General features: G+C 63.3%; 47 protein-coding genes and 1 pseudogene (1 of these 48 running past the window's edge). 19 read left to right on the top strand and 29 right to left on the bottom strand.

Annotated elements, in window-relative coordinates; genetic code table 11:
• Nucleotides 1-797 carry the 3' portion of an alpha/beta fold hydrolase gene (locus tag NKI47_RS12000; protein ID WP_352590178.1) on the top strand. 34 nt of this gene lie to the left of the window's left edge, so 797 of the gene's 831 nt are visible here — the last part of the coding sequence; its start codon lies off the left edge, out of view; it ends in the stop codon at nucleotides 795-797.
• A 63-nt stretch (nucleotides 798-860) separates the two neighbouring features.
• On the opposite strand, the gene NKI47_RS11995 is transcribed toward NKI47_RS12000, so the two are convergent.
• The 5 genes and pseudogenes from NKI47_RS11995 to NKI47_RS11975 all read right to left on the bottom strand — a co-directional run bounded on the left by NKI47_RS11995 (nucleotide 861) and on the right by NKI47_RS11975 (nucleotide 10,340).
• Nucleotides 861-5,579: an alpha/beta fold hydrolase gene (locus NKI47_RS11995; protein ID WP_352590176.1), complete on the bottom strand. Its 4,719-nt coding sequence runs from the start codon at nucleotides 5,577-5,579 to the stop codon at nucleotides 861-863.
• A gap of 235 nt (nucleotides 5,580-5,814) precedes the next feature.
• Nucleotides 5,815-7,308: a pyridoxal-phosphate dependent enzyme gene (locus NKI47_RS11990; RefSeq protein WP_352590173.1), complete on the bottom strand. Its 1,494-nt coding sequence runs from the start codon at nucleotides 7,306-7,308 to the stop codon at nucleotides 5,815-5,817.
• 122 nt (nucleotides 7,309-7,430) lie between these two features.
• A complete protein-coding gene (locus NKI47_RS11985) occupies nucleotides 7,431-8,609 on the bottom strand; it encodes an MFS transporter (protein WP_352590170.1) in 1,179 nt (392 codons plus the stop codon).
• 247 nt (nucleotides 8,610-8,856) lie between these two features.
• A pseudogene (locus NKI47_RS11980) lies at nucleotides 8,857-8,946 on the bottom strand (proline/glycine betaine ABC transporter permease); the annotation flags it as partial.
• A 56-nt stretch (nucleotides 8,947-9,002) separates the two neighbouring features.
• Nucleotides 9,003-10,340, bottom strand: coding sequence for an aminotransferase-like domain-containing protein (locus tag NKI47_RS11975; RefSeq protein WP_352590167.1), 1,338 nt, complete (start codon nucleotides 10,338-10,340; stop codon nucleotides 9,003-9,005).
• Nucleotides 10,341-10,449: 109 nt separating this feature from the next.
• On the opposite strand from NKI47_RS11975, the gene NKI47_RS11970 reads away from it, so the two are divergent.
• The 5 genes from NKI47_RS11970 to NKI47_RS11950 all read left to right on the top strand — a co-directional run bounded on the left by NKI47_RS11970 (nucleotide 10,450) and on the right by NKI47_RS11950 (nucleotide 15,243).
• Nucleotides 10,450-11,424 (top strand): substrate-binding domain-containing protein, encoded by a 975-nt coding sequence (locus NKI47_RS11970; protein WP_352590164.1) that lies wholly within the window; start codon nucleotides 10,450-10,452, stop codon nucleotides 11,422-11,424.
• Between the two features lie 72 nt (nucleotides 11,425-11,496).
• On the top strand, nucleotides 11,497-12,327 hold the full coding sequence (locus tag NKI47_RS11965) for an ABC transporter substrate-binding protein (protein WP_502897589.1): 831 nt from the start codon (nucleotides 11,497-11,499) through the stop codon (nucleotides 12,325-12,327).
• 8 nt (nucleotides 12,328-12,335) lie between these two features.
• Nucleotides 12,336-13,256: an amino acid ABC transporter permease gene (locus tag NKI47_RS11960; protein ID WP_352452533.1), complete on the top strand. Its 921-nt coding sequence runs from the start codon at nucleotides 12,336-12,338 to the stop codon at nucleotides 13,254-13,256.
• Nucleotides 13,243-14,016 carry an amino acid ABC transporter ATP-binding protein gene (locus NKI47_RS11955; protein WP_352590157.1) on the top strand — a complete coding sequence of 258 codons (774 nt, stop codon included), beginning with the start codon at nucleotides 13,243-13,245 and terminating at the stop codon, nucleotides 14,014-14,016. Before NKI47_RS11960 ends, NKI47_RS11955 begins: the two co-directional genes overlap by 14 nt.
• A gap of 45 nt (nucleotides 14,017-14,061) precedes the next feature.
• Nucleotides 14,062-15,243: a M20 aminoacylase family protein gene (locus tag NKI47_RS11950; protein ID WP_352455185.1), complete on the top strand. Its 1,182-nt coding sequence runs from the start codon at nucleotides 14,062-14,064 to the stop codon at nucleotides 15,241-15,243.
• 124 nt (nucleotides 15,244-15,367) lie between these two features.
• On the opposite strand, the gene NKI47_RS11945 is transcribed toward NKI47_RS11950, so the two are convergent.
• The 4 genes from NKI47_RS11945 to NKI47_RS11930 all read right to left on the bottom strand — a co-directional run bounded on the left by NKI47_RS11945 (nucleotide 15,368) and on the right by NKI47_RS11930 (nucleotide 21,190).
• Nucleotides 15,368-16,930: a hypothetical protein gene (locus NKI47_RS11945; RefSeq protein WP_352590153.1), complete on the bottom strand. Its 1,563-nt coding sequence runs from the start codon at nucleotides 16,928-16,930 to the stop codon at nucleotides 15,368-15,370.
• A 158-nt stretch (nucleotides 16,931-17,088) separates the two neighbouring features.
• On the bottom strand, nucleotides 17,089-19,071 hold the full coding sequence (locus tag NKI47_RS11940; RefSeq protein ID WP_352590150.1) for an ABC transporter permease: 1,983 nt from the start codon (nucleotides 19,069-19,071) through the stop codon (nucleotides 17,089-17,091).
• Nucleotides 19,068-20,144: a quaternary amine ABC transporter ATP-binding protein gene (locus NKI47_RS11935; RefSeq protein WP_352590147.1), complete on the bottom strand. Its 1,077-nt coding sequence runs from the start codon at nucleotides 20,142-20,144 to the stop codon at nucleotides 19,068-19,070. The genes NKI47_RS11940 and NKI47_RS11935 overlap by 4 nt, the downstream gene beginning before the upstream one ends.
• A gap of 74 nt (nucleotides 20,145-20,218) precedes the next feature.
• Nucleotides 20,219-21,190, bottom strand: coding sequence for an ABC transporter substrate-binding protein (locus NKI47_RS11930; RefSeq protein ID WP_352590144.1), 972 nt, complete (start codon nucleotides 21,188-21,190; stop codon nucleotides 20,219-20,221).
• A 561-nt stretch (nucleotides 21,191-21,751) separates the two neighbouring features.
• Between NKI47_RS11930 and NKI47_RS11925 the strand changes: the two genes are divergently transcribed.
• On the top strand, nucleotides 21,752-22,828 hold the full coding sequence (locus tag NKI47_RS11925) for a D-alanine--D-alanine ligase family protein (protein ID WP_352590425.1): 1,077 nt from the start codon (nucleotides 21,752-21,754) through the stop codon (nucleotides 22,826-22,828).
• Between the two features lie 52 nt (nucleotides 22,829-22,880).
• Here NKI47_RS11925 and NKI47_RS11920 read toward each other — a convergent pair whose 3' ends face one another.
• The 5 genes from NKI47_RS11920 to NKI47_RS11900 form a co-directional block, all read right to left on the bottom strand.
• A complete protein-coding gene (locus NKI47_RS11920; protein WP_352590141.1) occupies nucleotides 22,881-23,666 on the bottom strand; it encodes an SDR family oxidoreductase in 786 nt (261 codons plus the stop codon).
• 8 nt (nucleotides 23,667-23,674) lie between these two features.
• Entirely contained in the window at nucleotides 23,675-24,439 is a 765-nt protein-coding gene (locus NKI47_RS11915; protein ID WP_352590138.1) for an SDR family oxidoreductase, read from the bottom strand.
• Between the two features lie 127 nt (nucleotides 24,440-24,566).
• Nucleotides 24,567-26,075, bottom strand: coding sequence for a sugar ABC transporter ATP-binding protein (locus NKI47_RS11910; protein WP_352590135.1), 1,509 nt, complete (start codon nucleotides 26,073-26,075; stop codon nucleotides 24,567-24,569).
• Between the two features lie 33 nt (nucleotides 26,076-26,108).
• Nucleotides 26,109-27,047: a sugar ABC transporter substrate-binding protein gene (locus tag NKI47_RS11905; protein WP_254820381.1), complete on the bottom strand. Its 939-nt coding sequence runs from the start codon at nucleotides 27,045-27,047 to the stop codon at nucleotides 26,109-26,111.
• A gap of 150 nt (nucleotides 27,048-27,197) precedes the next feature.
• A complete protein-coding gene (locus NKI47_RS11900) occupies nucleotides 27,198-28,181 on the bottom strand; it encodes an ABC transporter permease (RefSeq protein ID WP_502897030.1) in 984 nt (327 codons plus the stop codon).
• A gap of 307 nt (nucleotides 28,182-28,488) precedes the next feature.
• Between NKI47_RS11900 and NKI47_RS11895 the strand changes: the two genes are divergently transcribed.
• Nucleotides 28,489-29,451, top strand: a complete 963-nt coding sequence (locus tag NKI47_RS11895; RefSeq protein WP_031211026.1) for a sugar-binding transcriptional regulator — start codon at nucleotides 28,489-28,491, stop codon at nucleotides 29,449-29,451.
• On the opposite strand, the gene NKI47_RS11890 is transcribed toward NKI47_RS11895, so the two are convergent.
• The 4 genes from NKI47_RS11890 to NKI47_RS11875 form a co-directional block, all read right to left on the bottom strand.
• Entirely contained in the window at nucleotides 29,448-30,941 is a 1,494-nt protein-coding gene (locus NKI47_RS11890; RefSeq protein WP_352590129.1) for a xylulokinase, read from the bottom strand. The genes NKI47_RS11895 and NKI47_RS11890 overlap by 4 nt on opposite strands.
• Nucleotides 30,942-30,961: 20 nt before the next feature.
• The gene (locus tag NKI47_RS11885; protein ID WP_352590126.1) at nucleotides 30,962-32,284 is read right to left on the bottom strand and encodes an NAD(P)H-dependent oxidoreductase; all 1,323 of its coding nucleotides are present in this window, start codon (nucleotides 32,282-32,284) and stop codon (nucleotides 30,962-30,964) included.
• Nucleotides 32,285-32,497: 213 nt separating this feature from the next.
• Nucleotides 32,498-33,604, bottom strand: a complete 1,107-nt coding sequence (locus NKI47_RS11880) for a mandelate racemase/muconate lactonizing enzyme family protein (RefSeq protein ID WP_352590123.1) — start codon at nucleotides 33,602-33,604, stop codon at nucleotides 32,498-32,500.
• 50 nt (nucleotides 33,605-33,654) lie between these two features.
• Entirely contained in the window at nucleotides 33,655-34,380 is a 726-nt protein-coding gene (locus NKI47_RS11875; RefSeq protein WP_352590120.1) for a GntR family transcriptional regulator, read from the bottom strand.
• Between the two features lie 251 nt (nucleotides 34,381-34,631).
• Between NKI47_RS11875 and NKI47_RS11870 the strand changes: the two genes are divergently transcribed.
• A complete protein-coding gene (locus tag NKI47_RS11870) occupies nucleotides 34,632-35,252 on the top strand; it encodes a TetR/AcrR family transcriptional regulator (RefSeq protein WP_352455172.1) in 621 nt (206 codons plus the stop codon).
• Nucleotides 35,239-35,712 (top strand): cupin domain-containing protein, encoded by a 474-nt coding sequence (locus tag NKI47_RS11865; protein ID WP_352590118.1) that lies wholly within the window; start codon nucleotides 35,239-35,241, stop codon nucleotides 35,710-35,712. Before NKI47_RS11870 ends, NKI47_RS11865 begins: the two co-directional genes overlap by 14 nt.
• 320 nt (nucleotides 35,713-36,032) lie before the next feature.
• Here the strand turns inward: NKI47_RS11865 and NKI47_RS11860 are convergent, their stop codons facing one another.
• From NKI47_RS11860 to NKI47_RS11850, 3 genes are read right to left on the bottom strand one after another with little or no spacing between them, the layout of a single operon-like run.
• Nucleotides 36,033-37,187, bottom strand: coding sequence for an efflux RND transporter periplasmic adaptor subunit (locus NKI47_RS11860; RefSeq protein WP_352590115.1), 1,155 nt, complete (start codon nucleotides 37,185-37,187; stop codon nucleotides 36,033-36,035).
• A gap of 16 nt (nucleotides 37,188-37,203) precedes the next feature.
• The gene (locus NKI47_RS11855) at nucleotides 37,204-40,383 is read right to left on the bottom strand and encodes an efflux RND transporter permease subunit (protein ID WP_352590112.1); all 3,180 of its coding nucleotides are present in this window, start codon (nucleotides 40,381-40,383) and stop codon (nucleotides 37,204-37,206) included.
• A complete protein-coding gene (locus NKI47_RS11850; RefSeq protein ID WP_031211028.1) occupies nucleotides 40,377-40,649 on the bottom strand; it encodes a hypothetical protein in 273 nt (90 codons plus the stop codon). The genes NKI47_RS11855 and NKI47_RS11850 overlap by 7 nt, the downstream gene beginning before the upstream one ends.
• Before the next feature lie 253 nt (nucleotides 40,650-40,902).
• On the opposite strand from NKI47_RS11850, the gene NKI47_RS11845 reads away from it, so the two are divergent.
• Nucleotides 40,903-41,484 (top strand): TetR/AcrR family transcriptional regulator, encoded by a 582-nt coding sequence (locus tag NKI47_RS11845; protein ID WP_352569411.1) that lies wholly within the window; start codon nucleotides 40,903-40,905, stop codon nucleotides 41,482-41,484.
• Nucleotides 41,485-42,032: 548 nt separating this feature from the next.
• Here NKI47_RS11845 and NKI47_RS11840 read toward each other — a convergent pair.
• The 6 genes from NKI47_RS11840 to NKI47_RS11815 form a co-directional block, all read right to left on the bottom strand.
• Nucleotides 42,033-43,055: a LacI family DNA-binding transcriptional regulator gene (locus NKI47_RS11840; protein WP_352590109.1), complete on the bottom strand. Its 1,023-nt coding sequence runs from the start codon at nucleotides 43,053-43,055 to the stop codon at nucleotides 42,033-42,035.
• A gap of 59 nt (nucleotides 43,056-43,114) precedes the next feature.
• Nucleotides 43,115-43,909, bottom strand: a complete 795-nt coding sequence (locus tag NKI47_RS11835) for an ATP-binding cassette domain-containing protein (protein WP_023674040.1) — start codon at nucleotides 43,907-43,909, stop codon at nucleotides 43,115-43,117.
• Nucleotides 43,910-43,912: 3 nt separating this feature from the next.
• Nucleotides 43,913-44,899, bottom strand: coding sequence for an ABC transporter permease (locus NKI47_RS11830; RefSeq protein ID WP_352590106.1), 987 nt, complete (start codon nucleotides 44,897-44,899; stop codon nucleotides 43,913-43,915).
• A gap of 107 nt (nucleotides 44,900-45,006) precedes the next feature.
• Nucleotides 45,007-45,939 (bottom strand): substrate-binding domain-containing protein, encoded by a 933-nt coding sequence (locus NKI47_RS11825; protein WP_023716807.1) that lies wholly within the window; start codon nucleotides 45,937-45,939, stop codon nucleotides 45,007-45,009.
• 250 nt (nucleotides 45,940-46,189) lie between these two features.
• Nucleotides 46,190-46,984, bottom strand: a complete 795-nt coding sequence (locus tag NKI47_RS11820) for an SDR family oxidoreductase (protein WP_352590103.1) — start codon at nucleotides 46,982-46,984, stop codon at nucleotides 46,190-46,192.
• Between the two features lie 77 nt (nucleotides 46,985-47,061).
• Entirely contained in the window at nucleotides 47,062-48,219 is a 1,158-nt protein-coding gene (locus tag NKI47_RS11815) for a fumarylacetoacetate hydrolase family protein (protein ID WP_352590100.1), read from the bottom strand.
• 225 nt (nucleotides 48,220-48,444) lie between these two features.
• Here NKI47_RS11815 and NKI47_RS11810 point away from each other — a divergent pair, with 225 nt between their 5' ends.
• From NKI47_RS11810 to NKI47_RS11780, 7 genes are all read left to right on the top strand, one after another.
• Nucleotides 48,445-49,728: an NAD(P)/FAD-dependent oxidoreductase gene (locus NKI47_RS11810; RefSeq protein WP_352590097.1), complete on the top strand. Its 1,284-nt coding sequence runs from the start codon at nucleotides 48,445-48,447 to the stop codon at nucleotides 49,726-49,728.
• A gap of 84 nt (nucleotides 49,729-49,812) precedes the next feature.
• Nucleotides 49,813-50,700: an ABC transporter permease gene (locus tag NKI47_RS11805; protein WP_352590094.1), complete on the top strand. Its 888-nt coding sequence runs from the start codon at nucleotides 49,813-49,815 to the stop codon at nucleotides 50,698-50,700.
• On the top strand, nucleotides 50,697-51,575 hold the full coding sequence (locus tag NKI47_RS11800; protein ID WP_352590091.1) for an ABC transporter permease: 879 nt from the start codon (nucleotides 50,697-50,699) through the stop codon (nucleotides 51,573-51,575). The genes NKI47_RS11805 and NKI47_RS11800 overlap by 4 nt, the downstream gene beginning before the upstream one ends.
• Nucleotides 51,560-52,630: an ABC transporter substrate-binding protein gene (locus tag NKI47_RS11795; protein ID WP_352590088.1), complete on the top strand. Its 1,071-nt coding sequence runs from the start codon at nucleotides 51,560-51,562 to the stop codon at nucleotides 52,628-52,630. Before NKI47_RS11800 ends, NKI47_RS11795 begins: the two co-directional genes overlap by 16 nt.
• A 205-nt stretch (nucleotides 52,631-52,835) precedes the next feature.
• A complete protein-coding gene (locus tag NKI47_RS11790) occupies nucleotides 52,836-53,444 on the top strand; it encodes a cupin domain-containing protein (RefSeq protein WP_352590085.1) in 609 nt (202 codons plus the stop codon).
• Complete coding sequence (locus NKI47_RS11785) at nucleotides 53,434-54,519, top strand: ABC transporter ATP-binding protein (protein WP_352590082.1); 1,086 nt, start codon at nucleotides 53,434-53,436, stop codon at nucleotides 54,517-54,519. Before NKI47_RS11790 ends, NKI47_RS11785 begins: the two co-directional genes overlap by 11 nt.
• Nucleotides 54,520-54,553: 34 nt before the next feature.
• A complete protein-coding gene (locus tag NKI47_RS11780) occupies nucleotides 54,554-55,981 on the top strand; it encodes an aldehyde dehydrogenase family protein (RefSeq protein ID WP_352590079.1) in 1,428 nt (475 codons plus the stop codon).
• 124 nt (nucleotides 55,982-56,105) lie between these two features.
• On the opposite strand, the gene NKI47_RS11775 is transcribed toward NKI47_RS11780, so the two are convergent.
• Nucleotides 56,106-56,591 carry an SRPBCC family protein gene (locus NKI47_RS11775; protein ID WP_502897426.1) on the bottom strand — a complete coding sequence of 162 codons (486 nt, stop codon included), beginning with the start codon at nucleotides 56,589-56,591 and terminating at the stop codon, nucleotides 56,106-56,108.
• A complete protein-coding gene (locus tag NKI47_RS11770; RefSeq protein ID WP_352590076.1) occupies nucleotides 56,588-56,938 on the bottom strand; it encodes an ArsR/SmtB family transcription factor in 351 nt (116 codons plus the stop codon). Before NKI47_RS11770 ends, NKI47_RS11775 begins: the two co-directional genes overlap by 4 nt.
• Before the next feature lie 169 nt (nucleotides 56,939-57,107).
• Here NKI47_RS11770 and NKI47_RS11765 point away from each other — a divergent pair, with 169 nt between their 5' ends.
• Nucleotides 57,108-57,458 carry an ArsC family reductase gene (locus NKI47_RS11765; protein ID WP_352590073.1) on the top strand — a complete coding sequence of 117 codons (351 nt, stop codon included), beginning with the start codon at nucleotides 57,108-57,110 and terminating at the stop codon, nucleotides 57,456-57,458.
• Nucleotides 57,459-57,671: the final 213 nt, after the last annotated feature.

Below are 57,671 nucleotides of genomic sequence, written 5' to 3'. Positions count from 1 at the left end.
GGGCGTGCCAGGCACCGCTTGTCATCGCCCTGCACTGCTCAGGCGGCAGCGGACGGCAATGGCGCAGCCTGGCGGAGCGGCTCGATGACAGCTACCGGCTCATCGCACCCGATCTGATCGGGGCGCCGGGCGGCGGCACCTGGACTGGTGCCGGCGCTTTCCGTCTGGCCGACGAAGCCGCCGGGATCCTGGAGATGATCGACCACCATGACGGGCCTGTGCATCTTATTGGCCATTCCTATGGGGGTGGATTGGCCCTGCATATAGCAGCGGTGCGTCCAGACCGGCCGGCCAGCCTCTCGCTTTATGAGCCGTCTGCCTTTCACCTGCTGCGCGAGCTGGACTGTGAGGGCCACGAGGCGCTCGGCGAAGTCTTGGCGATCGCACGCACCGTCCATGACGGCCTGATCAATGGCAGTTACCTGACCGCGACAGCTCATTTCATCGACTACTGGGGTGGGGCCGGCATCTTCGCCGCGATGAAGCCGGAACTTCAGGCTGCACTCGTGCGGTTTCTGCCGAAGGCCAGCCTGGACTTCCACGCATTGATCCATGAATCGACGCCAGCAAGCGAATATGCCCGATTTGGCTTTCCGGTCTTGGTATTGCGCGGCGAATTTGCACCAGTTCCGACGCGGCTCATCGCCCGCGAACTCGTTTCCCGCGTTCCGGCCGCAATCGGGGTGATTGTTCCTGGCGCCGGACATATGGGACCGCTGACCCACGCAGACGTGGTGGCGGATCGTTTGGTCCGGCAGATATCGTTCCATGACACCGCAGCATCGCGAGCTGCGTGACCGCGGCTTGCTTGCCCTACAGGCAGCGCAAACCTTCGAAGCAGATCCCTGGATGCTGAGGGATCACGCGGTGACGGCCATGGGAACGCGATCGGGCAGGACACTTCCGGCCGGCTCTTCCGTGCCGGAGAAATCCTCCCGCATCTTCATTTCTGTGTAGAGCTTGGCCGCTTGCGCGAGAGTGGCATCCACGCCAGCGATTTTGCCGCGCCGCTTCGCGAGCCCGAGAGCTAGCAAGGAGCGGGCAAGCTCTGGCCGTAGCTCAACCCGCCTGGCAAGGCTGCAGGCCTGTTCGAGCCAACTAATGGCCGATCTGGAAGATTTCAGCTCCGCAAGGCCGCGCAGTACGATGATCTCGCTCCACGGGTCGCCGCGTCCCCGCGCAAGCTCGAGCGCATGGCCGAGATTGGCCGCAGCTTCCGGCTCATACAGGCGCGCACGCACGCATGCGAGCACCGCGCGCGCGTGACATTCGAACTGGGCAAGATCGAGCCGCTCAGCCTCGGTCACCGCCATTTCCAAGGTGGCGCCCGCGTCGCGGTTGCGGCCGAGCAGGAATTCCGCATGCCCGAGCACGGTCAACAGCCATGGCCGGAGTAGGATAGATGCGCTGGTAGCGGCTTCGGAGGACCACAATTGCAGCGCCTCGACAAGCGCCGGCTCGGGGCCGCGCAGGACGCCCACCACACCGGTGAAATAGGCGGCCGCGCAGCTATCGATTGGGCGCGCCACTTCGGCGGCGACCTTCTGCAGTTCGGCAAGCGAACGTTCCGCATCATCGAACCGGCCAAGCCGCGCTTCCGCCTGCGCGCGGTGCCCCAGGTACCAAACCGCACGCGCACCGAGCTGTCCGAAACGTTCCAGACGCCAAGCTTTGGTGAATCTCTCCTCATGCGGAACAAGCCGCTCCAGCACCTGCCGCGCCTCGCTGCGGATCAGAAGCGCCTGTGAGGCGGCCAGGTCCGACTCGCTTATGCAGCGCTGCACGCCATTTGCCGTCGCGCCGCGCTTGAGTGTGTCGGCCGGTTCCAGCGCCTCCTCGTAGCGGCCGTGGGAGCTGTTGAGATAGCTCAAGTGGAGCAACACGTCGGAGATGAGTTGCGGGTCGCCCAGTTCCATGGCCAGTTCGCGCGCTTCCAATAGCTGCGGCAGCGCCTTCCGATAGGCACCCAGGGCGCCGTAGGCGGGCCGCATCCGCACCCGCAGGTTGATCGCCTGGGCGAGGGTTTTCGGATTTCGGGGCAGCGCGGCGACTGCTTTGCGGGCGTTTTCAAGGAACTGGACCGCGGCGGAATAGGCCGAGCGTTCCTCAGCCCGACCCGCCGCTTGCAGCAGATAATCCGCGGCCGGTTCCCATGCCTCGGCACGAAGCGCGTGTTCGGCCAGTTCCTCGATGTGGTGGTTCAGCGATCCGGCATAGAGTCTGTCCATCGCAACCAATGCAGCCCGATGCAGCCTTTTTCGGTCCTCCCCCAGCAGGGATTCGTAGGTCACCTTGAGCGTCAACGCGTGCTTGAACGTATACTCCACGTGAGGATAGCTCTGGACCTCGAACAGGAATTCCAAACTCTGCAGTTTGGCCAGGCATACCCCCAGCTCCGCCTCCGAGAGCGGCGAGAGTGCCCTCAGCAGGGGATACGGAACATTCTTGCCGATAACCGAAGCGAGTTGGAGTGCCTGCCTTTCCGAGTCACCCAGCTGCTGGATACGTGCGGCGATGAGCGATTGAACCGTCGACGGGATGGTGATGGAATCCACTGGCCTCTTGAGCTCGTAGCGGCCGGACTGGCCGGCAAGTGCACCGTCCGCAACCAGTCCGCGCACCATTTCTTCCAGGAATAGCGGCGTGCCCTCGGCCCGCTCGGCAAGCGATTGCCGCAGTTCCCCCAAGCTGGGATCGGATCCCAGCAATTCGGTGAGGAACTGCTCCATTTCGTCTCGCGCGAACCGCTCCAACCTTATCTGCTGGAAATAGCCGCGGCGGTTCCATTCGTGCCGGTACTGCGGCCTGTAGGTGGCGAGCAGCATGATACGGTTGGCGCCCATGACCTCGACCAGCCTGTTCATTACGGCCTCGCTCTCGGCATCGATCCAGTGCAGATCCTCGATAAGCACGGCTACGGGCGAGGCCCGGCTCAAGGCAACGAGAAATGCGCTCATCGCCTCGGATACGCGTGAGGTCCGCTCTCGCGCATCGAGATGCCACCAGGAAGAATCGTCGACCGGCAGGTCCGCGAGGAAGGAAAGCGGCGCCGTATGACTTGGATCCAGGTCCAGTTCAGCCCGTTTGAAGGCAAACAGACGCTGGGCTTCCGCCAAGCCGTCTTCGCCACGAATGCCACAAGCCGAGAGCAGCAGCTTCTTTACAGCACCCAGAGTAACTGATGAATCAAACTCCAGACCGCCACATTCAAGCACAGTAAAACCGGCCACCTCGTCGAGGGAAAGAAATTCATGGGCAAGCCTCGACTTGCCCATGCCGGCGTCGGCGACGATCCCGGCGACCTGGCCGTGGCCCTCCCTGACCCGGCGCCAGGTTGCAAGAAGGATTTTCAGCTCGAGCTCGCGCGCCACCAGTCCGGTGAGGCCGCGGTTGGCCCTCAGGTGCCAGCGCGACAAAGCGTGATTTTCGCCCAACAGCTCGTAAATGCGTTCCTCGTGGCCAAGTTGCGGATGCTCCGAATGCGCTAAGCGGTGCATCTGCACATAGCCGCCGGCGGCTGCGCGCGCCCGGCCTGTCGCGGCGATCGTCGCACGGTGCAAGGCACGCATCAGCCGGTTGGCCGCACGCGGCGCGGCTCCGGCCAGTTCAACCTTGCTGGCTTTGATCGTCCATTGCTGCCGCACGATCACCTCGCCGGTGTCTATTCCGGCCCTCAACTGGATCCCGCCCTGGGAAAGCTCCTCCACTGCCAGCTTGGCCGCAAGCGCGGCGCGGCATGCAAGATAAGCGTGATCCTCGGTGGCGCGAGCGAGGCCGAATGCTGCGGTGATTGTCCCGTCAGCAGCCGACGTGACGACGCCGCCATGGCTCTCCACGACGTCTATCACCCGATCCTCGACGGGCTGGAATTCGCGGATCGCCACTTCCGGATCCTCCGTTTCGAGGAGATGCATGGGACTGACCACTTCCGCGGCCAGCACTGTTATGTATTGCCGAGAGCGGTTGATTCCCAAGGACGCCGGAGGGCCTGCCAGTTGCTGCGTCTGTTCGGGGTCGGCAAGGAAACGACGCGTTTCGTCGACGAAGGTCGCGAATGCCGGTTCGTGGCCAAGCAGCACGTGGTTGACGCTGTCTAGCGCAACGAAACGCGCGCCGGGGATTTTCCCAGCCATCGCCTGGCCATGATCGAACGGAATGACCGCGTCCCCCGTAGCATGCATCACCAGGGTCGGGACGCGGACCCGCGGTAACAGCTCGTCAACGTCAATGACGGCGCCTTCCTCGAAGATGCGATGGGCAATCTCCGGCGAGACGGTATTGCGTTGCAACTCGTTATACCAATTCCTCTGTTCCGGCGTTGCTTCCGGAATGAAGAGGGAGGTGAACATTTGCCGGAACACCGGGTCGTCTTGGCCCCAGCCTTCCTGAATCAGCGCTCCCATCGCTTCGCGGCGCGCTATTTCGCGCTGATTGCCCCGTTTGCGCCAACCTTTGGTGAATCCGCCATACAGCACCATCCCCGCCACACGCTCTGGATGCCGGACGGCATAGGCTATCGAAACGGCGCACCCCTGGGAAATGCCAAGCAGGGAAACGCGGCGCAGACCAGCCGCATCGATGATGCTCTCCAGGTCGGCAACCATGGCCTCGAAGGACAGGTCGGCGGGATACCGGTCCGACAGGCCGTTGCCGCGCTGGTCGTAACGTATCAGCTGGTAGTGCGCGGAGAGGCCCTCGATCCAATGCTTCCACACCGGACTGTCCCATTCGAGCTCGAGATGGGACATCCAGTGGGCGGCCCTTACCAAAGGGGGGCCTTGACCACTCAAGGAATAGGCCAAGCGCGCGCCGTCGGGCGTCGTGCACCGGCGAATCTCCTGCGCAAGGATTCGCTCCGGCGGAGAGGCAAGCTGTATCTCCGACGCAGGCAAAACACGCGTCGGAGGGACGTTCTCATCGGCGGGAGCGACCCCGATGTCGCTACTCGAAGCGCGGCTCTGGACCATGGCGGATTGCCGTGCTGCCTCGCTCAGCCGGCGGATGTCCGCTCGAAGAGCCTCGTCCCCAGGCTCCAACCCGTCCAGGACATGCGCGTACGGAAGTGCCCGCGCCGGCTCAAGCCGGTCGACGAGCACCCGAAGGATGCGCAGATGCGTCACGTGCAGTTCGTCGGCGGTCGCAATGCGCCAGGCTTCGAATTCCGGACAGCGCGGCAGTGAAAGATCATCCAGGAAACGGCCGCGGAACGCTCCGGCGAGGGCCTCCAGTTTCTCCGGTCCGAGAGCCTCTATGTCACGACCGCCGAGGCCCCGGAGCGGCGCGATGTCCAGCACGACTTCGCTGGTGTTCAGGCGAACTGCGTTGCGGTCGGCTTGCAGGATCTCGCCGTTCCCGATGTCGACGACCTGTCGGATCTTCGAGAGACTCCAGCGCAGGGCGCCGCGAGGATCGTCCGGTACCTCCCAGAACATCTCGCAAAGGCGCTCGCGCCGCTGCGGGCGCTCTACGAGCGCAAGATAGGCCAGTAGCGCCCGCGTCTTTTTCGAAGGCGGCAAGGAAACGACCTCGCCAAGGCGAAGGACGGTCAGATCTCCGAGAACGCGAATTTCGAGCGACACTTTGCCAATCCCAGTCGCTGCTAAATTAGCCATGGATTGTATCAAGTCCGTGCCGCTGCCGAAAGCGTTCGTTTCCGGAAGCGTGAGGTTTCCGCCTGCGCTCTGATTTGCCTTCGCTTTGTGGGAAGGCCGACACGGACAAGTCCACATGAATGCCGAGCCGGAACGGGATCACGCCCGTTCCGGCTCGCTTTGATGGTGGCGACGGCACTCTGAAAGGCCCGGAGGCGGGGTCTCACGCTGCCGCGCGCACCCATCGGGGCAGCAGGCTCTCGGGATTTGCGCATGCGCCGGGCGTGTAGTTTGCGCCAACGAACTCCAGCCGGGCGGCGAGCGTGCCGTCCCGCCAGGCCGCAAGCGTATCCATGCAGCCACCGATATACTTGCCGCCGACAAAGACCTGCGGAATTGTAGGCGAACCGATCCGGGCCCTCAGAGCCTTGCGGATTTCCCCGTCCCGGCCGTTCTTCTGGAATTCCGGAGCATCGATTTCGATGGACCTGTAGACGATTCCGGCACGGTCGAAGAGCTTTCTCACCGTCCAGCAGAATTCGCACCATGTCAGGGCGAACATGACCACCGAATGCTCCGGATCATAGATCGCCTCATCGACAAACGCATGCGCCGACTGATCGATTTGGATTTCGTTCACGGGCGCCGATGAAAGGGCGAAGGACGGCGGCCGGTCGAAGCGGTAGCCGGGTGTGGAGCGAGAGATCGCCTCTTCGGCCGGCGACATTTCCTCGCTGATGTGATCGAACAGGATCGTGCTGAGATACCGCTCGCCCGTGTCAGGCAACATACAGAGCACGTTCCGCTCCGGTCCGACGCGTCCAGCGATTTCCAGTGCCCCGCTCAAGGTAGCCCCGCCGGAGATCCCCGCCAGTATTCCTTCTTCCGTCGCAAGCCGGCGCGCAGCTTCCAAAGCGCTGGCGCCTGAAACCGGCAAGATTTCGTCCACAAGATCGTCAGCCATCGCGTTGCCGACGATCTGCGGAATGAAATCAGGGCTCCAGCCCTGCATCGGGTGTGGCCGGAAGCGAGTGTGCGCACGAGTGGGCAGTCCGTGTTCGTCGAAAGTTTGGGGAATGCCACTCGACAGCAGCGCCGAATTGTCGGGCTCGCAGACGATGATCCGCGTTTCCGGGCGCTCGCGCTTGAGTACTCGCGCCACACCGGCCAGCGTTCCGCCGGTCCCGGTGCCGGTGACCCAGTAATCGAGTGGACGGTCCTGGAACGCCGCGAGGATTTCGAGTGCTGTCGTGCGGGCATGGACATCGGCGTTGACGGGCGTCTCGAATTGCCGGCAGAGGAACCAGCCGTGCGCTCCGGCCAGCTCGACCGCCTTGGCGAGCATGCCGCTGCCGCGCTCGACGGCAGGGCTCAACACGACCTTGGCACCGAAGAAACGCATCAGCTTGCGGCGTTCGAGGCTGGCGTTCTCCGGCATTACGATGACGAGAGGATAGCCTTTCCGCGCGCAAACCATGGCAAGTCCGATGCCCGTGTTGCCGCTCGTCGCCTCGATCACCGTCTGGCCGGGCCGAAGTGCACCGGAACTCTCCGCTTCTTCGATGATCGCGGCGGCAAGACGGTCCTTGATCGAGCCACCAGGATTGAACGCCTCGATCTTGGCATAGAGCGAAGCGGCACCATTGTTGATGCGGGAAAGGCGGACGACCGGCGTGTCGCCGATCGTGTCGAGAATGCTGTCGTAGATACTGCTCATCTCAGCTGTCCTTGCCTGGTGATGACGGTGCTCCGCCCTCTTCGATCTCTGAGATTGGCAGGAAGGCCGTGGTTTGCAGCGTTCGAACCAACGTGGAATTAAGCCGAATTTCAACGTTTGAATCAGCGGCTCATCGCAGGATCCGCAAGGCGGCCGCATAATGGGACCTGCGCTCTTGCGCCGGATGATGCCGCCAACAGGCCCAGAACCACGAGATTGGCCGCGCCTGCGACAGATGCCACCAGGAAAGCGGGTCCATAGCTGCCGAAGGTGTCATAGACGAAACCGCCGAAATAACCGGCCACCCCCATGCCCAGCCAGGCGATCAGCATGACGATGCCGAGTGACTGGCCAAAGCATTCGGCTGGCGCAAACTGGCGCACGCAAAGGATCAGGCACGTCATGTTTCCGGCGAAGCCGAAGCCGAAAACCGCCGACAGCGCCAGCAGGCTCAGCTGCTGGTCCAGCGCGGGAAAAATCGCAACGCATGCCGTCTGAATAAACGACGCCAGGGCATAGGCGGCAAGATTGCTTGCCCGGTCGGCGAGGAGCCCGAACGCGATCCGCCCGACGGCGCCGAACAGCATGGCGGTCAGCAGGCTGAGCGATCCGACATCCGAAGACCCGCAGACAGCCGTGACGAAGCTCGTGAGGTGCATCAGCGGGACGCCCATGCAGGCGCAGCAGAGGAAGGCTGCGGCGGATAGCAGCGTCACCGGGGAAAGGCGGCCACCTTGGAAACTTGGTTTCGCTGAAAAATGCACCGGTGCGACAACGGTCCGATCGACGGGCGGCGTCTGAACCGCCGGCATGGAGATCGCCAGCGCAGCCATCGTCGCCACAGCCATAATCGCGTATGCGAGGCGCCAGCCGACGCCGTCGATCAAGGCATTTGCGGCGTAGGGCATTATGCCTTGGCCTAGGGCTCCGCCTGCTGTGACGATCCCTATCGCCAGGCCGCGGCGGCGGTCGAACCAGAGTCCGGTCACTGCAAGTACCGGCGCGTAGAGACAGGCAAAGCCTAGCCCGCCCAAAGCGAAGTTGGCCGCATAGATCTGCCAGAGCGAAGTGGCGGAGGAAAGCGCGGCGAGCGCGATCACCATGCCAGCTGAGCCGATGAATAGCAGGCTTTTGACATTCAGGCGGTCCGACAGCCGGCCCCAGAACAGCCCGCCCAACGCCATGCCGACGCTTGATAGCGTGTAGGCAAGGCTGATGTCGGCTCGCGACCAGCCAAACTCCGCCTCAAGCGGTCTGATGAAGACGGATGTCAGCGCCAGGCTGCCAAATCCGAACGCCATGGCGGTTGTGGCACCGGCCGCAGCCAACAGGCCGCGCAGCCGTATTGCGCCGTCCCGAACCTCCCTGCCTCCAGTTGGTGATACCTGACGATTCGACATGTTTCTGACCTTGAAGGACCTCTTCGAAGCTGTCATCGGGCAGCGGTATGGAAGCAGGCGTGTGCGTCAGCGTGGAAACCTCCAACGCGGGCCGTGGAAACGGCTCACCTCGACCTGCAATCTCCTCTCGGTGAACGGTGGATCAGGGAGATATTATGATCATCGCCAGCGCCACCATGATGGACTGGTTGACGCCGAGCATGATCTCGGGACCGGCCAGCGGCAGTTGAACGCGAAAGAAGACAGGGTCTGTATATGGCCAGTCGCCAACTATCCGTCGGAGTAGCTGACCCTTTAGCTAACCTCCCGCGCCGGATCGGCTGCCAGCGCCAGGGAATTTGCGACGTGCTCGAGGTGCTCCTCGTCCAGAATGCTGGTCGCGACGCGGACAGCGTTCGTTTTTCCCGTCGAAAACTTCGCTCCGGCATGGACCGCGATGCCGTGGGCGGCCAGCGTGACCATCGCGTAAGGTTCCGAAGCAACCGGAATGAGGACGCTGAGACCGTGTCCGGCGTCGATATCGACATTGCGTTTGGCCAGTTCGCCGGCGAGCCGTTCGCGACGGCCGCGGTATACCTCCTTCGCCTGCTCCACCAGGGCGGCCGTGGCCGCGTCTTGCAGCAGCCAGGCGGTGGCTGCCTGCAGGATGCGGCTGGTCCATCCCGAGCTGAAGCTGCGGTAGGACTGGATCTGCTCGACGATCGTCGCCGATCCGGACAGCACGGCGAGCCGCAGATCCGGGCCGTGGGTCTTGGAATAGGACAGGATATGGACGACGCGATCGGGAAAACGCCGGCCAAGCGAAATACGCGGCGCCGAGGCAATATCGCCGACGCCGTCATCTTCGACAATCAGCACGTCGGTGCCGGCGAGCAGGTCGCCGATGACTTCCAGCCGCGCCGACGACATGCAGGCGCCGGTAACCGAATGGACGCGCGGCTGGAACAGGAACGCGACGGGCCGCTGCCGCAGAGCGTTGGCAAGTGCATCCGGCAAGGGACCGTCGCTGTCGCAGTCTACCGGGATGATCGGCACATCGAGATCCTCGAGGATGTCGAGCAGGCGAAGCGCCGTCGGGTTCTCGATGGCCACCGGCGCCCCCGGCGGGACCAGCGCATGCAGCAAGGTGTAGATGGCGTTGTAACCGCCATTGGTGGCCAGGAACGCGCCGGGATCGTACGGCCATGACGGGCGCACTGCGGCCTCCAGCTCGGGCAGGATGCGCACCCGCTCGTAGCTGTTGAGCTTTTCGGCGCGCGCACCATGCGCCAGCGCGATGTCGAGCGGCGGCAAGAGCCTCACATCGGGCTCCGCGATCGCCAGGTTCAGAACATCCTGTCCGTAATTGCCGCCGCTCATGTGGCGCTCGGGCCGGGCGGCAAAGCGGTTGCCCATGATCCAGGTGCCGTTGCGTCCGCGGCCGCCGATGATCTTGTAGCGCCGCAACTCGCTCCACGCCTGCGAGACCGTCGCCGGGCTGACGCCAAGCACATAGGCCAGATCGCGCACCGGCGGAAGCTTTGCGCCGACAGGCAGCGCGCCGCTTCTGATCAGCGCACTGGTCTCGCGCGCGATGCCGCGCATCGTGCGGTCGCCAAGGCGATCAGCGAACCATCCTGCATCGAAATCCATCGGCACCCGCGACCATTAAAGCTAATGTTCAATAACATAATAACATTTGATCGGCCAAAAATAAACATTTACCAATCGCCGGTCAAACATAGCGTTGAAGTTCATGCCGATGCCCGTTTCCATCACTGTAGCCACCCGCGATTGGGACTATCTCACCCCTTTGGTGCTGGGTGACGTCACTTCGAGCCGCTTGTCGGTGAAGGTTGATCGCGTCGCCACGCTCATTCCGGACCTCGGTACCGATCCGAACTACGATGCGGCGGAGGTCTCATTCAGCCGTTATGTGTCGGCCATGGCTTCGGGCGTCGATACGGTGGTTGGATTACCGTGCTTCATCATGCGCGGCTTTCGCCATCGCTGCATCATAACGGTCGAGACCAGCCCGCTGGAACGGCTTTCCGACCTTGCCGGCAAACGCATCGGCGTGACCGGCTGGCGCGATTCCGGCAACACATGGACGCGCGCAGCACTTCGCCGGGGAGGCGTCGGCGTCGAGGATGCCTATTGGTTCGCCGGCAGGCTGACATCGGGGCACCCGATCGCCGACCGCCTCGACGGATTCGGCAGGCCGGGGCGCATCGAAGCAGCACCAGGCGAGCGCCCGATGATGGAGCTGCTGGCGCAAGGCGAGCTCGACGCCGTTTTCACGCCCTTCATGCCGGACGGCTTTTTCGGCCCGGCTTCCGGCTTCCGGCAAGTGCTGCGCGATTTTCGCGCGGCCGAACGCGCCTATTTCGCCGACGTCGGTTATGTCCCGGGCATGCATCTGGTCGCTGTCAAGGCCGCCCTAGTCAGGGAGCACCCCTGGCTGCCGCAGGAACTCGCCAGGCTGATCAACGAAAGCCAGCGCGTCTGGACGGCAAAGCGCCGAAAATATGCCGATACCTCGCCCTGGATCCTCGAGGAGCTGCTTCATGCGGGGCGCGACCTGCCTGCCTCCTGGAACGCCAGCGGCCTGCCGGCCAACCGGCGCATGATCGAGGATTTCGTCACCGAGCTCCATGCCCAGGGCATTCTGGCGGAACCGATTTCCGCCGAAGCCTTGTTTCCTTTCGAGGCCAGATCGCGGGCCACCGCAGCCTGAGAACGCACAACGAAGAACACGAAGGAGAATGCCATGAGGACAATCAGCTTCATATTCGCCTCGCTCGTCACCATGCTGGCGCAGGCCAGCTTTGCCCAGGATATCCAGAAGCAATCGGTGAACGAGGATTTGCGGGCCCGGCTGCCGGAAGAGATCCGCGCGGCGGGAAAGATCACAGCCGTCAACAACGGCTCGTTCCCGCCCTATGAGATCGTCACCGGCACCGAACTGTCGGGGGCGACCAAGGACATTTCCGACGCCATCGGCCTGCTGCTCGGTGTCGAGATCGATCATGCCTCGGTCGCCGGCCTGCCGGCTTTGCTGAGCGGCATCAATGCCGGCCGTTATCAGTTCGCGATGGGGCCTGTCGGCGACTATCCCGACCGGCAGAAATCCAACGACTTCATCGATTGGGTGCGCGAATACGTCGTCTTCGCCGTCGAGAAGGGCAACCCGGAAGGCATCACCTCGCTCGACACCGCGTGCGGCAAGCGCATCGCCGTCATGTCGGGTGGCTCGGCCGAAAAGGTCATCAAGCAGCAGGCGCAGAAATGCACCGAGGGGGGCAAGCCGGCCGTCGAGGTGCAATCCTTCACCGACCAGCCGAGCTCGATACTGGCCGTCCGGTCGAAACGCTCCGACGCATTCTTCTCCTCGCAGGCGCCGCTGACCTATTTCGTCGAGCAGGCGAAGGGCCAGCTGGAACTCGCCGGGGTCGGCCAGGCCAACGGCTTCAAGGACATCTATCAAGGCGCCGTCGTCAAGAAGGGCTCGCCGCTGGGCGGCGTGCTGCTCGACGCGTTCAAGATCCTGATGAAGAACGGCACCTACGCCGCGGTCATGAAGAAGTGGGGTCTCGAGAAGAACATGCTCGATGCGCCAGGCATCAACCAGGGCCAGTAGAGGCTGCCATGACCGACGCCACCGCTGCCTACGCGGCCGGGCTGCCGCGACATCCCGACGACGCGCTGCGCGACGTCAAACGAGCCCACCGGCCGTTTCCGCTCGTCCGGCTGGCGCTCTGGGCGTTCACCGTCGCCGTGGCAGCCGGCTTCGCCTATATCGTTGCGGTCAACCCGAATTTCGGCTGGCCGGTCGTCGCCCAGTATTTCTTCGATCCGACGGTCATGCAGGGGCTTTCCGTAACGCTCGGCCTGACGGTCGTGGCGATGATCCTGGGTATCGTGCTCGGCCTGCTGCTCGCCATCGCGCGCATGTCGAACGACAGGCTGGCATCCCTTCTCTCCGGCCTGTTCATCTGGTTCTTCCGGGGAACGCCGCTGCTGGTGCAATTGATCCTGTGGTACAACCTTTCGACGCTGTTTCCGCGCATTTCCATTGGCTTCGCCAGTTGGAACACCAACGACCTGATCACGCCTTTGACGGCCGCCGTTCTTGGTCTGGCGCTGAACGAGGCCGCCTACATGGCCGAGATCATCCGTGGCGGGCTGCTGTCGGTGGACAAGGGACAGGCCGAAACGGCTGAAGCCTTCGGCATGACCCGCGCGCGGGCCTTGCGGCGCATCATCATCCCGCAGGCGATGCGGTCGATCGTGCCGCCGACCGGCAATCAGCTGATCAGCATGATCAAGGCGACGTCGCTTGTCAGCGTCATCGCCATGGCCGACCTGCTCTACTCGGTGCAGTCGATCTACAACCGCACCTTCGAAATCATTCCGCTGCTGATGGTTGCAGTGCTGTGGTACCTGCTGATCACCTCGGTCCTCAATGTCGCGCAAGGCGCGATCGAACGCCACTACAGCCGCGGCGACCGCGGCGCGCGCGAGAAGACGGCGACCGCCACCCTGGAGGCCGCCAATGAGCGCGCATGACACGCCCCTGGTCCGGGCGCGCAACGTTCACAAGGCCTTCGGCCCGCTCGAGGTGCTGAAGGGCATCGATCTGGACGTCGCGCCTGGCGAGGTGGTGGTCATTCTCGGACCGTCCGGCTCCGGAAAGTCGACCTTCCTGCGATGCATCAATCATCTCGAGGCGATCGACCAGGGGTCGATCGAGGTGGACGGCGAGCAGATCGGTTACCGGTTGCGCGACGGCCGCCTCGACAAGCTTTCCGACCGCGCGATCGCCGCGCAGCGGCGCAAGATCGGCATGGTGTTCCAGCAGTTCAATCTCTATCCGCACATGACGACCCTGCAGAACGTCATCGAGGCTCCGGTCGGCGTTCACCGGGAGAACCGCAAGGAGGCGATCGGCTACGCCCGCGAACTGCTGACCCGTGTCGGTCTTGCCGACAAGATCGACGCCTATCCGCGCCAGCTTTCAGGCGGCCAGCAGCAGCGCGTCGCCATCGCCCGTGCGCTCGCCATCCGCCCGAAATTGATGCTCTTCGACGAGCCGACGTCGGCGCTCGATCCGGAGCTGGTCGGCGAGGTGCTCGCCACCATGCGCGATCTCGCCAGGCAGGGCTTGACCATGATCGTGGTCACGCATGAGATCGGGTTCGCCCGCGAAGCGGCGGATCGGGTGGTGTTCATGGACGACGGTAATGTGATCGAGGCCGGACCTCCGGACGAGGTTCTCGCTAAACCCAGGCACCCGCGCACGCGGGCTTTCTTAAGCCGTTTCATCTAAAAGCAAAGCCGGCGCGGCACCTGCTCGGCCGGCAAAGGACCTCCCATGCCAAAGACCTCCAACCAGTTCGCCGACATTTCCGACTTCGCCGACAAGGCCGCCGAGCTTGCAGCGGCCCGCCAGCACCTGCACGCGCATCCCGAGCTTTCATTCCAGGAGCACGAAACGGCTGCATACGTTGCCGAACGGCTCGAAAGCTGGGGCTATGAGGTGACGCGCAATGTCGGCGGGCTCGGGGTCGTCGGCCGCCTGCGCCAGGGCAGCGGCCGCAGCATCGCCATCCGTGCCGACATGGACGCCCTGCCGATCACCGAAGCGACCAATCTCCCTTATGCCAGCCAGGCCAGCGGCAAGATGCACGCCTGCGGTCATGACGGCCACACCACGATGCTGCTCGGCGCCGCCGAATACCTGGCGCGCACACGGCATTTCAACGGCACGGTGAACCTTATCTTCCAGCCGGCCGAGGAAGCCGGCAAGGGAAGCGGGGCGCAGGCGATGATCGCCGACGGCCTGTTCGAGCGCTTTCCCTGCGATGCGATATTCGGGCTGCACAACCACCCGGGCGCGCCGACGGGTTCGTTCCTGATGCGCGCCGGGCCGCTGATGGCGGCGAGCGATACCGTCACCATCAGGATCGCCGGGCGTGGCGGCCACGCCTCGCGTCCGCACCTGACGGTCGACCCGATCGTCGCTGCCGCCAACATCGTCATGACCCTGCAGACGGTTGTGTCGCGCAACGTCAACCCGATCGAGACGGCTGTCGTCACCGTCGGCACGATTCACGGAGGCACGGCCTCCAACGTCATCCCGGAACACGCCGAAATCACGCTGAGCGTCCGCTCCTTCTCGGCCGAGATCCGCGACACGCTCGAGCAGCGTATTCGCAATATCGCAGCACTTGTGGCGCAGGCGCATGGCGCAACGGTCGAGATCGATTACGAGCGCGGCTACCCGGTGGTGGTCAATTCCGAGCGCGAGACGTCCTTTGCGACAGACATCGCTGTCGAACTCGTCGGTCAGGACAAGGTGTCCGTCTGCCCGTTGATCCCCGGCAGCGAAGATTTTTCTTATTTCCTCGAACACAAACCCGGTTGCTTCCTGCGCCTCGGAAACGGCGAGGATTCAGCCATCCTGCACAGCTCGAAATATGATTTCAACGACGGCAATCTGACCGTCGGCGCAGCGCTCTGGGCTCGTTTGACCGAGAGATTCCTGGCCGCCTGATCCATGACTGCGGCTGGAATTGTCGATCGGCCGGTCGAGCATTATTGGGGCGACCGGCCGCGACGATCTTCAACGAACTCTCACCGCATTCCAGTTCATTCGAACAGGGTAGGGTTTCGCTCTCTCAGACGAACAGAAAGTCACTCGCTGCCAGCGGGCTCGTAAAATTTGCGAGAGTAACTTGATCGTCTCCCGCTGTAATGATGGTGCTGGTTCCACTTTGCGCAATTGTGAGATCATCGAACGATTGCACGCCCCCCACGCCACTAAACACGATGGTGTCGCCTTGGGTCTGGTTGAAGTCGTAGATGGTGTTTTGGGTTCCGACCGTCATTGAACCATCGTCCTTGAATATGAATTGGTCTCGGCCGCCCTGAGCCAACTCGCTCAGTTGCCCATCCCCCCACATGTCATTGATGACCGTACAGCCGGGTGCCGCGCTCCCGGCGTACAGGGTATCGTTGCCGCCCGTGGCCGAACCGGACATCTGCAGAGCGTCGCCGCACAAGAAGTTACGGACCTGGCCGCTTTCGCTGTTGTGGCCCCCGGTAAGAATGTCGTTGCCGCCCGTGGCGGACTCCGACATAGCGAATGCGTCGCCGTACAACTCGTTTAGAACATCAGGAAAGGCGCTTTTGTCCCCGCCGGTCAGGGTGTCATTGCCGCCCACAGCGCTGCCGAGCATCGTGACAGCGTCGCCATACCCCAAATTATGGGTGCCGTGCAGCACGGCCACATCATCGCCCCCAAGCGCATGGTCGAACATACTGCCGCCCGCGTCGCCGTAGAAAGTTATCTCCGAGCCACCCGCGCTCGTGAAGTTGTCGTTGCCGCCCGCGGCAAAACCGGAAAGATCGCCGCCCGCATCGCCATAAAGAGTTTTGCTCGGGATCGCCCCACCTAGGTCTGTGTAACGGTCGTCGCCGCCCTGAGCATGGTCCGACATGTCACCGCCGGCATCGCCGAAGAAAGTGCTGGTGGAAAAGAACGCGCCCGTGAACGTGTCGTTGCCGCCCTTGCTGTTGCCCGACATATCGCCGCCGGCATCGCCGTAGAAAGTGTTGAGCGAGTCGGTCCGGCTCGTATAGCTGTCGTCGCCGCCCTGGGCATTGCCGGACATGTTGCTGCCGGAGTCACCGAAGAAGGTGTTCGTGGCCTGCCTGGAGCCCTGGAAGGTGTCGTTGCCGCCCTTGCTGTGATCCGACATTTCGCCGCCCGCATCACCGTAGAAGGTGTGGGTAGCTCCTTGTACAGTGCTGGTCAGGAAAGTGTCATCCCCGCCCCGGGCATAGCCGAACATCTTGCCGCCGGCGTCACCGTAGAAGGTATCGACTACCTGCCTTGCCACGCCACTGTTGAAGGTATCGTTGCCGCCCCTGCTATGGTCCGACATATCGTCGCCCGCGTCACCAAAGGCAGTAGTGGTGGAGGATGACAGCCCCGTGGTGAAGGTATCGTCACCGCCCCGAGCAAAATTGAACAAGCTCCGAGCCGCGTCGCCGTAGAGGGTGTAGGTCGACGGTGCGGTTTCCGTAAAGGTGTCGTTGCCGCCTCTTGAGAAATCGAGCAGGCTGCCGCCAGCGTCGCCGGTCAAGATATTCGTATTCGGATCGCCTGTGAGGGCGTCATCGATACCCCGCTGATGATCTGCTAGATCACCGGTAGTAAAGGGAACGCGTGTAGACATTATCCGCTCTCCTGTTGAGCCTGCCCGTCCCATGGCAGCCGTACGATGTGAGGCAAAAACGAGCAATAATCCCGAATGGCTATGTCTTTAGGCGTAGGGATCGGTGCCTCGTTAACGGCGCGCTTGGCGGCAGCTTCCTGAGGCCGTCCTATTCCGGACTATCCCAGCCTTGCCCGAGCCTTCGCCGTCCAGGCGTTGAACAGCCGGTCTGCGACGATGCCGATGAAGGCGATGGCCAGGCCGGCGACGATGCCGCGACCGGAATCGGCCTTGGACAGGGCGATGAACACCTCCTGGCCGAGATCGCGCGTGCCGACCATGGCGCAGATGATGATCATCGCCAGCGCCATCAGGATGGTCTGGTTGACGCCGAGCATAATCTCGGGCAACGCCAGCGGCAGCTGCACGCGAAAGAAGGTCTGGCGCCTGGTGCAGCCCGAAACCTTCGCCGCCTCGATCAGCGCCGGCGGCACCTGCCGGATGCCGTGATTGGTATAGCGGATGGCCGGCACCACGGCGAACGCGACGGTGGCGATCATCGCGGTGACGTCGCCGACCCTGAACAGCATGACCACCGGAATGATGAAGCAGAACGACGGCAGCACCTGCAGCGTGTCGATGACCGGCGTGACGATCTTTTCGAAGCGGTCGCTGCGCGATGCCATCAGCCCGATCGGGATGCCGATCAGGCAGGCAATAAAGGCCGAGATGCCGCACAAATAGACCGTCGCCATGGTCTTTTCCCAAAGTCCGGTGGCGGCGCAGAACGCTGTCAATGCCGCGACCAGGGCGGCGAGGCGCAAGCCGCCGAGCTGGTAGCCGGCAAGGCCGAGGAGACACACCGCGCCCAGCCACGGAAAGCCCTCGCAGAAGGCGCGCACCGGGTTGAGCACATTGAGGATAAGCGCCACGCGGAACGCTTCGATCGTTTCGAAGAAGTTGATGGTGATCCAGTTCACCGCCGCCTTCCACAAAGGCGCGGTGGTCAAGGTGATCGCTTTCGGCACCGCGGCAAAGGCCGGCACGAACAGGCCGAGCAGCGTGGCGACGGCGAGAATGGCGACGGCCAGCGTCAGATTGGGATAGCGCCGCCAGAAACTGGTGCTGGCCTGGTGGCGGACATTGCCCTTGGCGTGATTGTGCGCGATCGCCTGGCTCAGCCGGTCGAGTGCAATTGCCAGTGCGACGATCGCGAGGCCAGCTTCCATGGCCTCGCCGACCTTGAGTGCGCGCAACGCCAAAAGCACGTCATAGCCGAGCCCACCGGCACCGATCATCGAGGCGATGATCACCATATTGAGCGCCAGCATGATGACCTGGTTGACGCCGACCATCAATGTCGGCCGCGCCGACGGCAACAGCACCCGCCACAGTTTCTGCCGTGCCGTGCAGCCGGCCATCTCGCTGAAATCGTCGATCTCCGACGGCACCCGCGACAGGCCGAGCATCGTCGCCCGCACCATTGGCGGCGTCGCGAAGATTGCCGTCGCGATCATTGCCGAGACCGGGCTGTTGCCGAACAGAAGCAGCATCGGGATCAGATAGGCGAAGGTCGGGATCGTCTGCATCAGATCGAGGGCAGGGGAGATCAACAACCTCTCCGCCCAAGGCTTGCGCCATGCCCAGATGCCGGCGAACAGCCCGGTGACAATGCAAAACGGCACGGCGATCGAGATCAAGCCCAGCGTCAGCATGGCGCTGGTCCACTGCCCGAACAGCGCGATGTAGAGAAAACAGCCGCCGGCCAGCGCACCCAGCTTCCAGCCGCCGGCGGCGCGTCCGGCAAGGTAGGCGGCAGCGCAGACGCCGACCCAGGACAGGCGCGGCAAGACGATCATATCCGCGCCATGGCCGATCTTGAAATTCTTGGCCAGAAGACCGAGCGCGAAATCGAGCGGCACGCCGAGCACCGCGGTGATCGAGCGGGTCAGCCAGGAGAAGTTCGACTTCACCCAGTTCATCAGCGCACCGACCCAGTCAGCGACAGGAACGATCGCGCCGGCCGGGTAATTGACCGCCCAGGGCAGGCTTTCCTGCAGCAGGAAGACGATAAGCACGGCGGCGAGCGCGCAGGCCCAGATCGCCAGCCAGGTTTGAACCGGCCGGGGCCTCGCTGCGCTGGCGCTTGCCGTGACCGTCATGCGCCGGCCCCACGACGTTCTATGCCGGCGAGAAGATCGATCACCGCCTGCGGCGTGACTAAGCCGATCGGCTTGCCGGTGCCGTTGACCACCGCGAAGGGCTTGCCGGCAGAGACGATATCAGCCGAAAAACTTGATATCTTGGCATCCGGCGCGACCGTGCCGCCGTACTCGGCGCCGTCGCAGGCGCGCATCAGGCTGCGCGCCGATATCACCTTGGCGCGATCGACGTCGCGGGTGAATTCGGCGACATAGTCGGTCGCCGGATTGACCACCAGTTCTTCCGGCGTGCCGATCTGGATGACCTCGCCGTCCTTCATGATGGCGATCCGGTCGGCCAGCCGGATGGCCTCGTCGAAATCATGGGTGATGAAGACGATGGTCTTGTGCAGCATGGTCTGCAGCCGCATCAGCTCGTCCTGCATCTCACGGCGGATCAGCGGATCGAGGGCCGAGAACGGCTCGTCGAGGAACCAGATTTCCGGCTTCGTGGCGAGGCTGCGGGCGATGCCGACACGCTGCTGCTGGCCGCCGGAAAGCTCGCGCGGATAGAAATGCTCGCGACCGCGCAAGCCGACCAGCTCGATGACTTCCCGGGCCCGCTTCTCGCGCGTCGGCCGGTCCTGCCCCTGGATGCCGAGGGGGAAGGCAATGTTCTCCAGTACGTTGAGATGCGGCAGCAAGGCAAAATTCTGGAACACCATGCCCATGCGGTGGCGTCGCAGCTCGATCAGCGCGGCATCGGAAATCTTGAGCAGGTCCTTGCCTTCAAACTCGACCTTGCCGTGGGTCGGCTCGATCAGCCGCGACATGCAGCGCACCAGCGTCGATTTGCCGGACCCCGAAAGTCCCATGATGATGAAGATCTCGCCTTGGCGGATTTCGAGATCGACGGCGCGCACCGCGCCAACCAGTCCGGCAGCGGCGATGTCCGCCAGGCTGGCCTTGCCGTCGCGCCGGCGGATGAAATCGGCCGCGTCCGCCCCGAACAGCTTCCAGACATTGCGACAGGCAAGCTTTATCGGGCGGGCATCGTTGCCCGCTTTCGCCGCCTGTTCAATCGTATCGGTCATGCGATCGTCCTTCTGGAACACGGGATCGAGACCCGGCCACGGATGGCCGGGTCGTCGGATTTCCAGTCAGACGGTCACTCGGCCCAGGCTTTCCAGTCGGCTTCGTGGGCGGCGATCCAGGCGGCGGCGACGTCTTCCGGCGTCTTGCCTTCGAGATCGATCTCGCCGCTCATCTTGTTGAGCTCGTCGGTGTCGACCGTGTAGTTTTTCGCGACCTTGTAGGCGACAGGCCATTTGTCCTTCATGCCGGCCCAGGAATATTTCCAGATCTCGCCATGCGGCTTGCCGCAGTCATATTTCGCGTCGGGGTTCACACCCCATTTCGGGTCGGTGTAGCACTCTGTCGTATAGTCGGGGAATTCGACCCATTCGCCCTTGTATTTGGCCGGCGCCCAATGCGGCGAATAGATCCACAGCATGATCGGCGCCTTGCGCTGATAGGCCGAGTCCAGTTCGGCGAACATCGCCGCATCGGTGCCGGCATGGATGACGGTGAAGGGCAGTTTCAGCGCCTCGACGCGTTCGTCGTCAAAACCTTCCCATGTCACCGGGCCGCCGAGATAGCGCCCCTTCGGTGTGGTTTCGGCCGTCGAAAAGGCCTCGGCGCATTTCGGATCTTTCAGCGCTTCCCAGTTCGGCAGGCCGGGGCATTTCTCTTTCATATATTCGGGAAACCACCATTCTTCCTTGGCCTTGGGTCCGAGCTTGCCGAGGCGTTCGGTCTGCCCCGTCGCGTCCGAGGCCTTCATCGCTTCGCCGGCAGTCGTGTCCCAGAACTCCATGCCGACATCGATGTCGCCATTGGTCAGGCCGGTGGTCAGGCTGGAGAGATAGTCGGCGGTCGGATATTCGACGGTGTAGCCGAGCTTTTCGAGGATGCCGCCGAGTATCTTGGCGTTCAGATTGACGCTGGTCCAATCGAACAGTGCGATCTTGATCGGGTCGTTGGATTCCGGCGCTGCCGCATAGGCCGAAGATGTCAGTGCGGCTGCGGCAAGTGTTAAGGCTCCCATTGAGAAATTCGAAATCATGCTCCGAAGTGACATGCTTGTTCTCCTGTCAAGCTCTGGTGGACGTTATCGTTCGTTCCCTTCTTGCGTCTTTTTTGATTGTGTTGGAAAAGCTGGTCGTTGCGCAAGGCCGCAGGCGCCACAATGCTGCCGAAGCGGATGCCGGCGCAAAACGGGGGTGGTGCCAAAATTGGTGAAGATGTGGCGGGACCGGCCGCGTCATGACTGCCGAAGGATTGCTGCCGAAGCAGTCATCCACGGATCGATCGCCGGTCTTGAGGGGCAAACCATCAAAGTCCCATGATCTCGGCTGTTGGCTCGGCAACTCGCCCAGAGCCACTTTCATGGGATGAAATTATATATACCAACGTTCACGTCGCGCAACGATTAACGCCGGTGCCAATTTCACGGCCCGTCTTTTTACATGGACCCGCAGATCGGTTCGAAAAAAGCCAAGGTTGCCGGTCATCCCGTATGCGAGCCGCGAGGACAGGGTACCGATACAATGCAGCAGACCAAAATGCCTTACTTCTTCGCCAACCGCGGGATCGCCGCCGGCTTGTGACCTTTCAACACCAGATCATATCCGAGGCTTTCATGACCTCTTCCTTGAACAGACTGCGAATTGCCGTGCTCTTTGGCGGACGTTCCGCCGAACATGACGTTTCGGTGCTTTCAGCAACCAATGTCATGCGTGCGCTGCTGTCCGCCAAATACGATGCCCTCCCAATCTTCGTCACGAGCGAAGGACAGTGGCTGCTGAGCAGCTTCCAGGATGGTACGCTCGCAAAACCTGCGGCCGGCATGGAAGTTTGCCTGGTTCCGGGCGGGCGCGGACGGATGATGGCGATCCCGGCCGACGGCACGCCCTATGATCTGCCGAAGATCGACATCCTGTTTCCTGTCCTGCACGGCCCTCATGGCGAAGACGGCTCGGTACAGGGGGTGGCCGAGGTGGCTCGGGTGCCGCTCGCCGGCTGCGGCATCCTGGGTTCGGCAACCGCGCTGGACAAGGACATCGCCAAACGGCTCCTGGAAGCGGCGGGGCTGCCAATCGCGCGCTCAGTGACGATCCATGAAGGTGCGGCGCCCGCCCTCGCTGCACTGGAAAGCGAACTCGGCCTGCCGTTCTTCATCAAACCGGCGCGTCAGGGATCGTCTGTCGGCGTCGGAAAAGTCCATGCCAGCCAGGAATTCGATGGAGCGCTTGCTGAAGCCTTCCGGCACGATTGCAAGCTGTTGGCCGAGGAATTCATTCGTGGGCGCGAGATCGAATATAGCGTGTTGGAGGACCCGGCAGGCGACCTGTTCGTCTCGCGGCCAGGCGAGATCGTGCCGGCCGAAAGCCACGATTTCTACAGCTACGATGCCAAATACATCGACGAGAACGGCGCGGCACTTAAAGTGCCGGCCGAACTGCCGCCGGAGGTCGAGGCAGCCATGCGGGACGTGGCCGCAAGGGCTTTCAGAGCCGTCGGCTGTGACGGGATGGCGCGCGTCGACTTTTTCCTGACACCGGACATGCAATTCCTGGTCAATGAAATCAACACCATCCCCGGCTTCACCGATATCAGCATGTATTCCAAGGCAATGGCGGCGAGCGGCGTCAGCTATTCCGAAATCATCGACCGGCTCGTGGAGCATGGATTGGCACGGGCCGGCCGACCAGGCTGAACGCAGCGAAGCGGCTTTCATATCCGGTGGATGGTACGTCGGCCCGCGCCGCTCACGACATGATCAGGCCGCCATCGACATTGATGGTCTGGCCGGTGATGTAGGCCGCATCTTCGCTGGCGAGAAAGCTGACCAGGCCGGAGACATCCTCGCCGCTGCCGGCGCGGCCCATCGGGATGTTCTTCACCCATTCGGCCATCAGCTCGCCGGGCTTGTAGTCGCCCATCAACTTGCCCCATGCGGCGTCGTTATAGGCCCACATATCGGTGTCGATGATGCCGGGGCAGATCGCGTTGACGGTGATCTTCTCCTTGGCCACTTCCTTGGCCAGGCTCTGGGTGACGCCGACGACGCCGAATTTCGAGGCCGCATAATGCGGCGTGTAGATAAAGCCCTGCCGCGCCTGGCCGGATGCGGTGTTGATCAGCCGGCCGCCATCGCCATGCTTGCGGATGCGCGCGATCGCCTCCTGGCAGCACAGGAACACGCCCTTGGTGTTGACCGCCATCACCTTGTCCCATTCGGCCTCGGTTATCGCCTCGATCCTGGCGATGGTGATGACACCGGCATTCTGCACGGAGATGTCGATGCGGCCGAATTGTTGCTCGGCCAGGTCATAAAGGGCGACGACCTCGTCCTTTTTGGTCACGTCCATGCGCAGCGATGCGACCCTGGCGCCCGCAGCCTTGAGATCGGCGGCGACCTCGTCGACGCGCGCGTCGATGGCGCTGACGACGACCGCGGCACCTTCCGCCGCGAAGCGCCTGGCCATTGCCGCACCAATGCCGCCGCTGGCGCCGGTGATGACCGCCGTTTTTCCCTGGAATCGCATCTGCATTTTTTCTCCTACCAGCAGACGAAGCCGCCATCGACGATCAGGTCGATGCCGGTGACGAAACTCGAGGCGCGGCTGGCCAGGAACACGGTCGGGCCGACCATCTCCTCCGGCGCCGCCATGCGGCCCATCGGCGTGTCGCGCTCGAAGATTTTGACCTGGTCGGCGACCTCCGGCCGCTTGTTCATCGGCGTCAGCGTGTAGCCGGGGCTGACGACATTGACGCGCAGGCCGCGATCGGCCCATTCCATGGCGAGGCTCTTCGACATGTGGATCACCGCGGCCTTCGACGAATTGTAATGCGCCTGGGTCAGGCCGCGATTGACGATCGAGCCCGACATCGACGCGATGTTGATGATCGAGCCATTGCGCCGCGTCAGCATGGCGCGGGCCTCGGCCTGGCAGGACAGGAACACGCCGCTGACATTGACGTCATAGAGCTTCTGCCATTTCTCCAGCGACAGCATCTCTGCCGGTTCAGCTCCGGCGACGCCGGCATTATTGACGGCGATGGTCAACGCGCCGAGTTCCATCTCCGTACGCTCGATCGCGGCCGCGAGATCGGCCTCTGAAGTCACCGTGCCGTTCAGCACCAGCGCCTTGCGGCCGAGTGCCGTGATCCGGTGCGCGGTCTCCTCCAGCCCGCCTTTCGAGGCGTGGCCGAAGCAGGCTATGTCGGCGCCGGCCTCGGCCAGCCCAATGGCGATTGCCTGCCCGATGCCGCTGCCGGCGCCTGTCACAAGTGCCACGTCACCATGAAGGTCGAATAATTTCATCGTCGGTCCCTCTGCTCCAACCGCCGTCCTCCGGAAATAAAGGGGCGCCAACTCTGTTGCTGGCGCCCCGCGCGGTCTGGTGCCCGGGAGGATACCACCTGCTGCGCTTTGTTTCGATGGGCTGTTCCTAGCTCGTGGCGAGTTCCATGACGGCGATATTGCTTGCTTCGCTGCGGTCGAGAATGCCGCGTTGCCGGCCGCGGCTCAGCACCAGCACGCGATGCGACAGGCCGAGAACTTCCTCGAGGTCGGAGCTCACCACCACCACCGCCATGCCGGAGCGGGCAAGGTCGGCGATGACATCATAGATCGCGGCGCGTGCACCGACGTCGATGCCGCGCGTCGGCTCGTCCAGGATGAATACCTTGGGCGGGCGCGACACCCATTTGGCGATGATCACTTTCTGCTGGTTGCCGCCGGAGAGCTTGCTGACCGCCTGGTTCGGCCGGCCCTTGACGCCGAGCCGGCGAATGCCGGCCTCGGCGAATTTCTGCACCGCCTTCGGGAACACCCAGCCATTCGGCGCGACATGGTCGAAATTGCCGATCGCCAGGTTCTCGCCGATCGTCTGGTCGAGCACCACGCCCTGCGCCTTGCGGTCTTCCGGTACCAGGACGACGCCGGCCTTGATCGCCGCCGCCGGGCCATTGAGATGCACCGGCTTGCCGGCGACGCGCACCGATCCCGATGAGATCGGATCGGCACCGGCGATCGCCCGCACCAGCTCCGTGCGTCCGGCGCCGATCAGCCCGGCAATGCCGAGGATTTCGCCAGCCCGCACTGAAAAGCTGACATTTTGGAAGCTGCGTTCCGGCGAGGACAGGTTTTCGACCTCGAGCAGCGTGTCGTTGCCCGGCGCCGATACCGTAGGGAACATCCGCTCGACACTGCGGCCGACCATTTGCTCGACGACAGTGCGCACCGGAATGTCGGCGCGCTCGTGCCGGGCGATGATGCGCCCGTCGCGCATCACCACCACGCGGTCGGCGATCTGGGCGATCTCGTCCAGCCGGTGGCTGATATAGATGAAGGACATGCCTTCCGCCTTGAGCTTGCGGATTTGCTGGAACAGGAGCTCCGTTTCCTCGCCGCCAAGGGCGGCCGTCGGTTCGTCGAAGATCAGCAGCTCGGCATTGAGCGTCAGCGCCTTGGCGATCTCGACCTGCTGCTGGGCGGCGATACGCAGCGTGCGCACCTTGCGCTCGGGCGAGACATCGAGACCGAGGCGCTTCAACTGGGCCGATGCCCGTGCATTCATTGCCGCGCGGTCGATGCGGCCGCCACGCATCGGCAGGCGCCCGACATAGACGTTTTCGGCGACCGACAGATCGGGCAAGAGCTTCAGCTCCTGGTGGATCATGCCGATGCCGGCGTCGATCGCCGCGGCAGGATTGGCGGGGGAATAAGCGTTCCCCCGCCAGGTGATGGTGCCGGTATCGGGTTTCGTCGACCCGGCGATGATGTTCGAGACAGTCGACTTGCCGGCGCCGTTTTCGCCAAGCAGCGCCACGACCTCGCCCGGCCGCACCTCGAAGCTCGCATCGGCCAGGACCTGCACCGGCCCGTAGCTTTTGCAGAGGCCGCTGACGACGAGCCCGTTATGGGGGCTGTGCGTGTGGCGAGGATCGGTGGACATCGTTGCGCTCGTCGATTGCCGGACTGGTCTCAATCAGGGATGCTTGGCGATGAACTGCTCGACATTGTCCTTGGTGGTCAGCGTCGCATCCTGCAGCTGTTCGGCGGGAATGGTCTCGCCGGCCACCAGCTTGATTGCTGCATCGACGGCGAGCCGGCCCATGCCCTGGGTTTGCTGCGTCGCGGTCACGTCGAAGACGCCGTCCTTCAGTGCCTTGAGCGCCGCCACGTCGCCGTCGAAGCCGGCAACCCAGACCTTGTGGCCGGGATTGGCGACCTTGACGGCCTGCGCCGCACCGAGCGCCAGCGCGTCGGCCTGGCCGATGACGATCGACACGTCGGGGTGCGACTGCAACAGATCCTGCGTCAGCTTGAAGCCTTCGTCCTGGTGCCAGCCTTCGCTCCACAATTCGCCGACAACCTTGATGTCGGGATAGCCTTTCAGCGCTTCGCCGCAGCCCTTCGAGCGGTCGACCTCGGGCGTCGTGCCCTTCTGGCCGTGGATGATGATCAGCTCGCCCTTGCCGCCGGCCTGCTTGGCGATGTAGTCGCAAACCGCCTTGGCCGATGCCACGCTGTTGGTTGCGATGAAGGTGTCGCCGGGCGCGCCGTCGGCGTTGCGGTCGACATTGATGACTGGGATGCCGGCAGCCTTGGCGGTCTTGGTCGGCACGGTGGCGGCGGTGGCGCCGGCCGGAATGTAGATCAGCGCGTCGATGTTTTGCGTGATCAGGTCCTGTACCTGGCTGACCTGGGTCGCCGAATCGCCCTTGGCATCGACGGTAACGACCTCTATGCCCTTTTCCTTGCCGTAGGCTTCGACGGACTGCTTGATCTGATTGAAGAAGTCGGCCTGCAGATTGGCGACGGCGAGGCCGAGCTTTTTGGCCTCCTTGGCCGAGGCCATGTCGGACAGGCCAAGCAGCGGGATGACGGCCGCGGCGGCAAGCAGCAATGAACGTTTGGTCAGCATGTTTATTCCTCCGTTGATGTTCAATCTGTCCTGCCCGCGCATCGCGGCGCCCCTTGGCCGAACAACTCCCAGTTTCGGATCACCGATCCGTTTTCGCCCGAATATCGGGGCGAATCTCATTGAGCCCAATTCTTCATTGTGCCCCATTCTTCATTGTGCTCGGCGCCGCCACGTGTCGGTGGCCACCGCCAGCGCGATCACCACGCCGATAACCACTTGCTGGATGAAGGGCGAGACACCGAGCAGGTTCAGCCCGTTGCGCAGCACGCCGATGATGAGGACGCCGATGGCTGTGCCGCCGATCGAACCGACGCCGCCCGACAGGCTGGCGCCGCCGATCACCACCGCCGCGATGGTGTCGAGTTCGTAGCCAAGGCCGGAGCTCGGCTGGACGGAATCGAGCCGGGCGGCAAGCACGATGCCGGCGAGACCGGCCAGCACGGCGCAGATCGCATAGACCCAGTTGGTCAGCGACTTGACTGGTATGCCGGACAGCCGGGCGACTTCGGCGCTGCCGCCGATCGCGTACAGGCTACGGCCGGTAGCGCGATAATTCAGGAAGATCGCGAAAATGACGGCAAGCACGATCATCAGCCCGACGGTGACCGAGAGGAATCCGAAATGGCGGATTATCGACAGGCTGGTGAACCAGTCGGGAAAGCCGACGATCTGCGAGCCGTCGGTGATCATGTTGGCGAGGCCGCGCGCCACCGACATCATCGCCAACGTGGCGATGAAGGGCGGCAGCTTGGTGACCGTCACCAGCAGGCCCGAAACCAGCCCGCAAAGGCCGGCGACGACGAGGGCTGCGGCGATGCCGGCCGGCAGGCCGAGATTGAGATAGTCCGGATGGGCGACGAAGCCCATCACCATGGAAGCCAGCGCCAGTACCGAGCCGACGGACAGGTCGATGCCGCCGATCAGGATGACCAGCGTCATGCCGATCGCCATGATGCCGAGCACGGTGACCTGGTCGAGAACGTTGAGGATGTTGCGGACAGTCAGGAAGGTGTCGGTGGTTAGCGAGAGCGCCACGCACAGCAGAACCAGCCCGATCAGCGGGCCCATGGTTCCGGCAAAGACAGCCGAAAACCTTGCGCCCGCCGTAGCCTGCGCGCCAGAGCCTGCCTTCAACTCGCCTGCCTTCAAATTGCTTGCGTCGTTGCTCACAGCCACTTTGTCTCCTCCACAGCAATCCGGCGCTGCATCACCGGGCCACTTTGTTCACCAGGCCCCTCCCTGTGAACAATTTATCTTTAACATGCAATTTTGTTCAGCTAAACTGTTCATCGGAAAATTGTCAAGGCCTGCCGCTTCATTCGAGCACGGTTTGCGCTGTCCGGCGGTTTGCCTTACGCAAGGTCTCGAAAATCTTGGGCATTTCGAAGTCGCCGGATTGGAATATCATGAGCAGAGCCGGCGGCTGCGGCAAGGCAAACAGATGACGATCGTAGAGAACGAAAGAGCCTCGCGCTTCCCCGACGCCGAACTCAAGGCCCGCGCCGCCTGGCACTATTATGTCGAGGGCCTTACACAGGAGCGGATTTCCGAAATTCTCGGCGTCGGCCGCATCAAGGTGCATCGCATTCTCTCCGCCGCCCGCGAAGAGGGTGTCGTCCAGTTTCGCATCCGCGACAGCGTCGTCGAATGCGTGATTTTGGAGGAAAGCCTCAAGCAGCGGTTCGGGCTCAGCCAGGCTGTTGTGGTGCCGTCGGCGGCCGACCGAAGCAACGCGCCGCTGATGATCGGCCACGCCGCCGCCGCCTACCTGGCCGACCATGTGAATGCCGGCGATGTCATCGCACTGGGCTGGGGGCGGACACTGAAATTCGCCATCAATGAATTGCCGCGGCGGCCCATCGCCAGGACGACGGTGGTTTCGATGCTTGGCGGCCTCACCCATGCCCAGCCGCTCAACCCGACAGAAAGCGCCTGGGATTTCGCCGAAAAGATCGGTGCAGAGTGCTTCCTGCTGCCGGTGCCGGTCTATGCCGACAGGCCGGAGCAGCGCGACGCTTTCATGAGCCAGCGCAGCGTTCAGGACGTCGTCTTCCGTGCACGCCGGGCAAACATCGCCGTGCTCAGCGTCGGCTCGTTTTCCAACGACAGCCCGATCGCCAATTACGGCTTCATCAAGCCAAGCGAACTCGAGGAATTGCAGGCGGCCGGTGCCGTCGGCGATATTCTGTGTCATTTCATCGACGCCGAGGGCCGCCCGGTCGACCACGAGGTCAACCGCCGCGTCTGCGCCTATCCGCTGCAGGATCTGTCGGATATCCCGAGCATCATCCTGGTGTCGGGCGGCAGCGAGAAGGTAGCGGTAATGCGGGCTGCGCTCGCCAACACCAAGGTATCGGTTCTGATCACCGACGAAGACGCGGCAAAGGGGCTGCTCAACCGCTAGATTTCGCCGAGAGCGCCGAGGCGGGTGTGGATATCGCGCGTCGCCTGGTAAAGGTCGCGGTAGATTTCCTTGCGGCTGCGATAGGCGGCGACAAGCCCGTCGACCGGATCGACATGCCTGGTGGGAGCGGCAGCCATTACCTCTGCTGCGGCTTCCGGCGAGGCAAACCAGCCGACAGCCGCTGCCGCCAGCATGGCAGCGCCGAGTGCGGCGGCTTCGTTGACCGGCGAAACCGAGAGCGGCCGCTCGAGCACGCTTGCCATGATCTGCATTAGCAGCGCGAAATTGGTGCCGCCACGGGGGGCGATCATCGCCGCCGGTCCGCCGGCCTGGGCTTCCATGGCCTCGGTGGCGACGGCCTGCTCGAAGGCGATGCCTTCCAGGACAGCGCGGAAGAGATGCTCCGGCCGGTGATCGAGCGACAGGCCGACAATGGCGCCGCGCGCCGCACCGTCCCAATACGGGCTCATGACGCCGGCCCAATAGGGCATGATGAGCAGGCCCTCGCTGCCCGCGGCAACATCCAGCGCCACTTTCTCCAGCGCTGCCGCCGAGGGCGAACCGGTGGTTCGCACGATCCAGTCGACCAGCTGCATGCCCGAGCGCAGCACGGTCTCCAGCATGAAACCGGAGCCGGTCGGCGAGACCAGCGTGCGAAAGGCGTCCGAGGTTTTCACCTTGCCGGAATAGCAGCCGCTGACCACGCCGGAGCCGAGCGAGAGATAGCTCTTGCCCTCGCCGTAGACGCCCATGCCGAGGCCCATCGCCTGGCCGTCCCCAGCGCCGGCAACGATCGGCGTGCCGGCCCTCAGGCCGGTCAGCTGGGCTATGCTTGCGGAAAGACTGCCGCAGACCACGCCTGGCGCGACCAGCTCGGGTAATTGCTCCATCTGCAGTCCGGCGGCCGCAACGAGGCGGGGATGCCAGGTACCTTTCTCGACATCGAGCAGCCCGAGCGGGTCCGCACTCGCGGTGCTGGTGACCAATCGCCCGGTCAGCCGCTGGACGAAGAAACCGTGCACGTCGACCAGTGCCGCTGCCTGGCGAAGCACTTGCGGCTGGTGCTGGGCAAGCCAGGCAATGGCGTAGAGCGCCGGCGTCGGGTCCGGCGGCTTGCCGCTCCAGTCGCGGATCGCCTCGCGGCCGAGTTCGGCCGAAAGCCTGATAACCTGCGGCCGGGCGCGTTCGTCGAGCCACAGGATCGCCGGCATGAGTGCTTTGCCGGCGCTGTCCACCAGCGTGAAGGTCTCTCGCTGGTGAGCGATGCAGATCGCCGCCACCCGCGCAGCGCCGACCGCCTCGGTGACCTGCTTCAATGCGCCAAGCAGCGCCGTCCACCAATGTTCGGCGTCCTGCTCGAAACGGCCGGGCTTCGGATTTGAAAGCGGGTACGGCTCGCGCGCCTGGAACAGCTCCTCGCCGTCGCGCGCGAAGGCAATCGCCTTCACGGCCGTGGTCGAGGCGTCGATCCCGATTACGACATCGTCCATCAGGCGGAGATCCGGCGGGGTCAGGCTGCGTTTGTAACGAACCGTCCGTCCGACTGGTCGAGACGGCGGCGGATCTGGGTTATCACCATCGAATCGTCGGGTACACAATTTTCATAGGTCAGGAAGTCGCCGGTCTTGAGCGGCTTGACCACCTTGGCGCGTTCGGCAAGGCCGAGCGGCAGGGCGCCGCGGGCGCGCGCATCCCCCCAGGTCATGGCGAAGCCGCGATAGTCGTTCTCGCCGATCATGCCGAGCGACTGGCCAACGCCAAGATCGCTCTTGGCGACCGCCACCGCCTCGGCCACAGGATGGTCGAGCGGCTCCATGTCGGCCCGCTTGTAGACCACGGCGCGCGCCGCCGACAGCGGCACTTCCAGGCTGGTCAGATGATAGGGCCGGAAGATCGTGAAATAGGGGCCCTTGCCGACCTTGAGGTCGATCATGCGCTCCAGCACACGCGGATGCCGGGTCTCGATGATGCAGAACACGCCGGGCGCCACTCCCTTGCCGATCGAGTAATCGACCACGCCCTTGCGATGCAGCACGCCGCCATCCTCGCGCGGGCAAAGCACGCTGGCCAACTCCTCCAGCGTCGCGGTCGGGCCGTGCATGCCCGGCACGTCGGGCACCAGGCCGGTCGCATTGGCGATCGCCACCATCTCGATCGCCGTCTTCGAGCCGTCGACGAATTCGACCAGCATGCGCGCATTCATGTTGCGCTCGGCCGCCTCCTTCTCGTAGTCGGCCGGCATGGCGTCGATCTTCAGCGGATTGTTCTTGCCCTTGCCGGCGGCGATGATGTTGAAGCCGAGGCTTTTGGCAAAGCCGATGATCTCCAGCGTGCAGGCGGGCTCGTCGCCGGCGGCACCGGTATAGACGACGCCGGCCTTGCGTGCCTCCTCCTTGAGGAAGCGGCCGATGGTGATGTCGGCCTCGACATTGAGCATGACGATATGCTTGCCGTTCTTCATCACTTCGAGCGCAAACAGCGTGCCGATATTGGGATTACCCGTTGCGTCGATGATGACGTCGATCCGGCCGGCCGCCGCCAGCGCATGCAAATCTTCGGTCACCGCGATCTTGCCGGCCTCGATGGCGCGGTCGATCGCGGCCGCATTGCCGGCATGGACGATGTCGGAACGGTCATGGCCAGCGAGCAGCGCCGCGTCGATCGCTGCCTGCGGCCTGACTTCGGAAATGGCGCCGATCCGCATGCCCGGCATCAGCGCGACCTGGACGACGATGTCGGTGCCCATCTGTCCGGCGCCGGCAAGCCCGATGGTGATCGGCCCCTGCTGTTCAGCGCGCTGCAGAAGTTCCGCTGCAAATTGCGGATGGGACATGTCGCTTCCTCCAGTTCCTGACGCGCCGCAGCGTCCAAATCAACGGTTTGAACATTTCTATTTGCAAATGAAAAATATTTCAACCGGCAATTGGGCATTGTCGCTCTGCAATCGGCCGAAGACGATTGGAGGAGCGGTCATCCACACGGCCGTGCCTCCGCAGTCAGAAGGACGCGGCATATTCAGGTTGATTGGGTGCAGCCTTGTTGTAGCTCAGCTGCCGATTTCGAAGAAGGGCGCACCAAGCAGGCCGGGAACGACATCGATGCCGAGGCCCGGCCCATCCGGAATGCCCATACGGCTTCCCGAAACCGGCGGCATGTTGGATGCGGTGCGCACCGTCACCCATTCGTGGAAGGCGATGGCGTGCAGCCGGCGCTCCTCCGGCGTCGACAGCGACAGATGCGCCATGGCCGATGTGTCGATCTCGGCGCCGCCAGTGTCTTCGACCGTGATCATGAAGCCGAGGTCGACGGCAAGGTCGCGGATCTGGCGCGTTTTGGTGACGCCGCCGAGGCGCGAGATCTTCAGCGTCAGCCCGTCGGCCGCGCCCTTGCGGTGGATGTCGAGCATATCGTCCAACGAGGCGACGGATTCGTCGAGCACCATCGGCTTGTCGAGCGAGCGGCGCACCGACAGGCATTCGTCGATCGTCGTGCAGGGCTGCTCGAACGTGTAGTCGATGGTGCGCGTCGCATCCACGAACTGGCGCGCCTCGTAAGGGGTCCAGCCGGCATTGGCGTCGCAGAAGATGACGGTGCCCTTCGGCACCGCGGCGGCAACGGCTGTGACGCGTTCGATGTCGTCATGGACGTTGCCGCCGACCTTGACCTGCAGCCGTTGAAATCCTTTCCCGACGATGTGCTTGGCAAGTGCGGCCATCGCGTCGACCGTGCCGTGGGTGACGACCTTGTAGAGTTCCGCCGTCTCGCTCTCGCGGCCGCCAAGCAACGTGACCAGCGGCACGTCGGCGGCGCGCGCCGCGAGATCCGAGCATGCCATGTCGAGCGCCGACTTGATGTAGGGATGGCCCTTGAACACCGTGTCCATCAACCTGTTGATACTGGCAAGCCCGCGTGGGTCATGGCCAATGAGATGCGGCGCGATCTCGACGACGCCGGCGCGAGTACCCGCAGCGAAGGCAGGCGAATAGAAATTGCCAAGCGGCGCCATCTCGCCCCAGCCGGTGAGCCCGCTATCGGCGGTGACGGCGACGATCACCGCGTCGAACGCATCGGCGACACGCCCCTTGGACATGCGGTAGGGCCCGTCCACGAAGGGCTGCACGACATGGTAGGCCTTGATGGTTTTGATCTGCACGTTTTCTGTCCGTTGTCTGTGTTCCGGGATGTCCGTCAAATTTGTCGGGCTCAGCCGCCTTTAGGTCGGCCGGCACGATCGGCGCCGGCGCCCTTTGAGCCGCGCTGTTCCAGCCCGCGCGCATAGGCGAGCAGTTCTTCGAAATCCAGGTCGATATGGTCCTTGGCGTGGCGCTGTGCGGCGCGCATGTCGCTGCCCTTGAGCAGCCGTACATAGGTCTCGTGAGCATCTACGGCAGGCACCGGCTCGTTGCGCGCCCGCTGGTGCAGCGCGAAATACATCTGCAGCCGGCTGGTCAGCCGCTGCCAGGTTTCCAGCAGCACCGAATTGTCGGCCCATTCGTGGATCAGGCCATGCAGTTGCAGCGCTGTTTCGATCTGCCGCGTCGTGTCCAGGCCGCGCGTCGCCTGCTTCACCGCCGCATGGCGCCGGTCAAGCTCGTCGAAGAAGCGCTGGTCGCGAAGCGGCCAGGTCCGCTCGATGGCGAACTCGTCGAGCACCTTGTTGAGCGAATAGGCGTCGTCGATGTCCTTGGCGGTGACGTTGATGACGAAGGTTCCGGCGTAGGGGATGCTGGTCAGGATGCCTTCCTGCACCAGCTCGCGCATTGCCTCGCGCAGCGGCGCGCGGCTCACCCGCATCTGCTCGGAAATCCTGAGTTCGTTGAGCTTCTGTCCCGGTTCCAGCCGGCCGGTCAGGATCGCCCGCCGGAGCAGCCCCACGATCTCGGCCCTGCGTGTCGTATCCGCGATCGGACTGAAATCCAGCTTTGCCATTCGGCTGCTCCAGGGAACCGAAAGCAAGACAAGCAGATTGTCGACAATCTTACAAGAGCTGGATTCTCGATCCTGGAGACATTGGCGCCCTTCCGGCCTCGGCCAGCCTGACCATGCAAGCCGACCAGGTCCCGGCCGCTGAGCGTCAGCTGGCTTCTCGCAGCGGGAAACAACCTGGTGCGTAGCCTTCGCAATGTCCATTGACGACTGGGAAGGTTTGTGTCACTAGCAGTGACATGAATTCACAAACGATGACTCAGAAATACGAGAGCCCGCTGCGGGCAGAGCAGGCGCAGGCCACGCGCGAGCGCATCCTCGCGTCCATTCGAACGATTCTGGAGCAAAATCCGTACAGCCTCCTTGGCTTCGATGAGGTTGCCGAGGTTTCGGGCGTAAACCGACGGACCATCTTCCGCCATTTCCCGACGAAGGAAGCGCTTTTGGAAGCCTTTTGGGCCAGCACCAATGCCTCTCTGGGAGTGCGGTTCTGGCCTGAGCGGGAGCAGGATCTGATCGATCTTCCTCCCGACCTTTTCGCCTCGTTGGACGCAATCGAAGGCGTAGTCAGAGCCTCGCATGCGAGCGCTACCGGGCGCGAGATGCGCCTGCAAGCCAATGGTGAGCGGCAACGTGCCTTTCAGAGCAGCCTTTCGCAAGTCGCAAACGGAATGGACCCGAAGGCGGCGCGCCAGCTTGAGGCCGTGATCCAGCTCCTGTTCAGCGCCACTGCCTGGCAGACGATGAAAGACTACTGGGGTCTTACCGGCCGTGAGGCCGGAGAGGCAGCCGCCTGGGCAATTCGCGCCTTGCTCAATGCGGCAAAATCGCAGCAAGGCGCTGTTCGAAAGGAAAAAGCAAGTGACTTGGCATAAGACCAAAGCGACGGTCCATCCGGCCGATTCGGTTCAAGGCTTCTGGGTAATGGGCGATCAGGTCGCTGTCCGGGCAAAGCTCGCTGGGACGGCACTCAACGTGATCGACGTCACGGTACCTCCTGGAAGCGGCACGCCGCCCCACACGCATCCTTCCGCGGAAATTTTCCGCATTCTCGAGGGCACCCTCACGATATGGACAATGATCGATGGGGTCGCGCAAGAATATGAGGTGGAACCCGGTGATGTCGTCACCATTCCGGGCAACGCGCCCCATGGCTATCGCAATGCTGGTCCCGTGCCGGTTATTTTCATGGCGATCGTCGACGACGAGATGATCGCATTCTTCGAAGAGGCTGCATCCAAGGACGCGCCCTCCGGCCCGCCGACCGCTGGCATGATTAACCGCGTGATCGAGCTTACCGGACGCCACGGGATCCGGATCCTGCAGGCGGCCTGACCGGCGAAACCGTTGCGCCAGGATTTGACCTGGAAGACGGTGCCTTATGCCGCCTAAATCCAGCAGTCCATCCATCCAGGTCGAAGCGGGCGTTCGCGCGAGTGATACGTGTAGCCGCGACAAGCCGTCGGCTGGATGGATGTCTCGTTTGCTGATCCACAAACTGCCTTCACAGTTGGAGAGCGCCTCTATGCTGCCATCGTCGCCAGAGCCGCCGTTCGCACTACGGCTTGAATCGGCCGTGTCGAAAACATCAGCAAAAACGGCGCCCTTGGCGTGGGAGCCGAGGGCGCCGCGGGACCGGAACCTGATGGGGGTTATCAGGTGGCCGGTTTCTCGGGCAGCGGCGAGATCGGCATTCCCGGGCCGATCTTCTGCAGATTGCCGGTAATCACCCGGTCGCCTTCGGCCACACCGCTCAAGATGGCGACCTGATCGCCATTGGTCGGTCCGAGCGAAACGATACGCTGGTCGACCGTGTTGTCCTTGCCGACGACATAGAGGTATTTGCCGAGCTGGCCTGAGCCGAGTGCCGTCTGCGGTACCATCAGCGCATCGGGCTGCTCTTTGACGTGCAGCCGGACGCGGACATATTGGCCGGGCAGCAGCGTGAACTTGCCGTTGCCGACCGTCGCCCGTGCCGTGATCGTGCCGGTCGATCGATCGATCGTGTTGTCCATGAAGGTAAGATCGCCCTTCTGGCGCGGTTCCGTTTCACCGGGAAGCAGGACGTCGACACTGATCGGTCCCGCGGCGCGGGCCTCCTCGATCTGTGTCAGGTCCGTTTCGCTCGGATTGAAGGTGACGTAGATCGGATCGAGCTGCACCAGCGAATTGAGCACCGTGCCGGCGACGCTGACCAGCGTTCCAACAGATGCTTGGCTGCGTCCGATGCGTCCCGCGAACGGGGCACGGATTTCGGTGTAGCTCAAATTGAGCTCGGCGGTCCGCAAGGCGGCCTGGTTCACGGCGAGCGAGGCCTGAGCCTCACGCAAGGTGCTGGTGCGCTGGTCGAACACGTCCTTGGCGAGATAGCCGCTCTTGGCGAGTTCGCTGCCGCGCCCGAGATTGGAGCGCGCATAGTCGAGCGTCGCCGTGTCGCGCTGGATAAGCGCCTTCGCCTGCTCGAGGGCAGCCTGGAAATCCTCAGGGGCGATCTTGTAGAGAAGGTCGCCCTTCGCAACGTCGCTGCCGTCGGTAGCGACCTGCTCCTGCAGATAACCCGGCACGCGCGCCTGCAGCGTGATGCTGCGGATCGGCTCCACCCGGGCGGCGTAGTCGAGATAGATCGGGATCGTCTTCTTGACGACGCTCACCACCGGCACCGGCATGACAAAAGCTTCCGGCTTGGGTGTCGCCGCCCCGGCTGTGCCGGCGTTGAGGCTGAGGCTGCCCATGTCGAGCAGGTGAACGCTCGCCACCGAAATCGCCCCAAGGGCGACGGCCGTTCCCAGCGCGATTTTCCATTTACGCATGATCAATTCTCCAGTCCTATTCGGCCGCTTCGGCCAATGGCTCGAAGGCGGGTTCGGCAGTTGGTTGTTCGGTCGCTTCGGAAACCGGTTCGCTCTCGCTGCGGCGCTCGCGCAGCTGCTCGATCACCGCATAGAAGACCGGCACGAACACCAGCGACAGGATCGTCGCCGCGACCATGCCGCCAAAGACGGTGGTGCCGATCGACTGCCGGCTTGCGGCACCCGCACCCGTGGCGAACATCAGCGGCAGCACGCCGAGGATGAAGGCGAAGGCGGTCATCAGGATCGGTCGCAGCCGAAGCCGCGCCGCTTCCATCGCGGCGTCGACGATGCTGAGGCCTTCTTCGCGCCGGCGCCGGGCAAACTCGACGATCAGAATCGCGTTCTTGGCCGCCAGTCCGATCAGCATGACGAAGCCTATCTGCGAATAGACGTCGATCTGCATGCCGCGCAGCCACAGCACGACGAATGCACCGAACAGTGCGAGCGGCACCGCCAGCAGCACCATGAACGGCATCGCCCAGCTCTCATATTGCGCGGCGAGGATCAGGAAGACGAAGACGATCGCGAGACCAAAGACGACGGATGCGATCGATCCCGCCTTGAGCTCCTGATAGGTGATGCCGGTCCATTCGTAGCCGAAATCTCTCGGCAATGCCGTGGCAGCGGCACGTTCCATCGCCGCCACCGCCTGGCCGGACGAAAAGCCGGGGGCGGCGCCGCCATTGATCAGGGCCGACGCATTGTTGTTGTAGTGCGGCACGGTCTCGGGGCCGACGACGGGCACAAGCTTGCCCAGCGTGCTCAGCGGCACCATGCCACCCGACGCATTGCGGACATAGAGCCGCGATATGTCGGCCGGACCGGCGCGAGAGTCCTTGTCGGCCTGTATCGTCACCCGGAAGGTGCGGCCGAACAGGTTGAAATCGTTCACATAGAGCGAGCCGAGATAGATCTGCAGCGTATTGAACACGTCCGGCAGGTTGAGCCCGAGCAGCTTCGCCTTGGCGCGATCGAGATCGTAGTTGAACTGCGGCGTCGAGGTCGAGAACGACGAGAACAATTGCTGTGGGTTGAGCTCGGGCTGCTTGCGCGCCTCGGCAATCACGGCTTGCGTCGCATCGTTGAGCGCCACGCTGCCGCGGCCGGTCAGGTCCTCGACCTGGAACTCGAAGCCCCCGGTGGTGCCAATGCCTGGGATCGACGGCGGGTCGAAGCTCAGCGCAAAAGCCTCTGGAATTTGCAGCAGCTTGTTGCGCACGTCGGCGACGAGCTTAGACGCGCTCTGATCGGGGCCGCGTTCGTCCCATGGCTTCAGGATAGCGAATTCGACCGCCGAATTCGACTGCGCGGCACTGGTCAGGAAGTTCAAGCCGCTGATCGAGCCGACGATGTCGACGCCGGGCGTGTTCTGCAGGATGTCGCGTGCCTTTTGCGCCACCGCGTCGGTGCGTTCCAGCGAGGCCCCGTCGGGGAGCTGGATGACGACGAAGAAATAGCCCTGGTCCTCGACCGGAAGGAAGGTCGAGGGCAGGCGCTGCCAGACGAAATAGGTCGCGACAAGTCCGGCCGCGAACACGCCGAGCATGATCCAGCGCAGGCGGATGAGAATACGGACCCCATTCGCATAGACATGCGCCAGCCGTTCGAAGCCCATGTTGAACCAGCGGAACAGCACGAACTGCGTTTCCGGCCGGTGGCGCAGGAAGGCGGCGCTGAGCGACGGGGTAAGCGTCAGCGAGACGAAGGCCGAGATGCCGAAGGAGATCGCCACCGTCAGGGCGAACTGGTTGTAGAGCCGGCCGGACACGCCCGGAATGAAGGCGACCGGCACGAACACCGCCATCAGCACGGCGGTCGTCGCGATGATCGGGCCGGTGACCTCCGCCATCGCGGTGCGCGTGGCAGCCAGAGGTTTGAGACCGGCCTCAAGTTGGCGTTCGACATTCTCGACGACGACGATGGCGTCGTCGACGACGAGGCCAATCGCCAGCACCATGCCGAGCAGGCTGAGCATGTTCAGTGAGAAGCCAAGCATATGCATGACGGCCAGCGTCGCCACCAGCGACACCGGAATTGCGATCGTCGGGATGATCGTGGTGCGCCAGCTTTGCAGGAAGATGAACACCACGGCGACGACCAGGACCAGCGCTTCGCCGAGCGTGATCAGCACGTCGTGCATTGAGGCCGAAACGAAACGTGTCGTATCGTAATGCATGGCGTAGCTGACGCCCTTCGGGAAACGGGCCGACAGCTCCTGCATCTTGTCCTTGACGCGCTGCTGCAGATCGAGCGCGTTGGAGCCCGGCATCTGGTAGACCGCGAGCACCACCGTCGGGTCCTTGCCGAAGAAGGCCGACGACGAATATTGCAGCGCGCCGAGCTCGATGCGCGCAACGTCGCGCAGCCTGACCAGCGAGCCGTTGGCGGTATTGGCCCGCACGACGATGTCGCCGAACTCCTTGGGATCGCTCAGCCTGCCGACGGCGTTGACCTGCATCTCGAAGGCGGTGCCGGCCGGAGCCGGCGACTGCCCGATCTTGCCGGCCGCCACCTGGACGTTCTGCTCGGCGACGGCGTTCTGCACGTCGACGGCAGTAATGCCGAGATTGGCTAGCTTGTCGGGGTCGAGCCAGATGCGCATCGAATAGCGCCGCTCACCGAAGATCTGCACGTCGCCGACGCCGGGCAGGCGCTTCAGCGGATCGACCACCTGCAAGTAGGCGAGGTTGCTCAGCGCGACCGGGTTGACGGAACCGTCTGGCGAGGTGAGGTCGACGATCAGGACGAAGTTCGGGTTCTGCTTCTTGATCGTCACGCCGCCCTGATTGACGATGGCCGGCAACGAGGAAGCCGCCTGCGAAACGCGGTTCTGGACGTCGACGGCCGCCGTGCTCAGATCGTAGCCGACGTCGAAGGTGATCGTGATCGTCGAGGAGCCGTCATTGGAGCTCGACGACGACATATAGGTCATCCCCTGGACGCCGTTGATCTGCTGTTCGAGCGGCGTCGTCACCGTGTCGGCGACGACCTGCGCGCTGGCGCCCGGGTAATGGGCGCTGACCACGACCTGGGGCGGCGTGATGTCGGGAAACTGCGAGACGGGCAGGAGGAAATAACAGATCCCTCCGGCGAGCACCATGATGATGGCGATCGCCGACGCAAAGATCGGACGATGAATGAAGAAGTTTACCATGATATGCATGCCTCGCCCGATGCTCTGGCCCGGCCAAACGCCCTGGCTACCCTGGAAAGCCGCCGGCTGCGTGTTGAGCCGGAATCTTCGAGAAAGCCGAAATCTTCAAGGCGGCGCGGCGCATTGCGGCGCTCGGCCTGTTCGTCCGCCAGCGCACGCAGCATCGCCTCGAAGGACCGCGGGTCGACGCGGTCGGCTTTCATCAGCATGCGGATCATCGGATCCCTTACGACTTCATCGATCGTCAGATCATTGCGCTGCGACATCGAAGCGGCTCCTGGTTTTTGGTGATCCGCGGCAAGCCGCGCATCTGGTGTTTTCTTGCTCGCCGGCCGAGGCCGTGAGGTGCGGTTCGTCCCCTTGCCGATCGGGGCGGGGCTGATGGCTGGCACTTGCGAGTTTGACATGATGCAATGCGGGTGTTACAGGTAAGTAACATCTCTAACGTTACAGACCGGTAACACCCTAGTCAAGAGGTGCACCGAGGGAATTTCGGGAAACGCAATCACGGAGGTTTTGATGACAGACGTTGTTGTGGAGCGTGTTCGCCCCCGGGACAGGATCCTGGAGACGGCACGGGACATGTTTCACAAGCATGGCATTCGCGGCGTCGGCATCGACGCCATCACCGAGGCCGCCGGCACAAACAAGATGACGCTCTACCGGCATTTCGAGTCCAAGGACGACCTGATCATCGAATGTCTGCGGGCGACTGCCTGCAGCGCCAACGCGATGTGGGAGAAGTTCGAGGCCGAGAATCCGGGCGACAAGCTGGCGCAGCTGCATGCCTGGGTCCGGATGGCGGCCGATTGCCTGATGTCGGATCGCCGCGGTTGCGACATGGCCAACGCCGCCATCGAGCTGAGCGAGGCCGATCATCCGGCAAGGCAAGTGATCAAGGAGCTCAAGGAAGCGCAGCGCGAGCGGCTGGTCTCGCTGTGTCGCGATGCCGGCATCGGCCAGGCCGAGCTTCTTGCGGACACGCTGTCGCTGTTGCTCGAGGGCGCCCGCGTCAGCCTGCAAAGCGTCGGCGCCGAGGGCCCGAGCGCGCAGTTCGTCCGCATGGCGGAAGGCCTGATCACGTCTTTCAGGGCCAGATAGTCTCGCAAGCGGCGAAACGATACGTGGCGTTTCGATTGCGGGCCGCGTCGCCGGGTGATGTCTCGTCCCATCGCGATGTGCCATCTCGCGTCTCCTGTGCCGATCCTCCGCACCATGGCCGGCGCGGCGTTGATCGCTGGTCGTGAGGCAGGATAGGGCCGCCGGCGAACCGGTGAGAGTGACAAGTGTGACAGGATTCTGCCCGACAAGCCGCGGCGGTCGCAGCGAAGCTCATCGATCCGCGGATCAGCAAACGTGTCCGGTGCTGTCCCGACCGCAAGCATTGGCCGCTATCCCGGAGCTGGAACAAAAAAAGCCCGCTGCCGGGAGGAGGTGGCAGCGGGCTCGATTTCGAATACGGCACGGGAGGAGGTGTACCGCACTCAGCGTCGGCATCGCATCTGGGAGAAGTAGATGGCCGACACCTGCAAAACTATCGATTGCCCAATGATTCGGCAACCACAAAAGTTGCATAGGTGATGTGCAGATTTGCGGTATCAACCGAATTTTAACGATCGAGGCCCGAGCGACCATCGCCTCGCGCGACATCACTGCACCGGGACATTTTCCTTGAAGATCAGGCGCGGCTCGATGAATTTCCGCGTCAGATAGGGCGCCGACGAGGCGATCGAGCCGAGCAGGCGAATGACCGACTGTTCGGCGATCAGCCGCGCATTCTGGTCGATGACGACGTCGAGCAGATCGTCGACGAGATAGCCGCGCGTCTCGCGCGTCAGATCATGGCAGATGAACACCGGCTTCGTCTGCGGCCTGACTTCGAGCAATGCTTTTGCCACGCCCGAGCGCCCGGCGCCGATACAATAGATGCCGAGCAGCTCCGGCGCGTTGTGCAGCGCCTTCATGGTCGCGGTATAACTGACCTCCGGCTCATCGTTGATCTCCACGGCGCTAGTGACGGTTAGGTTGGGGAACTCCTCGCCGAGCACGGAGCGAAAGCCCATCTCGCGTTCCTCATGGCCGCGGTAGGAGCGTGAACCGACGACCATCGCCAGATGGCCCTGGCGGCCGCCGAGGAACCGTCCCATCAGCAGCGCCGCCGTACGGCCGGCCACCCGGTTGTCAATGCCGACATAGGCCGAGCGGGGCGCGCCCGGAACATCGGACACAAGTGTGACCAGGCGGATGCCGGCCTCGACGATCTCGCGCAAGATGTTGCGCGTTCTCGGGTGATCGACGGCAATGACGCCGACACCGTTCGCCTTGAGCGAGAGGTTTTCGACGGCCGCCTGCAAGGCACTCGGCGAGATGCCGGCGAGCTTGTGGATGCGGCAGGAGGCGACCAGCGGCAGGCGCGCCGCATAATCCTCGATGTGCCTGGCCAGATCGGCCATGAAGGCATTGCTGCCTATCGGCAGGAAGAATTCGAGATGCGCCGGCCGCGAGGGCAACGCTACCTGGTCGACCACCGGCAGATAGCCGAGCTGCTTGGCCGCCTCCATCACGCGCTGCCGGTTGGCGGCACTGGCTCCCGCCCGGTTGTTGAGCACACGGTCGACCGTCGCGGTCGACAGGCCGCAGCTCCTGGCAATATCCGAAACGGTGGCTTTCATGTCGCAACCATGTGGCGATGCGATCCAGTGCCTCGACGATCAGGCCGACCTCCGGCTGCTCAGCCGGGCCGTTGCGTGCCCTCGACCAGCGCGTCATGGATCTCCTTGTCCGACATGCCGGTGATGACGCGTTCGACTTCGGCGACGCTGGTCTTCTTCGGGTCGATATCGTCGGCGACCACCTTGCCGCGGCGCATGACGACGATGCGGTCGACCACCTGGAAGACATGATGGATGTTGTGGGCGATGAAGATGCAGGAATGGCCGGAATCGCGGGCACTGCGCACGAAGCTCAGCACGCCTTGCGTTTCGGCGACGCCGAGATTGTTGGTCGGCTCGTCGAGGATGATGAGATCGCTGTCGAAATGCATGGCGCGCGCAATCGCCACCGCCTGCCGCTCGCCGCCGGAGAGCGAGCCGATCGGCGTCGTCGGCGGGATGTTCTTCGAGATGCCGACCTGCTTGAGCAGGTCGCGGGCAACCACGTTCATCGCCTCCTGGTCCATGCGGTTGAGGAAACGCGGCGGCTTGATCGGCTCGCGTCCGAGGAACAGGTTGCGGGCGATCGACAGCTGCGTCACCAGCGCGGAGTCCTGGTAGATCGTCTCGATGCCATGGGCGATGGCGTCGCTGGTGCTGCGCAGATTCACCTTCTTGCCGCGGATGAAGATGTCGCCGCTGGTCAGCGGGACCGCGCCCGACAGCACCTTGATCAGCGTCGACTTGCCGGCGCCGTTGTCGCCGAGCAGTCCAACGATCTCCCTTTCGTTGACATGGAAATTGGCATCAACCAGCGCCTGCACGCGGCCATAGGACTTGCGGATATTTTCCATGCGGACAAGCGGTTCGGCCATGGTTCAAGTCCCTGCCTGATGCCGGCGTTCCAGCCATGAATGGAGCGCCATCATGCCGAGGATGATGGCGCCGATGAAAATATTATAGGCAAGGCCGGGCACACCGATCAGCACGATGCCGTTGCGCATCACGCGCAGGATCAGGATACCGAGCACCGTGCCGATGATTGTGCCGCGCCCGCCGGTCAGCGCCGTGCCGCCGATCACCACCATGGCGATGACTTCGAGCTCGTAGCCGGTGCCGCTGTTGGGGTTGGCCGCAGAGGTGCGTAGCGAGGAGATGACGCCGGCAAGCGAGGCCAGGATCGACGACAGGATGAACAGGCCGATCTTGACGCCGCTGACATTGACGCCGCGCGCCCTTGCAGCACTCGGGTTGCCGCCGGCCGCCTGGATCCAGTTGCCTGTCCGGCTCTGCGTCAGAACGTAGCCGAGCACGATTGCGGCGGCGATGAACCAGAACAGCGACATGTAGATACGGAACGGCCCGATGAAGAAATCGCCGACCAGCGCTTCCGCCAGCCAGCTGCCCTCGGCGCTCCAGGTCCGCTGCGGAAACCCGTTGGTGACGAACAAAGCGGTGCCGCGCACCACCAGCAGCATGCCCAGCGTCACCAGGAAGGACGGGATCTTGAGTTGCGTCACGAAGCAGCCATTGACCAGTCCAATGAATGCAGCGACCACCAGCGAGATGACGAAGGCGGCTTCGAGCGAGGCGACGCCGCTGTTGAACAACGTCCACATCAGGACCGGCGAGAAACCGAACACCGAGCCGACCGAGAGGTCGAATTCGCCTGATGTCATCAACAGCGTCATCGCCAGCGCGATCAGCCCGAGCTCGACCGTGAAGGCCAGCGTGTTCGAGATGTTCTGCGGCGACAGGAAGTCGTGGTTGATGCCCCAGAACACGGCGATCTCGACGACGAGCAGCACAAACGGCCCGAACTCGGGCCGCGCGATCGAGCGTTGGATAAGAGAACGATTTTCCACCTTGGACCCGCGATAGGATTGGATTTGGCCGCGACCGCAACCGGCTTCGGCGGAATGATGAGACGGTCACGGCCGCCGAAGCGGCCGTGGCCAACTCGATCGCGGATTTATTTGCCGGACAGGATCTTGTCGTAGACCGCCGCGGTGTCCTTCTCGTAGAGCGCGCCGGTGATCACGTCGAAGCCAGGCGGGATACCGCTCGCCGCCATGTTGGCGAGCGAGAGCGCGACGTAGCTGGTCGCCTGCGGATCCTGCCATTGGCCGGCATTGACGTAGCCGTTCAGCACTTCCTGGGTGGTGTCGAGCGAGTTGCCCCAGCCGACGACCGGGATTTCGCCCGGCTTGACGCCGACCTGGTCGAACACCCGCTTGATCGAGCCGGTGACAAGGTCGCCGAGACCGATGACCGCCTTGACCTTGGCCCGGTTGGCGGTGAGGTAATCGACCATGCGGTTGATCACTTCGGCCTGGTCGAGCGTCGCTTCGGTGATTTCATAGGTGATGCCGAGCGGCTCGAAGACGCTCTTGATGCCTTCCTCTTCCTGGACGCCATAGGTGGCGCCGGGAATTTCGACCGGCATCCAGACGAAGTCGCCCTTCTTCACCAGGCCCTTGTCGACCAAATACTGCGCCCAATGCTTGCCGAAGGTGACGTTGTCGCCGCCGACATAGGCGTTGAAATCCGCCTTCGGGTCGGGCGTGTTGAAGTTGATGATCGGGATGTTCGCCGCCCGCGCTTCCTTGACGATCTCGACAAGGCTGCCCGGATCGGGGCTGGTCGTGGTGATGCCGTCGGCCTTGGCGGCGATTGCGGCGCGGACGGCTTCCTGTTGCGACGCCACGTCGCCATTGTGGAACGACGTGTTGACGGTGTTGCCGGTGTCCGTCGCCCATTGCTTGGCGCCGGCAAGGAAGTAGGTCCAGACCGGATCGGCCGGGCCGCCATGCGAAATCCAGTAGAACGTCTTGGCCTGTGCCGCGGCCGGAATGGCCAGCGCCACCACCAAGCCAAGTACAAGCAGTCTTAGCCTCGTCAGCATTTGATTTCCTCCCATTTGAACCGAACTCCTCCTCCGACGACGATCGCGGCCAAAGCCGTGCGCGGCCAAAAACCGTGGTCGCATTTGCCAGCGTCGACCTGGGCGCATTAGAGCATTCCCTTTTTCGACCGATGGCAAGCCTCCATCGCCAATGGACGTTGGCGCAAGGCACCACGCCATCAGCAATCCCATCAGATTGCATCAGTTTGGCTGATATTTTCCAGGCGGCCGACGATCGGCCTTGTGACCGTCATGCAATCCCGCGCGGCGGCGCGCCGAGCACGTATTGCTCTAGGTCGATAAGCGTCCCGGTCATCAGCCCGGAGGCGTCGCTGAGCAGGAACAGCGTTAGCTGGGCGACTTCGTCCATGGTCAGCAATCGACCAAGCGGCAGGCCGGCGGCGGCAATCTTTGCCCAGTTTTCGCCCTTGCCCAGCGTGCGCGCCTGCATCTCTTGTTCGGCCGGCGTCGCTACCCAGCCCATGTTGATGCCGTTGACGCGGATGCGATCGGAAAGATGTGCGTTGGCAATGTTTCTGGTCAGCGTCGAAAGCGCGCCCTTGGTTGCGGAATAGATGGCAAGGTCCGGCGCACCGCAATGCGCATTCACCGACAGTATGTTGACGATGGCGCCCGCCGCCCGCCGTGTCTTCATGTCGGCTACGGCCCCCTGCATGAGGAAAAACGGCGCGCGCGCATTGACGGAAAACAACCTGTCCCAGTCGTCGATTGTGCCAGTTTCCAGAGAGGCCCGGTCGGTGAGGGCCGCGGCGTTCACCAGACAATCGATGCGGCCGAGTCTTTTGATCGCTTCCGCCATGACACCTGCAGGCGCGGCCGGATCTCCAAGGTCGGCCTGGATGAAGACGACGGGCCGGCTTGGTCGTGAAAGCTCTTCGGCGATGCGTCTGCCACGCTCGGCATTGCGGCCGACAATGGCGATCCCTTCGCCGCCGTCGGCTGAGGCCAGCCGGACGATGGTCTCACCAAGTCCTTGCGTTCCGCCGGTAACGACAAGGGTCTTGCCCTCAAGAGCGACGATCAATGGACTCTCCCGAATGCCGACGAGCAGGTAATTTCCAATCAGAGAATTCTAGAATATATCGGATGTAGGGTGGGGGACTAGATGAGGTCGGCCCTTGCGAGGTCACGCATCAGATGGCTGGCGCCGTAGGTCCAGTGTGGGCAGTCGGGCGACAGCCGCACGCGGTTGACCAAGGCGCCGAATTTCTCCGACGAGATGGTGACGATGTCGCCGACCTTGTGGGTAAAGCCCTTGCCTGTTTCGCCGCGATCCTTCGACGGCACGAACATGGTGCCGAGATAGAGCCCCAGCCCGTCCGGGTATTGGTGATGTGGCCCCATGGCGGCGGCGACCAACTCTTCCGGCGAGCGGCTGATCTCGGCCATCGAACTGGCGCCCTCCAGCGAGAACCCATCCTCGCCTTCGACTTTCAGGCGTACGATCGCCTGCTTCACGTCGCCAATGGAAAATGTCTCATCGAACAGCCGGATAAAGGGGCCAAGTGCTGCCGAAGCGTTATTGTCCTTGGCTTTGCCGAGCAGCAGCGCCGAGCGCCCCTCGACGTCGCGCAGATTGACGTCGTTGCCGATCGTCGCCCCGACAATCCTGCCGCTGCCGGCGGCAATCATGGCGATCTCCGGCTCCGGATTATTCCATGTCGAAACCGGATGCAGGCCGACATCGGCGCCGAAGCCGACCGAGGCCATCGGCTGGCATTTGGTGAAGATCTCGGCATCGGGGCCGATGCCGACTTCCAGATATTGCGACCAGGCGCCGCGCGCTATCAGCTTGGCCTTGATCTCCATCGCTTCCGGCGAGCCGGGCTTGAGCTTCGACAGATCGTGGCCGATCAGCCCGGCGATGTCGGCGCGAATGGCGTCGGCCTTTTCCGCCGAACCGCGCGCCTGCTCCTCGATCACCCGTTCGAGCAGGCTGACGACAAAGGTGACGCCAGATGCCTTGATCGCCTGCAGGTCGACGGGGGACAGCAGATACGGTTTCCCCGGATCGCGCGCTGTCTCGAAACTGTTAGCGGCAATGGCATCGAGCGGGCCGATCGGCCGCCCCTTGGCCGAGCGGACGTGCCCCGCCGGATCCGGCAATTCGCAAACGTCGCGCACGGTCGGCGCCACATTTGACGTGATGTCGAAGACCGTGCCGTCACGCACCGTGACCACCAGCGGATGGGAAGCATCGCTCGCCCGGGCGCGGCCCACGAAGAGGCCTTCGGCGGGCAAATGTGTGGCGTTCGTCATGGCTTACATTTCCTGTTGTCTTGTCCTTCGGCCGCGGCACTTTCAACAAATTCCCGCCAAAGGTCTATCCCGCTTGCAGGGCGAGCTTTGTCAATTCTTTCAAGCGGTCTTCGCATCGCTGGACCTTGATCGAGCCTGACGTGCGCCAACGGCGACGGAAAACGCTCTTTCAAAATAATGAAACCGTCGCTAGGGTTTTCACCTACTGAAATCTTCAGGTGACGCTTGCACTTACGGTTTTCCGATCCAATCTGGCAGAAGCCGCGGACAGCCACCGCGTTCCAGTCGCTTTTTCCAGCCGGCCAATGCGTCGATGTCGTTATCGTCGGCGGCGGCATTCTGGGTCTGTCAACGGCCTTGCACGCTGCCCGGCTCGGCCTTGCCGTCCAGGTGCTGGAGGCCGGCGAAATTGGCAATGGCGCATCCGGCCTGAACGGCGGTCAGGTCATTCCCGGCCTGAAATACGATCCGGACTGGCTGCTGGAGCATTTTGGTCTCGAACGCGGCGAAGCGCTCGTCAACTTTGCCGCCTCGACCGCTGACACCGTCTTCGAATTGATCCGCGACGAAAGACTGGCGGTGCCGTTCGTCCGCAATGGCTGGATCCAGGCCGCGCATACCGAGACCGCGCTGAAAGCGGCGGCGAACCGGGATCGGCAGTGGCGCGCCCGCGGCGCCGATGTCCGGCTGCTGAGCAGGACGGAGATCGCGACGATGACCGGCGCGCAAGGCTATCTCGGCGGCTGGCTCGATCGCCGCGCCGGTGTCATCGATCCGCTCGCCTACACGTCGGAACTGGCGCGCGTCGCTGCAGCGGCGGGCGTAAAGATCGCCGAGCGCCAGAACGTGATGCAGATCAGCAAGAATGCTGGCTTTTGGCACGTTTCTACGGAAAGCGGCGCCGAACTCCAGGCCAAGGCGGTCGTTCTGGCGACCAACGCCTATACCGGCGGCCTGCTCCCCGGCCTCGCCGAGACGATCGTGCCGCTGCATTCCTTCCAGATCGCGACAGCGCCGCTATCGTCCAATCTCGCGGCGGCGATCCTGCCGGAAGGGCAGGCGGTGTCGGATTCGCGCCGCATCCTCGTCTATTATCGCAAGAGTGCCGACGGCCGGCTGGTGCTCGGCGGGCGCGGCCGCATGGCTTTCCCGAACGGCCCGGCCGACTGGGCGCATCTGGAACGCGCGCTGCTGCGGCTTTATCCGGCGCTGTCAGACATTGCCATTGAAAAGCGGTGGTTCGGCCGGGTGGCAATGACGCCGGACCATCTCCCGCATATCCACGAGCCAGAGAAGGGCCTGCTGGCGGTCGTCGGTTGCCAGGGCCGCGGCATCGGCCTGATGACCGCGCTTGGCGAGCGCATCGCCTCCTACCTGTCGAGCGGCGACACCAGGCAATTGCCGTTCCCGGTCTCGCCGATCCGGCCATTCCCGTTTCATGCGTTTCGGCAGGTCGGCGTTGCCGCGACGATCGCCTGGTACCGGATGCTGGACGCCTTCGAACGCTGACGTTCATGCCCAAGCGTGAAACAGCTTGACAGCTTCACGAATATGAAAAAAGTTTAGTCGATTTCAAATTATGATGGGTAGTCGATGTCGACCATCGCCGCAACGCAGCCGCTGCCGGAAACCCGGTCTTCGCCGGGTTTTCGCTTCGCCATGCTGCTGCCCGGCGGGTTGGTCACCTTCTTGCTGATCCTTTTCGCCCTCGGCCTGGTGTTCTTTCTCGCCTTTCGCGGCAATGACGGCTCGCTGCTGGGGGCTGGTTTCACCCTTGCGAATTTCGTCACTGTGGCCACCGATCCGCTGTACTGGACGGTGACGCTGCGCTCGCTGGGCATCGCCGGCCTGGTGACGCTGGCAACCGTAGTCACCGCCTATCCCGTTGCCTACTATCTGGCTTTCCATGCCGGGCAGCGGCGCGGGCTGCTGCTGTTCCTGCTGACCCTGCCGTTCTGGACCAGCTATCTGCTGCGCGTCTTCGCCTGGAAGATCGTGCTTGCCTATAATGGCGTGCTGAACTCGGCGCTGATCGAAAGCGGCATCTGGTCGGAGCCGACATTGGCGTTCTTGAATACGCCGGCAGCGGTCGTCGTCACGCTCGCCCACGCTTATGCGCCGTTCGCTATCCTGCCCATCTATGTGGCGCTGGACACCATCCCGAAATCGCTGCTCGAGGCCGCTTCCGATCTCGGCGCAAAACCATTCACCAGCTTCCGCCGCATCGTGCTGCCCAATTCGATGCCGGGCGTGCTGGCGGCTGCTCTCGTCGTCTTCGTGCCGACCGTCGGCGATTATGTGACGCCGGCGCTGGTCGGCGGCCCTGCCAGTACAATGATCGGCACGCTGATCCAGGCCGAGTTCGGCAAGGCCAATGACTGGCCGTTCGGCGCCGCACTCGCCGTCGCCGTCATGCTGGTCATTCTCGCCGTGGTGCTGGTGGTGCGCTTCGCCGACCGCCGATACGGCAGCCGCACATGAACACGGCGCGTATCGATGCAAGGCAGGGCGGCGGCTGGCTGGGTGTCTATGTCCTTGCCTATCTGGTGTTCCTGTATCTGCCGATACTGCTGATCCCGCTGTTTTCCTTCAACAATTCGATCCAGGCGGCATTTCCGCTGCAAGGCTTCACGCTGGAATGGTACGGCACGCTGGTCGGCAATTCGGCGCTGTCCGGTGCGCTTGCCACCAGCCTCGTCATCGGCGCCATTGCCGCCACTGGCGCAACACTCTGCGGCATTACCGTGTCCTATATGGACCTTTACGGCCGCTCGCCGCTGGCCGCCACGATCAGTGCCATTGCGCGGCTGCCGATCCTGATCCCCGGCGTCATCGTCGGCATCTCGCTGTTGATCCTGGTCAATCTCGCCGGTTTCGGGCCGTCGCGCATTGCCATTGTGCTCGGCCATGTATTGGTGGCGCTGCCGACGACGGTGGTGGTCATGCGCAGCCGCTTCGCCGCCATCCCGAAGACCATCCGCGAGGCAGCGCTCGACCTCGGCGCCTCTGACTGGACGACCTTCAGACGGGTGATGCTGCCGCTCAGCCTGCCCGCCATTATTTCGGCGTTCATGCTGGCCTTCCTGACCTCGTTCGACGAGTTCATCGTCGCCTTCTTCCTTGCCGGCACCGAGCCGACGCTGCCGCTTTATATCTGGAGCCAGCTGCGCTTCCCGAAATCGCTGCCGACCGTCATGGCGCTCGGCACGGCGATCCTGGCAGTGTCGTTCGTCATCGCCGCACTCGCCGAAATCCTGCGCCATCGCGGGCTTGCCGCCACCCGGCGGCCAGCGCCCGCCAGCCTGTCAAAACCAGAAGAAACCGAAAGAGGAGAACTGCAATGGCATTCGACCTGAAATCGATAACGGCAAAGACAGCGAAAACCGGACTGGCCGCCTTCGCGCTGGCGCTTGCATCGACTGTCGCCTTTGCCGGCGACAAGCTGCAATATTTCACCTGGTCGGGCTATGAACTGCCCGACTTCAACAAGAGCTTCCTCGCCGCGCACCCAGATGGCGTCGAAGCCGCGATGTTCGGCGACGACGATGACGCCTTCACCAAGGTCAAGGCCGGCTTCCGCCCCGATGTCGCGCACCCTTGCTATGACAAGGTGGCGCGCTGGAACAAGGAAGGCCTGCTGCAGCCGATCGACACCAAGCGCATCAAGAACTGGGATTCGATCTTCCCGGTCTTCAAGAACCTGCCCGACCTGCAGGCCGGCGACGGCAAGGTCTGGATGGTGCCGTGGGACTGGGGCAATACCTCGATCCTCTACCGCACCGATCTGGTGAAGAACCCCGAAGCCAGCTGGAACCTGCTCTGGGACAAGCAATATGCCGGGCGCATGGCGACCATCGATGCCGTCCACGACACACCGGTGGTGGCGGCCCTTCTGGCAGGCGTCAATCCGTTCGACATGACACCGGAACAGATGGACAAGGTGGCGGAAAAACTGCGCGAGCAGCGCCCGCTGCTCTCGAACTACACCACCGACATGACCTCGGTCGAACAGGCACTGGCGAGCGGCCAGCTGGTCGCGGCCATGACCTGGAACGCCTCGGCAACCTCGCTGAAGAAGCAGGGCGTGCCTGTAGAGTTCATGAAGCCGAAGGAAGGCATGCTGACCTGGGCTTGCGGTTTCGTCATGCTCAAGGACGCCAAGAACGTCGATCTTGCTTATGACTTCATCAACAGCCGGCTGGAAACGGATTCCGGAAAGTATCTGATCCAGGCCTACGGCTATGGCAGCTCGACCAGCTCGGCTTTCGCCGCCGTGCCAAAGGAGGAGTTGGAGAAACTGCAGCTGCCTTCCGATCCCGAGGTGATGCTGAAGACCACGATCTTCACCGGGCCGATGAAACAGAATGACGAACTCGCCAAGATGTTCGAGAAGGTCAAGGCAGGCGGCTGAGTTCGCTCTTCCTTCTCCCCTTGTGGGAGAAGGTGGATTGGCGCGGAGCGCCAAGACGGTTGAGGGGTGTTGGAAGGAATGAGGCGTTGGTGTTTTCTGGAACACCCCTCATCCGACCGAGCTTCGCTCGGCCACCTTCTCCCACAAGGGGGAGAAGGGAAGACCGCGCGGCGCCGGCCAAAAATACTGTAACAAGGACGAACGAATGGACATGCTGGACGAAGCGGCTGAGAAGCCGAAGGACGACGCCGACGTCAGGGTCGGCCGGCGCGTGCGGGCGCTCAGGCTGGAGCGCAATCTCTCGCTGGCCGAACTTGCCGCCAAAGCCGGTGTCTCGATAGGTGCGCTAAGCCAGATCGAGCGCGGCATGTCGTCATTGCGGGTCCGCGTGATCTGGCCGCTTGCCGCCGCCCTCGATATAGAGCCGTCGGCCCTGATCGCCGACGGCAATGATGTCGGCAACGATCTTTATTGTGTGCGCGCCAACAGCCGGCGTCAGATCCCGGTCAAGTCGGAAGGCACCGCCAAGGCGCTGCTGTCGCCGCCGGCCGCCACGCTGACCGGCATGCTGGTGACCGTGGAAGCCGGCGGCGGCACCGCGGAAGCCTATGCCCATGCCGGCCATGAATTCGGCTTCGTCCTGTCCGGCGAGGTCGAGCTGGTGGTCGATTCGACCAGATACGGGCTGAAGGCCGGTGACAGCTTCGCCTTCAAGAGCACCTTGCTGCACGCCTTCCGCAATCCGGGCAGCGAGCGCTGCCAGATCCTGTGGGTCAACACCACCAAGCCGTCCGAGGTTCGCGATGGCGCCTGATCCTCTCGTCCGGCTGGACAAGGTCTCCAAGATATTCCCCGGCGGCATCGTCGGGCTCGAGTCTGTCGATCTCGACATTGCCCGCGGCGAGTTCCTGACCTTGCTCGGGCCGTCCGGCTGCGGCAAGACCACCAGCCTGCGGGTCATCGCCGGCTTCGAGAGCCCGTCGAGTGGCAGGGTTCTGCTCGAAGGCGGTGACATCACGGCACTCAGGCCCTTCGGCCGTCCCGTCAATACCGTGTTCCAGGACTACGCGCTGTTCCCACACATGAACGTTGCCGAAAATGTCGGCTTCGGCCTGTCGCTGCGCAAGCTCTCCGGTGCCGAACAGGCAAAGCGCGTCGGCGCAGCGCTCGACATGGTCGGCCTTGCCGAGAAGCTCGGCGCCCGCGTGTCCGAATTGTCGGGTGGCCAACGCCAGCGCGTCGCGCTTGCCCGCGCCATCGTCTGCGAGCCGCGTGTGCTGCTGCTCGACGAGCCGCTATCGGCGCTCGACGCGCATCTGCGCGAGCAGATGCAGGTCGAACTGAAGCGGCTGCAGTCGCGGCTTGGCACCACTTTCGTCATGGTCACGCACGACCAGACCGAGGCGCTGTCGATCTCAGACCGCATTGTCGTCATGAACAAGGGCCGCATAGAGCAGATTGCGCCGCCGGCAACTCTTTACGACCGGCCCGCCACCAAATTCGTCGCCAGCTTCATCGGTACCATGAACCTTCTGCAGTCGCGCTTTGTCGGCCGTGACGGCGAGCGCCTGCTGTTCACTGCCGGCGTCCTGCCGCTGGAAGCGATTTCGGATAAAGGCGAGCTGCCTGGCGAGGGCACTGTGCGCACCATCGGCGTGCGTCCAGAGGATATTTTGGCCACGACCGAGGCCGCGGCCGGTACCGCACCGGTGCGGGTGAACAGCATCGTCTTTCACGGCCGCACCTTGCGCCTTCATGCAGAGCTGGGGCAGGGGACACAGGTGGTGATCGACGCGCCACGCCGGGCGGAGGGTTTTCAATTCAGCGTCGGCGACGTGGCGCATATCAGCCTGCGGCGCGGCGCCAACTGCCCTATGCTACCTAGCTAGTCTCACTCATTTTTAGAAAACCGGAGCACGGCCCATGAGCAATCATCTCAATTTTTTCATCGGCGGCAAATGGGTCGGCCCCGTGGTTGCGGCAACGCTGGATGTGATCGATCCGTCCACCGAAGAGGCCTACACCAAAATCTCGGTCGGCTCGAAAGCCGATGTCGACAAGGCCGTGGCGGCAGCCAAGGCGGCATTCCCGGCCTTCTCGCAAACCAGCAAGGCCGAGCGCCTGAAGCTGCTGAAGCGTATCCTCGAAGTCTACAATGAGCGCTACGAGGACATCGCCCAGGCGGTCAGCCAGGAAATGGGCGCGCCGATCAGGTGGGCGCGCGAGGCGCAGGCCTGGGCGGGCAGGGCGCATATGGAAGCCACCATCAAGGCGCTTGAGGATTACGAATTCAGCGAGAAGCGCGGCACCACCATGGTGGTCAAAGAACCGATCGGCGTCTGCGCGCTGATTACGCCGTGGAACTGGCCGCTCAACCAGATCGTCTGCAAGGTGGCGCCGGCGATCGCCGCCGGCTGCACGGTCATTTTAAAGCCTTCCGAAATCGCGCCGATCAGCGGCATCATCTTTTCCGAGGTGATGGACGCCGCCGGCACGCCGAAGGGCGTCTACAATATGGTGAATGGCACTGGTCCGGATGTCGGCCAGGTCATGGCTGGCCATCTCGACGTCGACATGGTCTCGTTCACCGGGTCGACCCGGGCCGGCATCATCGTCGCCAAGACGGCGGCCGAGACCGTCAAGCGCGTCGCGCAGGAGCTGGGCGGCAAATCGGCCAACATCGTGCTGCCCGACGCTGACTTCGAGACGGCGGTGCGCAAGGGTGTCAACGCCTGCTTCGGCAATAGCGGCCAGTCCTGCGATGCGCCGACCCGCTTGCTGGTACCGGCCGCCCGTCACGACGAGGCGCTGACGATCGCCAGGAAGGCCGCCGAATGGCACAAGGTCGGCGACCCGCGCTCGGAGGAGACCAAGCTCGGGCCGGTGGTCAGCAACGTCCAGTTCGACAAGATCCAGCGGTTGATCGAGGCAGGTATCGCCGAGGGTGCGACGCTGGTCACCGGCGGCCCCGGCCGGCCGGAACACCTCAACCGTGGCTATTATGTGCGACCGACCGTTTTCGGCCACGTCAGGCCTGGCATGACCATCGAGAAGGAGGAGATTTTCGGGCCGGTCCTGTCGGTCATCTCCTACGATGACGATGATGATGCGGTGAAGATCGCCAACGACACCGTCTATGGCCTGGCTGCCTATGTGCAGTCCGGGGATATCGACCACGCCCGCAAGATTGCCAGCCGCCTGCGTGCCGGGCAGGTGTCGATCAACTATCCGGAATGGGATACGTTTGCGCCCTTCGGCGGCTACAAGCAGTCCGGCAACGGCCGCGAATATGCCGACTGGGCCATCCACGATTTCCTCGAGATCAAGGGCATCATCGGCTACGGCGCCTGAGCGTTCAACATTGGCATTACGCTAACCGTCAAGTTTGTTGCGAGCGTTGGTGCCTCGGCATCGGCGTTCGGTTGAACGGCCACGACGGCTCCGTGGCCGCAATGTGAGTGCGAAGCAGGTCGCCTCAGATCGTCTTGAGATAGCCGGCCAACTGATCCGCCACCGTGCCCCAGCCGTCGTAGAAGCCCATCTCCTCGTGGCTGTTGCGCGTGGCTTCGTCGCGGTGGATGGCGGTGGCGGTGTAGCGCGTCGTCTCGCCATGCGATTGCAGCGCTATGACGGCTGTGATGAATGGGTCGCCTGACGGCCGGTAGCCTGGCAGCAGCGCATCGGTCCACACCAGCCGCTCGTCCTGGACGATCTCGAGGTAGCAGCAACGCCTATCGTTGACCTCCTTGCCGTCGGGCGACTGCATGCGGGTCCGGAACAGACCGCCGGGCCGCAGATCGATCTCGCAATCGGTGATGATCCACGGCTTCGGCGTGAACCATTGGCGGACATGGTCGGGTCTCGTCAGGGCCATCCACAGCAGTTCTCGCGGCGCCTCGATCGTCCGTTCGAGCACGAGGTCGAGCTTCGGATCGGGTTGGAACAACGGCACCATATTCATCTGTCTGTCTCCTTGAGTTTCAGTACGTAGTCGTCGAACTGGTCGAGACGGCGCTCCCACAGCGCACGCTGCTCGGCCAGCCAGTTTTCCGCGAGCTTCAACGGCTCCGGCGCGAGCCGGTAGGTCCTGACGCGGCCGGCCTTTTCCGAATGCACCAGCCCGTAGCCTTCCAGAACCCTGAGGTGCTCGATGAAGGATGGCAGGGCCATCTCGAACGGCTGGGCAAGCTCGCTGACCGAGGCGGGGCTTCGGTTCAGTCGCTCGACCACGCGTCGCCGGGTCGGATCGGCGAGCGCCCGGAAAATGCCGTCGATCGGCGGGGGGCTTTCGGTCTGCAGGCTCGTCATGGTCGTTTCCTTGCCTCGGCTATTTCGTGAGAAAATTAGCTCGGGAAATGGTTAGGAAAATTCCTTACCATTGGCAAGCGCGGAAATCGCGGAGCCCGGCGAGGCCGCTGGAAAAGTGAGAGGCGCGGTTTTAGGGTGCCGTCAGATTCGACCGGTCCGAGGACGCGTTTTGACGATCACCATGTACGGCATCACCAATTGCGATACGGTCAAGAAGGCGCGTTCCTGGCTGGCGAGCCACGATGTTGCCTATCGCTTTCACGACTACAGGGCAGACGGCCTTGACGCGGATCGGCTGAACGGCTGGTCAGGCAAGGTCGGCTGGGAAATCCTGCTCAACAAGGCGAGCACAACGTACCGTGAACTGTCGGAGGAGGACAGACTGGGCTTGGACGAGAACAAGGCCAAGGCGCTGATGCTGGCCAAACCGACGATGATCAAGCGTCCGGTGCTGGAACTTGGCGATCGCATACTGGTTGGCTTCAAGCCGGACATTTATCAGCAGGCGATGGGTGGTTGAACCCGGTGCAGCGGGACGGCGAGGTTTCGCGGCTTCGTTCCAGCTTGGGTTCCTCGCCCCCACGAAGTGGCTAGGGGATGCACACATCTTTTCGTTGCGTCGATGACTCCTCTGTGAGTTGCGGCGTCGGGTTGGTGTGTGATTCTGTAGGCGACGTACTGAGGGAGGCGTCGCGGTGTCATCTATGGGATTGTTGGGGTCGTTCGGTGACGA

Source organism: Mesorhizobium sp. M0633 (assembly GCF_040320645.1).
GTDB lineage: Bacteria > Pseudomonadota > Alphaproteobacteria > Rhizobiales > Rhizobiaceae > Mesorhizobium.
The sequence above is the reverse complement of the archived record's forward strand: the minus strand, read 5'-3'. Positions and strand labels throughout refer to the sequence as shown.

What these genes read in the sequence shown, in the direction of transcription:
- NKI47_RS11990 (WP_352590173.1), bottom strand. Translation starts at nt 7,308, where the DNA reads ATGAGCAGTATCTACGACAGCATTCTCGACACGATCGGCGACACGCCG.
- NKI47_RS11985 (WP_352590170.1), bottom strand. Translation starts at nt 8,609, where the DNA reads ATGGCGTTCGGATTTGGCAGCCTGGCGCTGACATCCGTCTTCATCAGA.
- NKI47_RS11975 (WP_352590167.1), bottom strand. Translation starts at nt 10,340, where the DNA reads ATGGATTTCGATGCAGGATGGTTCGCTGATCGCCTTGGCGACCGCACG.
- NKI47_RS11970 (WP_352590164.1), top strand. Translation starts at nt 10,450, where the DNA reads ATGCCCGTTTCCATCACTGTAGCCACCCGCGATTGGGACTATCTCACC.
- NKI47_RS11965 (WP_502897589.1), top strand. Translation starts at nt 11,497, where the DNA reads ATGCTGGCGCAGGCCAGCTTTGCCCAGGATATCCAGAAGCAATCGGTG.
- NKI47_RS11960 (WP_352452533.1), top strand. Translation starts at nt 12,336, where the DNA reads ATGACCGACGCCACCGCTGCCTACGCGGCCGGGCTGCCGCGACATCCC.
- NKI47_RS11955 (WP_352590157.1), top strand. Translation starts at nt 13,243, where the DNA reads ATGAGCGCGCATGACACGCCCCTGGTCCGGGCGCGCAACGTTCACAAG.
- NKI47_RS11950 (WP_352455185.1), top strand. Translation starts at nt 14,062, where the DNA reads ATGCCAAAGACCTCCAACCAGTTCGCCGACATTTCCGACTTCGCCGAC.
- NKI47_RS11945 (WP_352590153.1), bottom strand. Translation starts at nt 16,930, where the DNA reads ATGTCTACACGCGTTCCCTTTACTACCGGTGATCTAGCAGATCATCAG.
- NKI47_RS11940 (WP_352590150.1), bottom strand. Translation starts at nt 19,071, where the DNA reads ATGACGGTCACGGCAAGCGCCAGCGCAGCGAGGCCCCGGCCGGTTCAA.
- NKI47_RS11935 (WP_352590147.1), bottom strand. Translation starts at nt 20,144, where the DNA reads ATGACCGATACGATTGAACAGGCGGCGAAAGCGGGCAACGATGCCCGC.
- NKI47_RS11930 (WP_352590144.1), bottom strand. Translation starts at nt 21,190, where the DNA reads ATGTCACTTCGGAGCATGATTTCGAATTTCTCAATGGGAGCCTTAACA.
- NKI47_RS11925 (WP_352590425.1), top strand. Translation starts at nt 21,752, where the DNA reads ATGACCTCTTCCTTGAACAGACTGCGAATTGCCGTGCTCTTTGGCGGA.
- NKI47_RS11920 (WP_352590141.1), bottom strand. Translation starts at nt 23,666, where the DNA reads ATGCAGATGCGATTCCAGGGAAAAACGGCGGTCATCACCGGCGCCAGC.
- NKI47_RS11915 (WP_352590138.1), bottom strand. Translation starts at nt 24,439, where the DNA reads ATGAAATTATTCGACCTTCATGGTGACGTGGCACTTGTGACAGGCGCC.
- NKI47_RS11910 (WP_352590135.1), bottom strand. Translation starts at nt 26,075, where the DNA reads ATGTCCACCGATCCTCGCCACACGCACAGCCCCCATAACGGGCTCGTC.
- NKI47_RS11905 (WP_254820381.1), bottom strand. Translation starts at nt 27,047, where the DNA reads ATGCTGACCAAACGTTCATTGCTGCTTGCCGCCGCGGCCGTCATCCCG.
- NKI47_RS11895 (WP_031211026.1), top strand. Translation starts at nt 28,489, where the DNA reads ATGACGATCGTAGAGAACGAAAGAGCCTCGCGCTTCCCCGACGCCGAA.
- NKI47_RS11890 (WP_352590129.1), bottom strand. Translation starts at nt 30,941, where the DNA reads ATGGACGATGTCGTAATCGGGATCGACGCCTCGACCACGGCCGTGAAG.
- NKI47_RS11885 (WP_352590126.1), bottom strand. Translation starts at nt 32,284, where the DNA reads ATGTCCCATCCGCAATTTGCAGCGGAACTTCTGCAGCGCGCTGAACAG.
- NKI47_RS11875 (WP_352590120.1), bottom strand. Translation starts at nt 34,380, where the DNA reads ATGGCAAAGCTGGATTTCAGTCCGATCGCGGATACGACACGCAGGGCC.
- NKI47_RS11870 (WP_352455172.1), top strand. Translation starts at nt 34,632, where the DNA reads ATGACTCAGAAATACGAGAGCCCGCTGCGGGCAGAGCAGGCGCAGGCC.
- NKI47_RS11860 (WP_352590115.1), bottom strand. Translation starts at nt 37,187, where the DNA reads ATGCGTAAATGGAAAATCGCGCTGGGAACGGCCGTCGCCCTTGGGGCG.
- NKI47_RS11855 (WP_352590112.1), bottom strand. Translation starts at nt 40,383, where the DNA reads ATGGTAAACTTCTTCATTCATCGTCCGATCTTTGCGTCGGCGATCGCC.
- NKI47_RS11850 (WP_031211028.1), bottom strand. Translation starts at nt 40,649, where the DNA reads ATGTCGCAGCGCAATGATCTGACGATCGATGAAGTCGTAAGGGATCCG.
- NKI47_RS11845 (WP_352569411.1), top strand. Translation starts at nt 40,903, where the DNA reads ATGACAGACGTTGTTGTGGAGCGTGTTCGCCCCCGGGACAGGATCCTG.
- NKI47_RS11840 (WP_352590109.1), bottom strand. Translation starts at nt 43,055, where the DNA reads ATGAAAGCCACCGTTTCGGATATTGCCAGGAGCTGCGGCCTGTCGACC.
- NKI47_RS11835 (WP_023674040.1), bottom strand. Translation starts at nt 43,909, where the DNA reads ATGGCCGAACCGCTTGTCCGCATGGAAAATATCCGCAAGTCCTATGGC.
- NKI47_RS11825 (WP_023716807.1), bottom strand. Translation starts at nt 45,939, where the DNA reads ATGCTGACGAGGCTAAGACTGCTTGTACTTGGCTTGGTGGTGGCGCTG.
- NKI47_RS11815 (WP_352590100.1), bottom strand. Translation starts at nt 48,219, where the DNA reads ATGACGAACGCCACACATTTGCCCGCCGAAGGCCTCTTCGTGGGCCGC.
- NKI47_RS11805 (WP_352590094.1), top strand. Translation starts at nt 49,813, where the DNA reads ATGTCGACCATCGCCGCAACGCAGCCGCTGCCGGAAACCCGGTCTTCG.
- NKI47_RS11800 (WP_352590091.1), top strand. Translation starts at nt 50,697, where the DNA reads ATGAACACGGCGCGTATCGATGCAAGGCAGGGCGGCGGCTGGCTGGGT.
- NKI47_RS11795 (WP_352590088.1), top strand. Translation starts at nt 51,560, where the DNA reads ATGGCATTCGACCTGAAATCGATAACGGCAAAGACAGCGAAAACCGGA.
- NKI47_RS11790 (WP_352590085.1), top strand. Translation starts at nt 52,836, where the DNA reads ATGGACATGCTGGACGAAGCGGCTGAGAAGCCGAAGGACGACGCCGAC.
- NKI47_RS11785 (WP_352590082.1), top strand. Translation starts at nt 53,434, where the DNA reads ATGGCGCCTGATCCTCTCGTCCGGCTGGACAAGGTCTCCAAGATATTC.
- NKI47_RS11780 (WP_352590079.1), top strand. Translation starts at nt 54,554, where the DNA reads ATGAGCAATCATCTCAATTTTTTCATCGGCGGCAAATGGGTCGGCCCC.
- NKI47_RS11775 (WP_502897426.1), bottom strand. Translation starts at nt 56,591, where the DNA reads ATGAATATGGTGCCGTTGTTCCAACCCGATCCGAAGCTCGACCTCGTG.
- NKI47_RS11770 (WP_352590076.1), bottom strand. Translation starts at nt 56,938, where the DNA reads ATGACGAGCCTGCAGACCGAAAGCCCCCCGCCGATCGACGGCATTTTC.